A 57,671-nucleotide genomic window follows, 5' to 3' on the forward strand; every position below is an offset into this window, starting at 1 on the left:
CCCTACACGATTGCAGAAATCGCGAAAGATTTGCATGTGTCCCAAAACCACCTTGTTAAAGTTGTTCACTTTATGGGCAAACAAGAATGGATTATTACCATTCGTGGAAAAGGTGGTGGAATTCGCTTAAACCCAGATGCACTTAGCTCCAATTTGGGTTCAATTGTTCGAATATTACAAGGTGACAATCAAATCGTTGAATGCAATACACCACCTTGTGTATTACGCAATCACTGTGGTTTAAAAGGTATTTTAGATCAAGCTCTAGAGAGCTTTTATCAAAGCCTAGACCAATACACACTCGGAGAAGTTTTGCAGCAATCAAAATCTGCTCCTGCTAACTCCCCTATTGCCTTTTTAGAAATCTAAGCTCTATTGATTTTCATAAGTTGATTTATTGAAAATTAGCAAGAATACCCAAGCTCCTTTATACTAGGCGCGAGCCCTCTCATTTAAAAAGTTATTTTTTATGCGTCGTAGTGAAAAATCGAAAGACACCAAAGCCAGACTCGCACCCAAGCAAAAGATCAGCTATGAAAAAGCACCAGATCCGGCGATCACAGCCTATGCTGTGCAATCTCTAAACTGGTTACGCCAAGCTGAGTTTCTAATGAGTGCACCTAAATTGGCACTTTGTGTTGAAGATAGTGGCTACGAAATTGCTTTTGCAGGACGCTCAAATGCTGGTAAGTCTAGTGCTATTAATGCATTAACTAATCAGAAACAACTTGCCCGTGCTTCTAAAAAGCCTGGTCGTACCCAGATGATTAACTTCTTTAGTCTAGGTAATCCTGATCAGCGTTTAGTCGATCTTCCAGGTTACGGTTATGCAGCTGTACCTGAAGATATGAAAAAGGTGTGGCAAAAGGAATTAGAAAACTATCTAATTCACCGTAAAAGCTTACAAGGCTTAGTCTTACTTATGGATATTCGCCATCCTCTACAGCATTTTGACATGATGATGCTAGAGTGGGCTTATTCGCGTCATCTATTTGTTCATATTCTCTTAACGAAAGCAGACAAACTTAATCGTGGTCCTGCAAATAAAGTATTGCTTGAAGTTAAACAACAACTTAAAAAAATGAAGCTTGATTTTTCCATTCAGCTTTTCTCTTCACTTAACAAATTAGGTTTGGAAGAGCTTGCAAGTGTCATGGGTGGACGTCTGCATTTTACGCTTGATCAACAACCAGAATTTGATGTCGATTCAATCCCTGAAGCTACAGATGAAGATGCAGAAAGCTAAATTGTCATAACAGATACAATTTTTTCATTAAATTTATACTCAATTGTCCCCTATTGCTAAACACAAATGTAGGGGCTTTTTTTATACTCGTTATAACTTCATCGAGTTAAAAATCAGGACTAAATGATGAAATTGTTATCTTTTTTGAAGAACAAGGCTTTAGGTTCTTCTATTGATTATAAAATTCTTCCACGTAAAGTGAAATTTGACTGGAAAGATACCCCTGTCGACTGGATTCCTAATCAGCCTTTCGCAAGTTATTTTATTAATGAAATTAATAATATTTTGCCCGCTGGAGAGTTCTGGTTTTGCCGTTTGTACAACAAGGTTTTACCGCAAATCACAGATGAAAAACTCAAGCAGGATGTACAAGCATTTATCCGTCAAGAAGCTATGCATGCCAATGCACATACTTCTGCAAACAAAGAATATTTAAACGTACGTAATATTGATATCCAGAGAAATCTGGACATTATGAACTATTTATTTACGACAGCTTTGGCAGATAAGCCTTTTGATAAAGAAGTTCCAAATTTCTTACAAGGCCAATGGGATTTATTCCGTTTAGGCGTTGTTGCCACTGTTGAACATATGACCTGTGTATTAGGTAAATATGCTCTATACAACAAGCGTTGGGAAGAATTAGGCGCTGACCCTGAAATGGTCGATCTGGTGAAATGGCATGGTTCAGAAGAAATTGAACACCGTACCGTAGCCTTTGATTTATATCGTCATCTTGGTGGTGGTTATATTCCGCGCTACTATTTAAGCCTTGCAGTGATTGTGCTGGTACTTGGTTTATGGGTAGACGGCGCTGCACATATTATGAAACAAGATCCTCGCTTTTCAGATGCTGCTAAATCTAGATTTTTCCCAGTGTGGGTTGCTTTAGAGTGGCTTAAGATTAGTCGCAAAGATAATCAAGTGCTACCAAATCCATTTTGGCTGATTGCCCAACAAATTGATTACCTCATGCCTTGGTATGATCCAGTCAAAGAAGGTAGCACTGAAGATGCGGTTAGCTATTTATCGCAATCTCCAGCAGCAAAAAGAGCAGAGCTTCAAGCCGCTTAAAAATAAAAAAGCAGGATTTAAAATCCTGCTTTTTTATTAAAAAATTAAACACTGATATCTTTATCTTTCGTATAACGATCTACAACCACACTAATCATCATATCCCCTTGCACATTTACTACCGTTCTTACCGTATCTAATAGGCGATCAATTGGCAGTAAAATGGCAATTGCTTCAGCTGGTAGACCTACCGATTGTAAAACCATAATCATAGTCACCATGCCAGCACTCGGGATCCCAGGTGCACCTAGCGATGCAATCATTGCTGTTAAACACACGATAATTTGCTGGGTGAGATTTAAGTCCAAGCCCACCAAATTTGCTACAAACAGTGCAGCTGCTGCTTCGTATAAAGCGGTACCATCCATGTTTAACTGAGTGCCAAGTGGAATAACAAATCCCGCTGTTTGAGGACGTACCCCTAAATTTTCTTGTGCACACTTCATGCTAAGTGGCATCGTGGCAGAGCTAGAACTCGTTGCAAATGCTGTAATTAACGCTGTACGTGTCCCTTTGAAAAAAGTCCAAGGGCTCATACGACCAAAAATCCAAAGCAGTAGTGGTAAAACAACAGCACCATGAAAAATAGTTGTGCCTGTTACAACGGCTGCAAACTCAGCCAAACGACTTAATACTGAAATGTCTTCAGTTGCCATTAACTTTGCTAATAAAGCAAAAATACCCAAAGGTGCCAGCTTCATCACCCAGCCAACGAGCAGCATCATCATTTCAAAGAGCTGGTGGCTCAATACACGAATACTTTTGAAACGCTCACCACCCTGCACCAAAGCAACGCCGATGAATAAAGCAAAGACCACAACAGCCAAAACGTTACCATCACTAAATGCTTTAAATGGATTGATTAAAGTATTTTGAATAAAATTAGTGAAAAAACTTGCTGGGTTTAAACTATCTGGTGCTTGATAATTTTGCATAGATGTCTGAAAAATAGAAATATCTATGCCACGTCCAACCTCAAATAAATGAGCACAACTAATACCTAAAATTAGGGCTAAAGTCGTTGTAGTTAAACAGCATAAAAATGTGATTTTCCAGACTGGCCCTAACTGTCCGCCCGCTTGTAGGTTTGATACCCCCACAACAATCGAACTAAAGATTAAAGGCACCAAAAGCATTTTAAGAAGCCCGATAAAAACACTACTTAATATTCCAAGCCCATATAAACTATGTTTTACAAAAGCTGTGTCTGGATACATGGTGAGTAGGAAACCAAAGGCTAAACCTACAATGGCAGCAATTAGAATTTGTGTATTTAAGTTCATATCAGCATTATTTTTTTCAGTTGGCAATCCTGTTGCAAATATGACATGAGCTCGCTTTTCATACGAGCAATTTTTTGTCACATCGTTCCCATTAAAAATAAAAAAGCCATCTAATTAGATGGCTCTTCAATAGGTCTATTGGGTCTCAATTTCCCGCAAACGAATTAAACCTTCTTGTACGGTACTGCATACAAGTTGGCCATTTTGCCACATACGACCAAAATTAAGACCTCTTGAAGCCGCACTCACTGTGGCTTCCATGTCATAAAGCATCCACTCATCAGCACGAAGTGGACGGTGGAAATAAATTGCATGATCAATACTTGCACATTGCAAACTTGGAGAAATATAACTTAAACCATGCGGTCTTAAAGCTGTTGTCATTAAGGTAAAGTCTGAATAAAACGCAACAATTGCTTGATGCAAGGCAATATCATCTAATTGTTTTGGAATACGGTCATGGGTGCGGATATAGTGCGCATTATAGGGAGCTTCAGGTTGCGGCTGAAACGGGTTTACCGGATCAATTGGGCGAATTTCTACATGACGCTCACGCATGAAACTAGCACGAACATTTTCAGGTACAAAGTTTAAAATACCCTGTTTTAACTCATTTTCAGATTTAAGCGTTTCCGGTGCAGGATACTCAGGTTCTTGATGTTGATAGTTCAAACCTTCTTCTGGATTGGCAAAAGACACCATCGCTGAAAATATAACGCGTCCATGCTGAATCGCTCGAACTTGACGACTTACAAAGCTTTTCCCATCCCGTAAACGGTCTACTTCATAGATAATTGGGGCATTAATATCGCCACCATACAAAAAATATGCATGTAAAGAATGCGCTGGGCGATCAGTTGTATAAGATGCTGCACGTAAAGCCTGACCTAAAACCTGTCCACCAAAGACGCGTTTACCGACAAGATTACGGCTCATGCCACGGTAAATATTTTCTTCTAGCTTTTCTAAAGTGAGCAGCTCGACTAGTTCTTGGGTTAACGCATTCATGAGAGATACCTTCATATTTCAGGTAAAAAATCGTATTAAAGGACAGATGTGTAGAATCTATTGTGCCATAAAAAACTATTTGAACATGGAACAATCAGTCAACTTCTGATGAACATTGCTCATATAACAGCTAAAAATACGATTTTTAACGATAAAATATGCCAAAAGCATTATAATTTATAAGCTATCAGCATATTGTTTTTTTTAATAAATGCCTCAAAATAATTACCCTCCGCATTTGGTGCTGGGATTTGTCTTTAAGAAGTAGGAGTTCTTATGTCCAAGAGTGGGTTTGGTCAAATGTATCGTCGGCTTTCGAGTAAAATACTTGACCTCGTGGTAACACCACATGTTCTTGGGGAAGTTCCTACTGAACCAGTATCAGAAACAACAGAAGCAGAGACCGACCGCCAAAAAGTGGTGTGCTATGTCTTACAAAACCACTCTCGAAGCAATGCTTTGGTGGTTGATGGAGAAACGCGTCGTTTAAATTTAAAACCTGCATTAGACCCATTAGTTGTTGGATCTCATCAGGAAAAAGCATCAGTTTTATTTTTACAACACAATGATGAAAATAATTTACTGAATCCTCCTCCTCATGCTTTTCCACCACGTTTAATAAAACTGATTGAAGTCTTAAAAGAAAATCCTGAACTTGATATAGAACTTGTTCCAGTTACTGTTCTATGGGGCCGCTCACCAGATAAAGAAGACTCTTGGTTTAAGCTATTATTTTCAGATACATGGGCTACACCGAGCACAGTTAAGCAATTAGTGAACATTGGCTTACATGGCCGCCAATCTTACTTAGAATTTCATGAACCACAATCGTTACGTGAACTGGTTGATTATGCTCAACAGCATTATCCAAACCTTTCACCAGCAACTTATATTGTAAGTACGTTAAATGATTATTTAGATCGTCAACGTGAAGTGGTCTTAGGCCCCGATTTATCCGATCGCCGTAATGTCATGCAGTCGGTTGTAAAATCTCGTGATGTTCAAGAAGCAATCCGCCGTGAAAGTATTCGCGGGAAAGTCAGTATGCTCGAAGCTGAACGTCGCGCAATTGGTTATGTCAATGAAATCGTGTCGGATTATTCACACTCAGCAGTCCGCTTTGCCGATCTTGCTTTAACGCGCTTATGGACCCAGCTTTATGACGGCGTAGATGTGCATAACTTCAGTACCGTTCGTGAACTGGCAAAAGATTATGAAGTGGTTTACACACCTTGTCACCGCAGCCATATTGACTACTTATTATTATCTTATGTGATTTATAGACGTGGCCTTATGGTTCCGTATATTGCTGCGGGTGATAACCTGAACTTGCCTTTCGTTGGTCAGCTTTTACGCGGGGGCGGCGCATTCTTTATTCGTCGTTCTTTCCGTGGTAATGGCCTTTATACAACAGTATTTAAAGAATATTTATATAGTATTTTGTCACGTAACACGCCACTTGAGTACTTTATTGAAGGTGGACGTTCGCGTACAGGACGCCTATTGCCACCTAAGACTGGCATGCTTGCTATGACGGTTCATAGTCATTTACGTGGCCGTACAAAGCCAATTGTATTTGTACCAACCTACATTGGTTATGAACGCCTGATGGAAGGCTCGACCTACGTAGGCGAAATGCAAGGTAAACCGAAAGAAGCTGAATCAATTTTTGGTATTGTGAAAACATTACGAAAAATTGAACGCATTTTCGGTAAAGTCCACGTGAACTTTGGTGAACCTGTTTTCCTTGATGATCTGCTTAAACAACATAATGCAGAAAATGTTTTTATCGAGAAAAATGATGACCCAATTCCTCAAGCAGTTTCAGATGCCGTAAATAGCTCTGCACATGCAATTTTAGAAAATATTAACCGAGCTGTGGTGATTAACCCTGTCTCTTTACTTTCTATTATTTTGCTTGCAACTCCAAAGCATACGCTTGATGAAGAAATTTGTATTAAGCAGCTTGAAGCTTACCGCAATCTAGCATCGAACTTCCCATATGACCAACGTATGGAAGTAACACCGCTTTCTGGTAAAGAAATCATTGCTTATGGTTTAAAGCTTAAACTCATTAAAAGAGTTCAGCATGCACTCGGCGATATTATTGCGATTGAAGATAATCAAGCTGTTCTTCTGACCTATTTCCGTAATAACATTTTGCACGCCTTTGTCTTACCTTCATTGGTTGCATCACTTGTTGAACATAATGGAAAAATTAGCCGTTCAGATTTAACCAATGTTATCTACACGCTCTATCCATTCTTGAAAGCTGAGTTATTCCTTAAATGGAAGAGTAGCGAACTTAAAGAACAAATTGAGCAATATGCAAATGCATTGGTTCAATCAAACCTTATTCAGCAAGATGATGAAGGCAATTTAATTAGCTCTGCACCAAACACTGAAGAGCATAATCAGCTTGTTGTTTTAGCTATGCCTGTTAAGCAAAGTCTTGAGCGTTACTACATGACGCTTGCGCTCATTACTCAACGTGGTTCAGGTAATATTTCTGCTAAACAGGTTGAAGAATTAAGTCATTTACTCGGACAACGTCTGTCAGTTCTATATGAATTTAATTCACCAGAGTTCTTTGACAAAGCTTTATTCCAAAGCTTCCTAAAAGTACTTACACAGCAAAATTACATTCGTACCAACGACCAAGGCCAAATCGAGTTTGATGATAATTTCCGTCAAATGGCTGCTGGCGCACAGTTGGTTCTTGATGAAGTAACCTTACAAATGTTGCAACACATCACCACCTTTAGCGACGAAGAGTTAAAAGATGCGCTTGAAGCTATGGCATCTCAACAAGCAAAACGACGTTTAAAACGTAAGAAAGCTTAAGATTTTTAGTCAAAATAAAAGGCAACTTCGGTTGCCTTTTATTTTATTAGCGCATTGGACATTCAAAATAGCGTGGATCATCTATACAACGTAGTCGCTTCATGAGTTGAACAAAATAGGCATCGTAATAACCTGAAAGGACATACTGATTACGTATTTTGGCAACCATAACGTCATAACTTTGCTTCTCATAAAAAGAGACATCTACCCAATAATAAGCAGGTAGATGATTTTCCCACTGGGTTGCACGGTTAGTCAGCAATTGGCTATTTTGAACAAACCACCCTCGAATTTTTCGACCAAAATTAGCAGGATAAGCTTGTGGCTTAATAATTAAATTAACGCCAAAATATGCCAAAGGAAAATTAATGACTTGAACATCGGGTCCAAATTCTTTTTGTAAATTATACGGCAATAACCCATACACTGGGGCTGGGACAATATCGATTTTGTCTTGTTTAAACTGCAAAATCGCATTAGATAAATCGACATAAACTGGCTGAGCACCTACACTTCGTACCAAGGCTTGTTGTGGCGGATTATTTGGTAACACGCCGATACGCTGATTTCTTAATTGAGCAACTCTAGAGAGTTTCTTATTTTTTAGAACCATATAGGCCGTGCCAATAGGAATCATCCCTACCGCCTCATAATCCTTAGAAATTAATCTTTTTTCGACTGTTGGATGATTCAAAAGCTGTAATAAGCTTTTAGCCGTACGATTATTAGGAATGAGCCCAATACCTGCGGTACTTCCCATAAACTGGTTATAACGATAAGTATTAAAATTAGATGCCGCTAAACCTGAACATTTACCTTCATCAAAAGCTTGTATGGCCTGTTGTTCTTTTTGATAGGTCACCACTTTAAATTTGACTTGATATTGCTGAGCATATAACCGAATGTCATTTAAACGACGTGTAATATCCCCTTGGGAACCAATCGGATCATATGCACACCACACCTGATCCTCGGCCCAACTCGCAACAGCTGTTACGCTCAAAATAAGAGCTAAACAAATTTTTTTCACTTTCAACCTTTTTATCTTTATCGGCAATTTGACTGCCTCATCAGGTATTTCTGTTCTTATTTAAAGTTTAATCAAAATTTTATTTAGTGCTATGAACATTTAAACATAATAAATAGTCATTAAAGCAAATTGGATGCTCTAATTGAAAACCCGTTGCAGGCAAATGTTTCGCATAAATTCTTTTACCTGAGATTTGGTTTGATTCTAACGTTAACTCGGGTAACCCCAATTGTTTTTGGAACCACACGATAACTTCATGCAAAGGCAATGGTTGGTTATTAGTCACAATATAGCTCGCGTGATGATTTTCATAGTCCGCCATAAAAGCCAAAAACTTTGCTAAATCATCAATATGTATTCGATTGCTATAATGTATATTTGGATAACTTTGATTATTTTCAGCCATTTTCTTTAAACGGGCAACTGAAGTTCCGTAAATCCCAGTTGGGCGAACAATTACACATTGCACTGGATAATGTTTTTGCCAAAGGCGTTCCATATCACGCAATATATGGCCTTGTGCATCATTTGGCTGAATTTCACTAAAATCATCAATGATCTCCCCTGCATTTTCACCATATACCCGTGTAGACGACACTACGATTATTTTTTTTACTGGATGTATTTTTAATGCATCTCGAATCGGTTCAATACTATCAACATAAGTATGTTGGTAGCCCTCAACTGTACTCTCATTTGGAGAAAGTAAAATATATACGACATCTACAGGTTCAATTTTACTTAAATCAAGTTTAAAGATATCTTGAACAAGATGTGTTGCGTAACTATCCGTTTTTACACTAAGGCTGATTGTGGTAATTTGATGTTCTTTCTCAAATAGTTGTTTAGCAACACGCTGAGATGTTTTACCATAACCGATAAATAATATATGCATAGAAAACTCGTTGAGGGGACATGACTTCAGTCCATCAGTTACAAGGCGTTGGATCGGCTTCAGCAGCCCTACTCGAAAAACTAAATATTTTTACCACAGATGATTTACTGTTTCATCTGCCACGTGATTATGAAGACCGCAGTACGATTATTGCAATGAATCAACTTGTGGTTGGGCGTAGCTATTTACTCGAAGGTGAAGTCAAATCAATTGATTTCCCCCCGGGAAAACGAAAATCTATGGCAGCCTTGGTTCAAGATGAATTCGGTAAAGTCACCTTACGCTTTTATCATATTTATAAAAACCTGACTGACAAAATAAAACCGGGTCATCGCTTACGTATTTTTGGTGAAGTTCGCGTCGGCGCTCGCGGGCTTGAGATGTATCATCCCGAAATTCAGCTCATTCATGAACATACACCTCTACCAAAAACTCAGCTTACAGCAATTTATCCAAGTACGGACGGGCTAACTCAACCCAAACTGCGCGAATATGTAAAACAAGCTTTAAAGCATCATAGTGATGCTTTACCAGAGCTACTCCCTAAAAAATATACCAATGGCTATGCGCTTAAAGAGGCTTTGTATTACATTCATGAGCCTCCTGTTGATGCCAACATGCTCCAGTTGGCTCAAGGTTCACACCCAGCCCAACAACGGCTTATTTTTGAAGAGCTGGTTGCACACCAAATTAGTTTACTTAATCGCCGTGCTTATATTCGTCAAATTGCATCTCCTGCTTTCTCAAGCAGTAAAATATTAGCTAAAAAGCTTTTAGAAGCTTTACCTTTTCAAATGACCAATGCACAAAAACGTGTATCTAAAGAAATTCTAAATGACTTAAAACAACACCAACCTATGCTGCGCCTAGTACAAGGTGACGTTGGGGCTGGAAAGACCTTAGTTGCTGCTGTAGCAGCTTGCCATGCTTTAGAAGCTGATTGGCAGGTTGCATTAATGGCCCCGACTGAGATTCTTGCAGAACAACATTATTTAAATTTTAAACGTTGGTTTGAACCATTAGGTATTACAGTTGCTTGGCTATCTGGCAAACAAAAAGGTAAAGCCCGTGCCCAAGCAGAACAACAGATTAAAGAAGGTCACGCGGAACTTATTGTCGGTACACATGCCTTATTTCAAGACAATGTTGGCTTCGCTAAATTAGGGTTAGTAATTATTGATGAACAACATCGTTTTGGTGTAGATCAACGCTTAGCTTTACGTAATAAAGGTGCAGAGCAATTCACCCCGCACCAACTCGTCATGACAGCCACCCCTATCCCAAGAACACTGGCAATGAGTGCCTATGGCGACTTAGACACATCAATTATTGATGAGTTGCCTCCAGGCCGTACTCCAATTCAAACCGTTACGATTCCACTTGATCGTCGTGAAGAAGTACTTCAACGGATTGCTTCGAATTGTAGAGATGGGAAACAGGCATATTGGGTGTGTACACTGGTTGAACAGTCTGAAACTTTAGATGCTCAAGCCGCCGAAGCTACCTATCAAGAAATGAAAGAACGCTTTCCTGAACTTAACATTGGCTTAGTGCATGGCAAAATGAAAGCTGACGAAAAACAGTCGGTCATGCAAGCGTTCAAAAATAATGAGTTACAGCTTCTTATCGCAACCACGGTCATTGAAGTTGGGGTAGATGTTCCCAACTCTTCTATTATGGTCATTGAAAATGCCGAACGTTTAGGGCTTTCTCAGTTACACCAATTACGGGGTCGCGTAGGTCGAGGTGCTCAAGCCAGCTTTTGCGTCCTATTATATAAAACGCCTCTTTCTCAAAATGGGCAAGAAAGACTTTCTATTTTAAGAGAAAGTAATGATGGCTTTGTGATCGCAGAAAAAGATCTTGAGTTACGCGGGCCGGGTGAATTACTAGGTACGAAACAAACTGGGGATATGGGATTTAGAGTTGCTCGTTTAGAGCGAGATGATCACTTACTCAGTCAAGCTCATTATGTAGCTCAGCAAGTCTTAAAGGATTATCCAGAACAAGCAGATGCATTATTAAAACGTTGGCTTCCAGAAGCACCTCGCTACGCGTATGTTTAGTTTCTTAAACCCACAGCATCTTATTCAATTGCTCTCACCTTGCTTGTTATGTGAGTCAGATGTAAGAGAAAAATCTTCGCTCTGTAAGGATTGTTGGAAGCATTTACCTTGGCTTAAACAAACAATTCAACGCAATGATCAATCAGTTCTTGTGGCTTGTGATTATGCTTACCCAGTTAGCAGAATCATTCAGCAGTTTAAATATGAACAAAAATTACATTATGAAATTTTGTTAGGTGAAATTTTACAACAACTCAAATTTCCCAAAGTACAAGCTATCGTACCTATGCCTATTTCAAATCAACGTTTAATCAAACGTGGTTTTAATCAGTCATTATTACTTGCAAACATCTTAAGCAAACAATTAAAAATACCTGTTTGGCAGCCAGTACAACGTCTTGCTGAACATTCGCAAAAAGGACTTTCTCGACTGGAACGCTTTGAGAACATTGAGCAACAATTTATTGCGCTTACTCAAGAAAAACGGCGTTATCGCCGTGTTCTTATTATTGATGACGTGATAACCACTGGAAGCTCTATTCACGCGCTCAGTCAAGCACTTAAACAATTAGGTTGCACATCTATCCATGCCGCTTGTTTAGCGGCAACTTTGACCAGTTAAAATGATTAAACTGTAGATAAATGCTGCTCACACCAAGGAATAACAATTTCACGGGTTAATGGTGCAAGGTGTGTTTCTGAATCATTTAAATCAACCCATTTCATTTCTGCAATTTCGGCTGCGATTTTAGGTGCCTGATCGAGCTGAACAAGATATAAATGACTGACCAGAATATGGTCTGGCTCATTGGCAGCCGCCGTTTCGAAACGACCAAGAAACTGCTCAATTACACAAGAACTTCCAACTTCTTCTAAAATTTCTCGCTGCATTGTAATCTCTGGCGCCTCATTAGGTTCCAGTTTGCCACCCACTTGCATAAAAGCATGAGTATTACGCTTTCTCACGAGCAACAACTGATTTTGCTCGTTCAAGATCACTGCAGCAGCGACCGTAATTGTTTTCACTTAATTAACCTCGTTTATGGTTGAACATCTGCATTTGTCCATTTTGGAGCAGGAGGCTGATATTGCTCAAATTGTTGAAGAATATCTTCAATTTTGTCTGATGCGATCAATTTATCAACGAATCGTGCCTGGCTAAATCCATTATCTACCGTCCCTTGAATCATTTTAAGTAAATCTTCATAAAAGCCAGCTACATTTAAGAAAGCACATGGCTTTTGATGAATACCTAATTGCGCCCACGTCCATTGTTCAAAGATTTCTTCCAATGTACCCGCACCACCAGGTAAAGCAATAAAACCATCGGAGAGATCCGCCATTTTGGTTTTGCGCTCATGCATATTTTCGACCACATATAATTTGGTTAGGCCCGGATGAGCTAACTCACGATCGACCAAAGCACGAGGAATCACGCCAATGACTTGTCCACCTGCCTGCAAGGCACTATCAGCGACAACGCCCATTAAGCCTGAGCGACCGCCGCCATAAACCAAGGTCTTACCTTGTTTTGCAATAGCCTCACCAGTAATTTTGGCAATTTGTTGGAAAATTGGGTTTGAACCAAGAGATGAACCACAGAAAATACAAATTGAATTCATAGTGTAAAAAACCGTTTTATTGAACTGTCATGCTGACAAACTAAACTATCGATAGAGTTTTTTTTTGCAAAATAGCGTATTGGCAAGTGTTTTTCGGCAAATCCTTGTCTAAAATACACCCATCCATTTCCATCAGACTGCGTGAGGAAAAAAGACACATGCTTGAAGCCTTTTATGCCACAGAACGCGGAAGTCTGGAAGATGCCACCATCAATGGTGGATTTGATCTACATCCCGAATTAGTCTGGCTTGATCTTATTGCACCCTCGCAAGAAGAGCAACAATGGGTGCTAGATGCCTATAACCAAAATTTACCTACACTAAAATCGCTTGAAGATATTTCATCCTCAGCACGATTCTACCGTGATGATGATGGTATTTTGCATATCAGTACTTATTTTTTAACGAAAAATAAAAACTATCAAGTGGATGGTGATGCAGAAGATTCATCACACATCTTAGCGATGGTACAAACGGTCGCATTTATTTTGCATAAAGACCGCCTCTTTACGATGCGGGGAGAAAAATTAGTTGCGTTTCGTGCCTTTCGTGCGCGTGCTCGCCGAAATGACTACGACATGGACTATAAAGATCCAACATGGATTTTATTAGGTCTTCTTGAAGCAAAACTCGATGAGCTTGCGGATATCTTAGAAGATATCCACAAAGATTTAGAAAAATACTCGACAGAGGTTCTTAACAATCACCAACGTGAACAAATTCTAGATCTAGATGACATGATTACGCGCCTAGCTCAACAAGAAGACATGCTAGGAAAAGCTCAGCTCTGTTTAATTGATTTACGACGTGTACTTACTTTTTTATCACGTCCTCGGGCATTAGGTAGTCATATTTACGATGCTGATATTCGAGAATTGAGTGAAGATGTCCGCTCACTCGTAGAACATGATGCTTTCTTATTCCAAAAAGTACGATTCTTGCTTGATACAACGTCTGGATTCATTAATACCGAACAGAATGATACGATCCGTCGATTCTCGATCTTGCCAAGTATGTTAGCTCCTCCAATGCTTATTGCCAGCATCTATGGGATGAACACAGATGTATTGCCTTTTGCACATGGTACAACTAGTTTCATCATCGTTTTATTAATTATTATCGGTTTCTTTATTGGCCCTATTATTTATTTCCGCTGGAAAAAATGGATTTAGGCTTTGTAATAAAATGCTAGTCCAAAGCATAAAAAAGCACCTAAATATAGGTGCTTTTTTACATCTAGAACATCAGATCAAATGTAGATCTTCCTGCAAATGGCAGGCTTGAATGATCTTCAGCATTTTTTCGGGTACATTTTTAAAATGCAAACCAGCTTTTTGTGGAGTCACTCGTAACCATTGAACTAAAACAGCCAACGCCAAGGTACTACCATGTTCAAGCTCTGTTAAATCTACCACCAGAGGAAAGCTTTGCTGCTTCTTGATGATAGCTAAACCTGCTTGATACTCTTGTTCCGCATTTTCAAAATCAATTTTTCCCGAAACAACCAATTGTTGGTTGAGATACTGAACCACTCTTCACCTACTATTTTTGTTTGTTCTGATTAACAGCAGCGTCTGCATCCGGTTGGAAGGTTGCAATTGCTTTATTCAAATCGCCACCATTACGTTTCACTGTTGCAGCAAACTGATTACGGAACTGTAATCCCAAATCAATACCAGAAACATTGATATTACGGATTTTCCATTGAGTACCTTTATCAGCTAACTGGAAAGATACAGGAATTTTGTCACCGTTATGACTGAAGTCCAATGTCACTACTGGGTTTTTACCCGCAGTTGCCTTGTAAGGGCGCATGGTATAGCTTTGGTTCGTATATTTAGCAAATGCACTACCGTAATTTTCAATTAAAGTATTACGGAAGTTAGTCTCGAACTGAGCACGCTGCGCTGCTGTACTATACTGATTTGTTGCATAAGTACCCATTACAATGCGAGTAAATGCTTGTGAATCAACATACGGGTCTAAATTCTGACGTACAATACTCTTCACTAATGCTGGATTACTTTGCAATTTTGCATGATCAGCTTTCAAACGAGCAATCAAACCATCAGCAACACGCTTGATAAAATCAGGTGGTGCTTCTGAAGGTGCAGCAAATGCTGTACCTGCAATCATGGTAGACAAAAGACTTGCTGTCAGGGTTTGTTTAAACAACGTATTCACCAGGAACCACTCCTTCAAATAATCTTTTACTCAACAAATGAGGCTTGTGCACTATCTTTATCAGTGCTTGCAGGAGCACTCGCTTCTGTTGAGCCTGAACCGGCAGCAACTTTACCAGCCCCACCACCAGTAATAAATTTACTAATTAAATCTTCTAAATCCATAGTTCCTTGAGTGTTTGAAATCGTGTCACCTCGTTTCAAGTAGTTCACACCACCACCAGGTACAACTTTCAAATATTTTTCACCCAACAAACCATTGGTTGCTACCATTATATAAGCATCTTCATCAATACTTGTGATGGAGGTCATGTTACTGGTCAGTTGCTGTTCCATTGCTTTTTGTTGCTCTGGAGAAGCTTGAGTATAATCTGAGCTATAACGCAACTCTTCCAACGCATTCTTCTGAACTTCTTTTAATTGTTCAGGATTGAAACTTGTCAACTTTCCATCTAAACCAAATGTTACGGTAGCCAAACGCGTAACTGGATCAAGTGTAATTGAATCAACACGACCAATTGTAACACCACTCATTGTTACTTTAGCGCGTGGCTTTAGCCCATTGACGTTATCAAATTGAGCCTTCATGGTATAACTATCACTTAAGTTCGTACCAACAAGACCACTAACTTTCATTGCTAAAAAAAACAATGCAATACCGAAGATAATAACAAAGATACCAACGGCCAGTTCACTACTACGTGATTTCATTAAATCCCTCCGAACATGACCGCAGTCAACACGAAATCAAAACCTAAAACACATAATGAAGAATACACAACCGTCCGAGTCATTGCCGTTGCAATGCCTTCTGGTGTCGGATCACAGGCATAGCCTTGATAAACAGCAACCCATGTACAAATCAAAGCAAAAACAATACTTTTAATAATCGTGCCATTGAAAATGTCATGCCAGAAACGCACTGTATTTTGCATACCACTCCAGAAGGAGCCTTCATCAGCACCTAAAAAGTCAACACCGACCATCTTGCCACCAATAATACCAATGGCTGCAAATATCACAGTTAACATTGGCAAACTGACGATACCTGCCCAAAGACGTGGTGATACGATTTGCTTTAAAGGGTCAACACCAATCATTTCCATACTGGCAAGCTGTTCACTTTGCTTCATTGAACCAATTTCAGCAGTCAATGCAGAACCTGCTCGTCCTGCAAATAGCAATGCAGCAACCACAGAAGCAAGCTCACGGAGTAGGGTTAACGAAATCGCTGTACCCAACATCGACTCAGCACCGAAAGTGACCAAAATGCTATACATCTGTAAGCCAAGAACCGCACCAATAAACAAACCAGAAACGGTAATAATAAGTAAGGACATCACACCTACGCGGTGCATTTGGTAGCCAAAACGACCAAAACCACCCTTGGTAGGAAGTGAAAAAATAATCTGCAAGAGCATATTTGCCGCAGCACCAATGCCTCGAATCCGCTCAATAACGAGTCTACCTAACCAGGCAATCGTATTCATGGACGAACCTCGTTATTTAAATAAGCTTGATGACTAAACTGGTATTCAACTGGTCCTTCTGCCGAACCTGTTAAGAATTGGTGTACAAATGGAGAAGCATGTTTTTGCAACTCTTCAGGTGTACCCTCTCCCTGAATTTTTCCTTCAGCTACCACATAGATGTAGTCAGCAATCGATAATGTTTCTGCGACATCATGCGAAACAATAATTGTTGTTAAATCTAACGCTTCACGTAGTGAACGAATTAAACGAGTCAAAACACCTTTCACAATTGGGTCTTGACCAGCAAAAGGTTCATCGTACATGATTAAATCGGGATCAAGTGCAATCGCGCGAGCCAATGCTACACGACGATTCATACCACCTGAAAGTTCTGTCGGCATTAATTGTTCAGAACCACGCAAACCCACCGATTCAAGTTTTAATGCAACCAATTCAGCAATGAGATTTTCGGGAAGCTTTGTGTGCGCTCGGATTGGAAACGCCACATTTTCATAAACGGACATATCCGTAAATAGAGCTCCACTCTGAAATAGCATTCCCATACGTGCACGAGCGGAAAAAAGTTCCTGACGAGACATTTTGGCAATATCTTTAGCGTCGAGTAAAACTTCCCCCTGATCTGGAACTAACTGTCCACCAATCAGACGTAATAAAGTTGTTTTACCTGTACCAGAAGGTCCCATAATGGCCGTAATCTGGCCTCGACGTATATTTAAACTAATATTGTCATAAATGACGCGTTCCCCTCGATTAAAACTCAAGTTCTTCACTTCAATGAGCGGCTGAGTCGAGAGAGGAGTTTTATTATTCATAATGGCAATCGTTCCTGCACTTTTATGCACGCATACTATAACACTGAAAATTAGCAAACTTGTTGTAATTTTGACAAAAGCAAAGCTAACTTACTTGAGAGAAGTCGAAGAAGTATGTTCGTAAAAAGAGGTCAATTCAGAAGCTTGGAATTGCTCAACAGAACTTCCATTTATAAAAGCGTAGGCGAAGTAAACCCCATTACACAAAACGAGTGCAATAAAAAGATAAGGCAACCCATGCTTAGCCAGAAGGCTCTTCAATTGTGCCATTATTGTCTCTTTTCGCTTACTTTTACGCATTATTTAATAAAAAATTGAACCAATTCACATTTTGTTAGTTTATAACAAAACTGAAAAATAAAAAAGGCCAGTATTTTTACTGGCCTTTTTTTCAAACTAAATTTTGATTAGCGGTCGAATTTACGACGCGGCGGTTTGTCATCAAAACTACGACGCGGACGATCTTCACCACCAAAGCTACGTTTTGGACGATCTTCACCAAACGCTGGACGTTCACCACGTGGTTTATCATCGAAGCTACGACGTGGCTTATCGCTGAAACCGCCTTCACGACGTGGACGATCTGAGTTGAACTCACGACGCGGACGATCTTCACCACCGAACGCTGGACGTTCACCACGTGGTTTGTCATCAAAACTGCGACGTGGACGATCTTCACCACCAAACGCTGGACGCTCGCCACGTGGTTTGTCATCAAAACTGCGACGTGGACGATCTTCGCCACCGAAGCTACGTTTTGGACGGTCACCGAAACCACTTTCGCGACGTGGTTTATAATCTACGCGATTACCACGGTTGTCATCATTCGAGTCAAAACGCGGTTTATCATTGAAACCACCTTCGCGACGTGGACGATCTGAACCGAACTCACGACGTGGACGATCTTCAAAACCACCTTCACGACGTGGACGGTCTGAATTGAACTCGCGACGCGGACGATCTTCACCACCAAATGCTGGACGCTCACCACGTGGTTTATCATCGAAGCTACGACGTGGACGGTCATCACGACCACCTTCACGGCGTTTGAAGTTGCTTTCGCCTTCAAAACGACGACCGCCACCGAAACCGCCGCCACCACGACGACCATCACGGCTACCGCCATTACCGCCACGACCACGACCACCGCCATCACGACCTGAACGAGCAGGAGGTGGAGATGGCTCTAAGCCTTCAATTTCAGAAACACTTAAACGCGCTTCTAAATATTCTTCAAGTGCACGAATCTTACCGCGTTCACGATAAGTTGCTAAAGTAATTGCTTGACCAGTACGACCAGCACGACCAGTACGACCAATACGGTGTACATAATCTTCATGCTTCATCGGAAGACCGAAGTTAATTACGTGAGAGATTGTCGGAACGTCAAGACCACGAGCAGCAACGTCAGTTGCAACTAAGATTTTTGCACGACCTTCACGAATACTACGTAAACGACGGTTACGAACTGTTTGTGGCATCGCACCATGAAGTGCAACTACAGAATGACCTGCTTCAGCAAGTTCTTCTGCCAACATATCTGTATCTTCTTGCGTACTAGCAAAAACAACAGCTTGATCTAAGTTTTCATCACTTAACCAATGGGTAAGTAATTTTTTCTTATGTTCGAAGCCATCAGTCCAATGCAATGTTTGTGTAATATCAGTATTGGTTGAATGACCTGTTTCAATTGCGATACGCATAGGATCTTTCATCATGCATGATGCAAGACGAATAATACGGTCAGCAAATGTTGCAGAGAACATTAATGTTTGTTTACGGTTAGCCGCTAATTCGCTAATTGCTTCTAAGTCTTCAGAGAAACCTAGATCAAGCATACGGTCTGCTTCATCAACGATTAAAGCATCTACTTGATCTAATTTAATTTGACGACGATTTACCAAGTCAAGTAAACGACCAGGTGTTGCAACAACAACTTGCGCGCCTTTTAATTGTTGAATTTGTTTTGCAAATGGCATACCGCCCATAATGGCAGCGATACGAACACCTTTCATGTGACGTACAAATGCAATTGCATCTTGACTTACTTGCTGAGCCAATTCACGAGTTGGTGAAATTACCAAGATATTCGGTTGAGTTACTGCTTTCATACGGTCTTTGAACGGTACAACAGTCTCTTGACCAGCTAAAGCATTTAATGTTGGGAGTAAGAATGCAGCAGTTTTACCAGAGCCAGTTTGGCTTGATACGAGAAGGTCTTTACCTTCTAAAGCAGCAGGAATTGCTTGTTCTTGCACAGGAGTTGGGGCAGTAAAACCTAAACCTTCAAGCGCTTGTTGTAAGGTTTCATGCAAAGAAAATTCGGCAAAAGTTTTGCTCATAGAGAGTTTCACCCTTGTGGGTGCTCCATTTTTAATAAATACAAAAAAATAGACATCGGCAAAAAGCGGCAAAGCAAAATTAGCTGAAACGTTTTTTCAGCAGCAATCCGAGTAACGACGATGTGGACTAAACGCACGCTTGATTACGGCCGAACCTGAAGAATCGCTGAGCGATTGGGGCGCAAGTAATGGTCCTCTCTATGGACAGCGTGCGCTTACAATGAATAGAACAGAATGTTCAGGTAATGAACGGAAATTTAAGTGCGTTGGCGGATTATAGCAGAAATAATTTAAAAGTCACCTATTTTAATCAACTTTGTTCATATTTCTTGAATTAACTCAATTTCACTCTTTATTTAAAACATAAAACCCTCTGATTATAGAGGGTTTTATTAATAATCAACCAAATTATTTTGCAGCTTTATCCCAAGCTGGAACAACTGTTTGCATTAAAGGTTTTAGCAATTTAAGCGAACATGCAAGTACTTGACCATTTTCAAGTGAATTATTACCACCACGTGCGTCAACAACTACACCGCCCGCTTCTTTAAGAATAAGTTCACCAGCAGCAATATCCCATGGCTTTAAGCCAAGCTCAAAGAAGCCATCGAAACGACCTGCAGCAATATACGCTAAATCTAGAGCAGCTGAACCACCACGACGGATTTGTGCACCAGCTTCAGTAACAGCTAATAATGATGCGAAATGCTGCTCTGCATAAGATACGATTTCGCCAGCACGTTTAGCACGATAAGGATGGCCTACTGCTAAGAATGTATTTTCTAAACTATCTTTTACATTTACACGAATACGGCGTTGATTCATAACTGCACCGCGACCACGGCTAGCAGAGAATAACTCATCACGCACTGGATCGTAGATTACGCCGTGTTGAGTAACGCCTTTATGCTGAACTGCAATAGAAATACAGAAATGAGGGAAACCATTAATAAAGTTTTGTGTGCCATCAAGCGGGTCAATTACCCAGCACCACTCTGCATCATGGCCTTTGCCTTCTTGTAAACCAAACTCTTCACCTAAGAAGCTATGGTTTTTATAACTTTTACGTAACGTATCAATCGCTAACTGCTCTAAATAACGATCTACACGTGTTACTGGGCCATCAATGCCTTTCTCTTCAACTTGTAAATCGAGTTTATGACGATTTTGATGCGCTTTTAAAAGCTCTTGACCAACTGTTTGAGCCGCACGCGCAGCCATAACCACCATAGGTTCCATTGAACACCCACTAGACAAATTTGAAGATTTTGACAAAGAATAATGCATAAAAGCGCAAATATTTTAGCAAATATATGCGCTTTTAGGGGGAAAATGTTTCAAAAATTTTATTAAGGGTTAAACAACCTGGTTTAACTTGAGCCAAACTTTCTCAATTGAGCTCAAAATACCCTTAGCGTCTAAACCACAGTCTTGCAACATTTGCCCGTGTGAAGCCTGTTGTAAGAACAAATCTGGTAAGCCTAAATTAATGATAGGTTTCACAATTTGTTCTTGAGCCATGAACTCATTTACCGCACTTCCGGCACCGCCCATAACGGCATGCTCTTCAACAGTGACAAATAAATGTGTGTGCTCAGCCAAATCACGAATAATTTTTTCATCAAGCGGTTTCACAAAACGCATATTTACAACACGCACCCCCACATCATGTTTTTGTGCGAATTGTTCAGCAGCTTCTATGGCAACCATAACGCGGCTACCAAATGCTAAAATTGTAATCTGTTCATCACAAGCAGATTTAATTTCAGCAACGATTTCAGCTTTTCCTAACTCAATAGCAGTCAACTCTTGCTGAATTTCAACACCTACACCTGCACCACGTGGGTAACGTACTGCCGCTGGTCCATTATAGACATAGGCTGTATGAAGCATCTGACGGCATTCATTTTCATCTTTTGGTGCCATGATGACCATGTTTGGCACTGTACGCATGTATGCATAATCATATGCACCTGCGTGTGTTGGGCCATCTTCACCTACTAAACCAGCACGGTCGATCCCGAAAGTTACATCAAGGTTCTGTAATGCAACATCGTGAATAAGCTGATCGTAACCACGCTGTAAAAACGTTGAATAGATTGCAACAACAGGTTTTAAGCCTTCACAAGCCATTCCTGCTGCAAGTGTTACTGCATGTTGTTCAGCAATCGCAACATCAAAAAATCTCTGTGGAAATTCCTTAGCAAACTGAACCATACCTGAGCCTTCACACATGGCTGGTGTGATCGCAAGTAGACGCTCATCTTGTGCAGCTTCATCACATAACCACTGCCCAAATACATCAGAATATTTAGGTGGTGTTTTGCCTGCCGAGACTGCATTAATTTTACTAATTGCATGGTAGGTAATCGGATCCGCTTCTGCTGGAGTGAAACCTTTACCTTTTTTAGTATAGACGTGGACTAAACGCGGGCCTTTACGCTTCTTGAGAGCATTAAATACTTGGGCCAGTTGATTTACGTCGTGGCCATCGAATGGGCCAAAATAATCAAAACCAATTGCTTTAAATAAATTATCTGCCGCATCTGTTGCCGATTGATGCAAACGAGAGTTATAGGTCCATTTTGGATGTGGCTGAATGTAAGCCTCACCATGTTCATCTACATTTACTAAATGGCCTTTTTCCCAAATTGCAGCTAAATGTTTAGCAAAACCGCCTGTGCTACAAGAAATTGACATGTCATTGTCATTCAGCACCACAATTAAATCAGCATTATGTGCAACAGCATCATTCATGGCTTCAAACGCCATACCTGCTGTCATTGCACCATCACCCACAATACAAACGACTTCACATGGGTCGTTTTGATAGCGACGTGCTAACGACATTCCTAAACCAGCTGAAATTGCTGTTGATGAATGCCCTACGCCGAATGTATCAAAAACGGATTCTTCTCTGGCTGGAAATGCCGCTAAACCATTCTTAGAACGAATCGTCGTCATTTGCTCACGACGGCCTGTCAGGACTTTATGCGGATACGCCTGATGTCCCACATCCCAAACTAATCGGTCATTTGGTGTATTAAAGCAATAATGCAGCGCAACCGTCAGCTCAACCACGCCGAGATTAGCACCGAAATGGCCACCACTCTGGCCTGCTGCATATAAAATATATTGACGCAACTCATCAGCCACTTGAACCAATTGGCTATGCTCGAGCTGACGTAATTGTTGAGGATGATCAATTGCATCTAACAATGGCGTAACAGGGCGTTGAGTTGGAATTTCGGTATACAACATATGTGGCAAAGCCTTTATAAGCCTGGCAAATCCTAAGCTGGGTCAAAATGGGTCGATCATACAATCGAATGAAGTCACCTTCAATCAGCCACATTTGCGAACGAGGTCATGCAAAGCAGTCTCTCATACATCATGGGTATGGTTGGCAGATTATCCTGAATAATCTGACTATTTATCAACTATTATCGTCATCTTTATACAAAAAAGAAAACCTTAGTGTGCAAAATGATTATGACAATTCGACCAATCTCCCAGCATTACGCTATACTTTAAACCGTTTTCGGTTAAAAGATGAGTTAATCTGTGCCTATAGAGTTCATTGCAACATCAAAACTCCCGACCGCTTTTGGTGAATTCAATATTTCTGTGTTTCAAGATCCAGTATCAGGTGAAGAACATGTGGCACTTTCTAAAGGGTTAGAAAATCCCCCTCTAGGCCCTGTTTTGGTTCGTGTACATTCAGAATGTTTAACAGGTGATGCCTTTGCATCATTAAAATGCGACTGTGGTCCTCAATTGCAGGCAACTCAAAAGCTCATCAACGAGGTAGGCCAAGGCGTTATTTTATATTTACGTCAAGAAGGTCGTGGTATTGGGCTTACAAATAAAATTCGCGCCTATGCTTTACAAGATCAGGGTCATGACACCGTAGATGCTAATTTACTTTTAAATTTACCTGCCGATGCACGCCGTTACGACATGTGTAGCATCATGCTAGATCATTTAGAAGTAAAAGAAGTTAAATTAATTACCAATAATCCTTTGAAAATTCAGGCACTCAAAGATCAAGGAATTAATGTTGTTGACCGTGTTCCATTAACGGTTGGGCGCAACCCTTTTAATGAGCAATATTTAAAAACTAAACGTGAACGTATGGATCACCTTTACCAAAAAGATGATTTCTAAAAAAATTATAAATTTAAAAATAATTAGAAGGGATTTTTGAGACATTTATTAAAAATCCCTTACTTTTTTTATGGTTTTGTGTTTTGATGTACCTATCTCCTATCTCAATCATCTTTGAGGGTCATTATGCAACATCCGACTTCCACAGATATTCAACGTGTCCGCGAATTTCTCCTCGATTTACAAGCCCGTATATGTGCTGGTTTAGAGCAACAAGAAAAAGCTGGCGGCGGTACGAGTGAATTTATTATTGATGATTGGGTACGTCCTGAAGGTGGTGGTGGACGTTCACGAGTACTGCAAAATGGTACAGTGATTGAAAAAGGTGGTGTGATGTTCTCTCACATCAATATTAGTAAACTGCCCGCTTCTGCTACAGAAAGACACCCTCAAATTGCTGGCGCTAAGGCTCAAGCACTGGGCGTTTCGTTAGTGATTCACCCTAAAAATCCGAATATTCCGACTTCTCATGCCAATGTACGTTTATTCGTTGCAGAACCTGAAGGACAAGATCCAATTTGGTGGTTTGGCGGTGGTTTTGACTTAACTCCTTTTTATCCAGATGAGCAAGATGTTATCGATTGGCATCAAGCTGCACATGACCTATGTCAGCCTTTTGGTGACCATGTCTACGCTGAACATAAAAAATGGTGTGATGATTATTTCTATTTAAAACATCGTGATGAACAACGTGGTGTTGGTGGTTTATTTTTTGATGATCTTAATGACTGGGATTTCGAAACTTGCTTTAAATATATTCAAGCTGTGGGTAATGGCTATTTAAATGCCATTTTGCCAATTTTTGAAAAACATCGTGAACAGCCGTATACAGAAGCTCAACGTGAGTTCCAAATTTACCGTCGCGGTAGATATGTCGAATACAACTTAGTATATGACCGCGGAACATTGTTTGGCTTACAAACAGGTGGACGTATCGAATCTATTTTAGTCAGCCTCCCTAACCTTGCAGGTTGGTCGTATCGCCCAGAATGGGATGAAGATTCCCCTGAGAAACGTTTAACTGACTATTACCTAAAACCACGTGACTGGTTAAATTTAAAAGAAAAAGTCGCTTAATTTTTTGCTTTTTGGAGATTCTTTGGCTTCCACCCTAGAGAATCTCCTTTTTTATTTTCACTTTTCTGAACCTCATTCAAATATTTTTTCTTATTCCAATTTGGCTTATATTGAGGCCTGCTGAATATTCAGCACACGTTTTTATCTGCTTCATGCCATTTTAGAATTTTGGATATAAGAATGACCAAACAGTTTGCAGTAATTGGCAACCCAATCGAACAATCACGCTCTCCTGAATTGCATCATGCTTTCGCTCAAAAAACAGGTGTTGATCTCGACTATCAAAAACGTCTTGCCCCACTTGATGGTTTTGAACCTACTATGCGTAGCTTCTTTGCAAATGGTGGAAGTGGTATGAACGTTACCGTACCGTTTAAAGAACAAGCTTTTGCCTTGTGTGATGTGTTAACCGAACGCGCTCAAATTGCGAAAGCGGTGAATACGTTATGGATGCAGAATGGCAAATTGCACGGCGATAATACAGATGGCCAAGGCCTAGTTGCCGCGATTCAAGCCTTAGACTGGAACCTAGAAAATACAAATATTTTAATTTTAGGAGCTGGGGGTGCAACTCGTGGTGTTATTTATCCACTGGTACAGGCTGGCGCTAAAAAGATAGTGATTGCAAACCGTACTCTCGCTCGTGCAGAGCAACTTGTAGATGACTTAAAAGCAGCAGTTCCTCAAGCTCAATTACAAGCAATTTCTCTAAGTGAGTTAGTTGGGAATTTTGATATTGTAATTAATGCAACTTCTGCAAGCCTTTCAGGTGACGCACTACAACTACCTGAAAATTTAGAGTTCAAATATGCCTATGAAATGGCTTACGGAAAACCATCTAGCTTCCTTGAGCAAGCTAAACAACGCAATGTGCCCTATTCAGAAGGTTTTGGGATGTTAGTGGGTCAGGCTATTGAAGCCTTCTATATATGGAATGGTGTGAGACCTGAATTAAAAGATTTTCTATAAAACAAAAAAGAACCTACTTTAAGTAGGTTCTTTTTTTATCTCATCTATTATTTTTTAGCTGTAACCATCTGCTTATAAACATCTCGGAAAATCTCATAATCAATAAATTCATTATGTTCAGGTTTTAAATTCTGAATTGTTTTTTCCGTAAGTTGCTGTTTACGCGCAGCAGCATAAGCCTTACCTAAAATATCAGCTGTTTGTGACAACAATGGTTTTTCTTCAGCAGAAGCACCATTTTGTTGTTCAAATTTTAATTGATATTGTTTCGAGAAAAGCTGCTCAGGCTGCTTATATTGTTTCTGTAATTTTTGCCATGCTTCACGCCCTGCCTCACCTTGTATTGTCGTAATCACAATATGGTCCACAGCACGACCTAAATCATTATCAAATTGCTCTTCTTGCTCAAGATGATGCTTTTTCTGCAATGCCTCAATACGCTCTAAAGCCTTACCTTGAGGATTATAAGTTTCTTCTTCAGAGAACCAGTAAGCATAAACTTCAGCAATTTCTTGCAACTGTTGAACTGAATAATAATGAATATATGACGGTTTTTCGGCAGTCAATTTTGCAATAAACACAGCCTTATACGTTTTGTCATAGGCACGTGTTGCATCATAAGTTTGGTTAGCCAACAGCGCCAGACTAGAATCTAAATCTTGTACATCGCTATGTAAGCCAACTGGATGTTCAGAAACATCACTCTGCCCAAGTTTTTCACTAAACCCTTTTACAAAGTTTTCAAATAGCGAACCTTTGCTTGCTTCAGCAACTGATTTAGCTTGTTTAAGCTGCTGCTGATCAATTGAAGTGGCTTTACCATAATTTAAAATTTGCATGTCCGCTTTAATATTAAAGCGATGATTAAACTCGGCTGGTGTATAGGCAACATCATAATCTGCGTTAACTAAACGGCCTTTTTCATCAAGTCCAACATCAATCGTAATTGGATTTCTTTGTTTTGGTAAAGCTTGTTCAATCTCGGCTTTATGTTTTAACCATAAAGCTTTAAATGCATCATCATTCACAAACTGGTTCTGATCATAAGCAGCAAAAGTTTGTTTCAGGGCTGCTTGACGAGCTTTCATCTGAGTTTTTTCGGTATTTACGGCGCTCTGATCAAGCACATTAATACCGTAAATTTGACAGTAATTAATATCACCTAAGGCAACTGGTTTCTTAAGAGACTGTAATTCAACACACTGCTCTTCTGTAAGTGTAGCCACTTCTTCATCTTGTGCAGTTAGTTCAGCATCTGCCGCAGTAACGTCTTCGGCTTGAGCTGAATCAGAGGCTGCTTCTGCTGATGCCACATCTTGAGCTGTGCTTGCTTGGTCTTCATCACCTTCCTCAGAAGCCAATGTATTGCCAAAATGAGCATTAATAAGCGAATAAAGTTGCTGACTGACAGCCGCTGCATCTTCAGAAGAAACCTTCTGCCCCTCAGCACCAGTCGCCTTTTTCTTAGCTTCAGAAGCAGCAAGTTCAGTTGCTATAGATTCGGCAATCTTTTGGTCATCAATCCCTAAAACATTTTTTTGCAAATATTTTTCATTGACTTGACCATAGAGTTCCGATTGCAGCAATAGCTCTTCGACCGTATCTTTTAGACGAATTTTTTCTACAATTCCGGCTTTACGGTCAGCATCGGTAATTGGTAACCGCTGTAAATTTTGTGGTTCAGCCAAACGATAAGATACCGCGCTAGAAGCTTTCGCATATTCAACAAACTTCTTCATATCGACGTTTGTAAACAGATTTTTATACTTTGAAAAATCGACATACGCCAAGTTATTTTGATTATCTTTATTGACCAGATAAGGCATTAATCCGAAATAATTAACGTAAAATTTATAGTCCTTCAGATCAAGCACCATTGGCAATTTTGCCTGTACCAATAAGGTCTGTTTCTCATATCTTGCAGTGAGATTGAAAGATCCCATTTTTTGACGGTAATGAACTGAACCATCGTAACTAAATTGGAGATCATTTAATAAATTAATTAATACGGCATTTACTTTTTCTGAACGTGATTCGTCAGATACACCCGAAACAGATTGCTCATTTGCAATTGCGGCATAAAGCGCCTGCTTCTGTTTTTTATTCAAATTAGTCTTTTGTTCACGTAAATATTGATCTACTTTTTTTTGCACTCCAGCATCAAGCTGAGCCGTTTTCTCTACAGTACTGATTTTCTTAGGCTGATTTGGATCAACATTAACTTTAAAATGCCCACGGTAATCATAGCTTGGGTATTCATACATCGCATTCATACCCTGAATGACTTTTTGATCTAAGTTGGCAGATGCCACTGATGGACGTAGGTTATGCTGCGCACATGCGGTCAAACCCAAACTAAATAAACATAAACTGAGATATTTTAAATGCATAACCTTTTTTAAAACCTTATAGCTTTATCTTTTTAACAAAACTTGCTAAAAATATAAAAATTAGTTGTTTTTTCACATAAAAGTATAAGTCCTGAATGTAGCAGAAATTATAATTTCAGGTGTATTTATTTTCGACAAAATTCGCTTTTCTGACATTTCTTTCGGGTGCGATTAACATTGTATTTTTATCATGCGAGTGAATAATCAAATCATCGATACAGATAATCCCACAATGATTCAAAATTAGGATTAAAGCCATGCCAGCATATAAAGCTCCGCTACACGATATTCGCTTCTTAATGAATGAAGTATTAGATTACCCTGCTCACTATAAAACTTTATCAAATGGTGAAAATGCAGATCCAGATACCGTTGATATGATTCTTGAAGGTGCAGCAGATTATTGTGAAAACGTATTGTCGCCACTTAACCAATCTGGTGATGAAGAAGGTTGCCATTTTGACAACGGTGAAGTAAGAACACCTAAAGGCTTTAAAGAGGCTTATGACCAATTTGTAATGGGCGGTTGGCAAGGTCTTTCTTATCCTGAAGAATTTGGTGGTCAAGGCCTACCAATGTCATTAAATCTGATTAAATCAGAAATGATGGGTACTGCAAACTGGTCATTTACTATGTACCCTGGCTTAAGTTCGGGTTGTATGAATACTATCTTGCAATTCGGTACTGATGAGCAAAAACAAACCTATATGCCTAAACTTGTTGAAGGAACTTGGAGCGGCACAATGTGCTTAACCGAGCCTCAATGTGGTACGGACTTAGGTCAAGTTAAAACTAAAGCTGAACCTCAAGCAGACGGCACTTATAAAATCTCTGGTACAAAAATCTTCATTTCTGCCGGTGAACATGACTTAACTGAAAATATTATTCACATCGTACTTGCACGTCTTCCAGATGCTCCTGCTGGTACTCGTGGTATTTCATTATTTATCGTACCTAAATTCATCCCTACTGCTGATGGCGGTGTTGGTGAGCGTAATACAGTCGCTTGTGGTTCAATCGAACACAAAATGGGGATCCGAGCTTCTGCTACTGCCGTGCTGAACTTTGATAATGCAACTGGTTATTTAATCGGTGAAGTGAACAAAGGCCTACACGCAATGTTTACCTTCATGAACACAGCACGTATTGGTACTGCTGTTCAAGGTATTGCACATGCCGAGTTATCTTATCAAGGTGCTTTACCTTATGCGAAAGACCGTATGTCTATGCGTGCGCTTTCTGGTAAGAAAGATCCAGATAAAGTTGCTGATGCAATCATTCATCATGCTGATGTACGCCGCCTATTGTTGACTCAAAAAGCAATTGCTGAAGGTGGCCGTTCAATGATCTATCATGCTGCAAAACTTGCAGACAAAATGACAGATGCATTAACACGTGGCGACCAAGCTGCTTACGAAGACTATGATGATAAACTTGGTTTCTACACTCCAATTTTAAAAGGTTTCTTGACTGAACTTGGTTTAGAAGCTGCAAATAACGGTATGCAAGTTTACGGTGGTCATGGCTACATCAAAGAATGGGGCATGGAACAAATCGCTCGTGATGCTCGTATTTCAACGTTATACGAAGGTACCACAGGCATTCAAGCACTTGACTTGATTGGTCGTAAAGTATTGCTTAGCTCAAAAGGCAAAGTGGTCCGTGACTACACTGCTGAAATCTTAAAATTCTGTGCTGCACACGCACGTAATAAATACTTGCGTCGTTTTGCTTGGGACTTAACTAAGCTTTGCGCTCAATGGAATACATTAACTGTTCGTATCATGCTTGCTGCACGTAAAGACCGTGACATCGTATCTTCTGCTTCTGTAGACTTTTTAATGTTCTCTGGTTATGTGATGATGGCTTACTTCTGGGCGCAACAAGCAGTCATTGCTTCTGAAAAACTTGAAGCAGGTGATGGTGCAGAAATGCCTGAATTCTATAAAGCTAAAATCAAAGTTGCAGACTTCTACTTTGACCGTATGTTGCCTCGTACTCAAGGCCATGCAGAGTCGATGGTAACAAGCTCTCGCACATTAACATCATTACCAGTTGAACACTTTAGCTTCGACTACTAATGATTTTTAAATAGAGAAACGAAAAGAGCGCAATTCATATTGCGCTCTTTTTTACTCAAGTAATATTTATTCTTTAGTTAATACATAAGCCTGATTTGGAACAAAATAGTTTTGCTCTAAAAATTCACGATTTTTACCATAATCGCTATAAAACAGCTTTTCTAGATTCATGACCAGTCTTTTGTTTGAATCAAAATTAAAATAAAAATTAACTTTAGATAAAGGACATTGAATGGTTAACTCATGCTCTTTTTCGTCCACCTTCCAATTTAAAGAAGGACATAATTCATTTACAGCGGCACTTTTAGCCCCATCTTTACTTCCCACGCGGCCAAAATGAATAACATTCCAATAAGCTGATCCATTGGGCAATAAATTTAAAATGTACTCTGCTTCACCTGACTCACAATCAGCAAAAGCATCCTCACATGAAATTCGGGTGTGATATCGCCCTACATATTGCAATAAGGTTCCGCTTAATTTTTTAGCTTGATCTAAGTTTTCTTCGGGTAAAAAAGTACGGCCTGCCACATAATCTAATGTTTTTGTAGATGTACTATTTTTTATTAGATTTTCTTCATGCGTAGAATTAGAGCTGGCACTAGAGTGATCTTTTGAGTTGGCATGGTTTATATCGCAAGCACTCAGTGTCAGGCACATCATTGCCCCTACAACCAAATACTTAACTAAAAAACTAGACCGCTTCAAAGACATATACATTATTCACAGATAACAGCAACCGCCATGTTTATATTCATTTCAGGCATTAACCAATTGCTGTAATAAACCCTTAAGCCCTGAAAAGGTGCATTTTAGTTGATGTTGGTTTCCTTCATCCCAATCCTTTACATATTTTAACCAATTTACTTTTGAGAGGACTTTAAACCCGTTATTTCGCCTCCATATTTTTATTAAGCAAGAGCACAATAGCTTCTTGTAATTATTTATCTTTAAGGAGAATTAGATGGCCAGTTCTGGTTTATATCGCTCGAACCGACACAGCATGATCGCCGGTGTAATGGGTGGTATTGCTGAACGTTTTGGTTGGAACGTAACTTTACTACGTGTCATTTTTGTTTTGATCTCAGTTATGAGTGCAGCCTTTCCAGGAATTTTAGTTTATCTGGTTTTATGGTTAGTCATTCCGAAAAAACAGCCAGAGCATATTGAAGGCTATCGACAATCCGTTCGAACAGTAAATGAAGAACAAGTACGTTAATTAATAATTTTGGTCGCTACGGTTGCATCCCCTAATCAACCGTAGCTTTTTTTTATTCTAAAAATTATAGCTTTCGATTTAACTGTTGCTGTAAAGCCGCAATCATATCTGCACGGCTAATCATTCCTATAAGCTTGCGATCTTCAACTACAGGAATGTAGTTAAACGACTTTTCAACAAAGTACGGCACCAAATCTTGAATCGGTTGAGTTGGCAGTACCGTGACCACTCGACGACTCATAATTTGTTTTACATAATGCTGCCAAGAGTTTCTTGGATCTGCAGCCCCCTTAAACCACTCTACAACTTCATATAACGCTAAAGTTCCTACCAAATGGTTTTCTGCATTTACTACAGGTAGGCTCATCAAGTTCACTTGTTTAAATTTATCGAGTGCCTGATGAATGTCGTCATCTTCATGTAGTTTGATGACATCACGGCTCATAATATCCTGACAGATATATTGATTTACCATGCGCTCATTGGCATGTTCCTGAGCTTCTAAAATAATTTTTTCTAAGTCGTATTGGCTAATATCTAAAAGTTCAGTGTGATGCCCTAATGCATACTCAATATCTTTCGGCTGAATAGATACTTTTTGAGTCGGTGTAGGGTCTTTACTACGCTCATTAAGATGAGCAGTAACCGGATAATGCCGCCCAATTAATCGATTAAAGAAAACAGCAAACCCAAGTAAAAGTAATGAGTTGAGTAAAACCGGATAAAAGATGAAATAAAAGCCTAATTTATGAATTGCCGCCCCACCTAATACAGCCGTAATTGCGACTGCGCCACTCGGTGGGTGCAAAGAGTCGGTGGTCATCATTAAAAATATGGCAAAACCTACTGCAACACTAAAAGCCGTTGTTAAATCAGGAATCCACTGCGCACAGGCAACACCAATAATCCCAGCTAAGGTATTACCAACAATCACATTCCATGGTTGAGCTAAGGGACTGGTCGGTACAGCAAACAATAGAACAGATGAGGCGCCCATTGGTGCAATGTACCAAGCATTAATTCCGCCCAGAACATACCAACTAATTAAGGAAGAAATTGCTAAACCACACAACGCTCCAATACCGCAAAGTAATCGTTCCTTTAAAGGTAAAACCTTAAAATTTGGCTTTAAAGTCTGTAACCATTCTCGCTGTATAACACTCACAGTACACCTTTGGGGATATGCCGTTATTTATAACGGGCAAAAGTATACGCCCAAAGCGACATAAAGTGCATTTAAATTATATCTTTCAAGAATAAGAAAACTTGCTGAACTATTCTTTTTGATTTTAAAACTTTAATATTCCATCAATTTTTCATTTAAATAACGCCAATAGCGCTTCGGCAAATATTGCACATGAAGTTTTATATTTTGGCGTTCAGTAATATTAACGCTATTAAAATAATCTTTCCAAAGCTGGTCATATAAACCTTCCTGCTCATCAAGCTCAAGCTGAAAGCTTTGACTCATCCCATTTTTCAAATTACGGTCGACTTCAGAGGCTTCGAGTGAAACTTCATGTATTTCTTGCAAATCATAGTAAATTCCAAACTTGCGTTGTTCGTCATAAATAAGCCAACGCTGATCTTGGTAACGCCGTTTAAAATGAGGCTGAATAAGCGGTAAAACATTAAAATCAGGACGTACTAAACTCAAAAAAAGCTCATCTTTAGTTTTCTTAAACCGAATAAAAGCCTCCATTCGATGCTTCTCTCGCCCGACCTTTTTCGTCCACTGCGCAATCGCTAAAACACTAGGATTTGAATAATCTTTTTCTACAGAAAAATGGCTAGTAAACACATAAATACAGTAATTAAATAAATGCTGATAGGCATCTAACGATTCAGATAAATAAGCAAAATAAAATTGTTTTAATGATGAAGATGTAAGCTTTTTTTGTAGTGCAGACCAAACACGCTCGGCATGTTGCTCGTTATTTGAAACCTCAATTTTATCGGCAAATAAGCCATGTTGAGCCCCATCATTCAAGCAAAGCCTGACCTGTAATTCTTTAAATTGAAATGCACGAAAAACACAGCTCAGTAGCCCAACCATTGAACCATCAAAATAGTACGCCACTTCATCATTAAACATGGCTAAAACCCAAGGCTTAATTGTGGCGAGAGTTGCTGCACATATTTCGAAGATCCCTGCGTTAAAATCTGCTGCCGAATAAAACTTGAAGAAAGTTCTTTTTGGAATTTTGGGCTGTCTTCACAGCGAATAAAGTATTTAGCACGCTGATAAGCTACACCGAGTTTTTTAAGTAAATCGATATGGATTTTTCCAAAACGGCGAGCCTGCACAATTTTCTTAGCCGATTTCACGCCAATGCCCGGCACACGTAAAATCATTTGATAGTCGGCACGATTTAAATCTACTGGAAACTGTTCAGGATGCCTTAAAGCCCAGCTTAATTTCGGGTCTACATCAAGATCTAAGTTTGGGTGTTTTTCATTGACGATTTCATTGACCTGAAAACCATAAAAACGCATCAGCCAATCGCTTTGATAGAGTCGATTTTCACGAAGCAACGGCGGTGCAGAACCCACTGCTGGCAAGTAATTATTTTCGGTATTAATTGGGATATAGCCAGAGAAATAGACACGTTTGAGTTTAAATTCTTTGTAGTGTTTGTCTGCCATAAACAAGACATCTTGATCTGACTCTTGATGAGCACCCACTACCATTTGGGTGGTCTGCCCTGCTGGCACATATTTCGGCACATGCTTAATGATTTGGCCTTCATCTTTAAGCTGAATGAGCCTATCACGGACCAAACCTAGATCTTTTTGCACTTCCTGATGTGATTTTTCTGGTGCAAAAGTTTTTAGGCCAACCTCGGTCGGCATCTCTAAATTAATACTCATACGGTCAGCATACAAACCTGCTTCATGAATCAGTTCAGGCGATGCCCCCGGAATAGTTTTTAGATGAATATAGCCATTAAAATTTTCTTCAAGACGCAATTTCTTTACGACTTGAAGCATACGCTCCATCGTGTGATCTGCCGATTTAAAAATGCCTGAGCTTAAAAATAAGCCTTCAATATAATTACGGCGGTAAAAATTAATGGTTAAATCTACAACCTCTTGCACCGTAAATGCTGCACGCTGGACATCATTAGAACGACGTGAAACGCAATAGGCGCAGTCAAAAATACACACATTACTAAATAGAATTTTTAAGAGAGATACACAGCGGCCATCTTCAGTATAGCTATGGCAAATTCCTGAATGGCTGGCATCTCCCAAACCTTTATTTTTATTTTTACGGTCACTGCCACTTGATGAACAAGACACATCATATTTAGCAGCATCGGCAAGAATCTGTAGTTTTTCTCGAATGCGATCAGACATATCAAACGACTCATTTATGGCATCGTTTAAAAAATATCATTTTGTATTCTTAAATTTAATCCAGTGAAGTACGCTCAGCGTCATGAGGTGACGTTTAAAATAATCCGTCTTAATTAACGTATTCTTCTAGCTGCTTTACACGCGCTGCATACTCTTGCATTGGGCAATACGAATACATCGGTGAGCCAATGTATGAGCCTGCATTACTACATTCCTGATCTACATAAGCTTTCCAAAGTCGCTGAGATTTTAAAATATCCTGGTAACGCTCTGGCTGTTTGTATTCTTCGCTTTGTGTGCGAATTTGATCAATAAGAGCAACTATTTTTTCCTCATAAGTCTTTTTAGCTTGTTCAGAACAACTATGCACGACCATATTATTAATGCTTTCAAGCTTCATTTCTTTAATGGTCTGATCTACACATTGATTATATTCATCTTGCTCGTCAGTTTCGGTTTGCGCGTAAAGCCATGGACTACAAAAAAGGCTGGATAAAACAATGAGTTTGCAGCAAAATTTCAGCATAACTAATTCTCGATTCTATAATTTTTAATATGCTTCAATATAACAAAAATTCTATAACGGTTGCCTATCAGTCTAAATTCAAAGAACAGAACATCAACATTGAATGAACGCTCTGCTAATTGAATATAAAATCCTTATAAGCAGAACTATATTAATTAAACATTTTGATTTGATCACATTTTCAAATACATTAACTTTTATTCATGCTATACATAGTTATAAGAATCAAACTCATATTGATTTATATGAAAAAATCTAATTTTAAAATTTTCATTCAAAATTTAGATCCCAATCAAAGCCAAATTTTATATAGCCTTTTAAAAGTCCCACTCTACTTATTTATACCTGCTTGGCTTCTATGGATCTTTACTATGATGCTATATGAAGGGTTCACTTTAGAAATTCTAAAAACTGCTGCGAATATGCCATTGATACTGTTTATGGTTGTAATGACTTATTACATACTCGCGTTTATACCTGCTTATCTATGTCAACTTTTCTTGCAAAAGTATAATTTCATAAATTTTTTCTCAATTATTACTAGTGCGATCATACTTACTACGTTAATTCTTAGTTTAATGTGCTTAAAATTCGCACCAATAGAAATGATCATTTTCTTTAGTTATTTTTCTATAATTTTCGCTATTACATATTGGATATTACTACTCAAAAGTATAAAAAAAGCAGAAGAATCTCAAAACCAAAATTTCTCTTAGATCCGTTAGAAAGTCTTTATTACAGGGTGCAAAAATGCCTTTTAATTTTTTAAAAATCTTCATTCAAAATTTAGATCCAGATAAAGATCAAATTTGGCATTGTCTAATCATGACACCGATCCACCTATATATTATTGGTTTATTCCTATTATTAGGCCACATAACTATCTACGGAAGATTTGCTTTTGGAACTATAGGAGATATTCCTATAATTTTGCTTTTCATGACAATAATTTATTACGTATTAGTTTTTATACCTGCATATTTTTTACAATTATTCTTGTTGAAATTCAATTTCCTTAATTTCTTCTCCATTCTTGCAAGTGCAATTATTCTCACTTTTTTAATACCTAATATCTTAATATTTTTTTTTCGAGACTCATGGGAACTAATGCCATTAGAGGGCTTATTTTTCTTCAGTTGTTTTTCTTTAATTTTCGCTATTACATATTGGATATTACTACTCAAAAGTATAAAAAAAGCAGCTAAACCATCAAATCTGAAATTCCCAAACTAGCCTTTGCCACTCCCCCACAAAATCCTTATACTTAGTGGCAATTTTTCTCATAAATTCGTGGATGCTACATGAGTCGCGCCATCTCGCATATTGATACATTTCAGGGTTTAATTCTTGCCCTACAAAACTACTGGGCCGAACAAGGCTGCGTCGTATTACAACCTTACGACATGGAAATGGGCGCTGGAACATTCCACACCGCAACATTCTTACGTGCTTTAGGGCCTGAGACTTGGAACGCGGCATACGTTCAACCTTCACGTCGTCCAAAAGATGGTCGCTACGGTGAAAACCCGAACCGTTTGCAACACTACTACCAGTTCCAAGTGGTACTTAAGCCAAACCCAGACAACATCCAACAGCTTTATCTCGATTCTTTAAAAGCAATCGGAATTGATACGCTTACTCACGACATCCGCTTCGTAGAAGACAACTGGGAATCTCCAACTCTTGGGGCTTGGGGCTTAGGTTGGGAAGTTTGGCTTAACGGTATGGAAGTGACTCAGTTCACTTACTTCCAACAAGTCGGTGGCGTTGAATGTTACCCAGTAACAGGCGAAATCACTTACGGTTTAGAACGTCTTGCAATGTACCTTCAAGGTGTTGACTCGGTTTATGACCTTGTTTGGACCAAAGGCCAATTCGGTACTGTAACTTACGGCGACGTCTTCCATCAAAATGAAGTTGAGCAATCGACTTATAACTTTGAATACGCTCCAGTTGAAAAACTATTCGAACTGTTTGATTTTTACGAATCAGAAGCAAACCGTTTAATTGAAGCAAAACTTTCTCTTCCTGCTTATGAGCAAGTTGTTAAAGCGTCTCATACCTTTAACTTGCTTGATGCACGTGGCGCAATTTCTGTGACTGAGCGTCAACGTTACATTTTACGTGTACGTACTTTAGCGCGTGCAATTGCACAAAGTTATGTACAAGCACGTGCAGAGCTTGGCTTCCCAATGGCAGAACCACACTTACGTGATGAAGTATTGGCACAGCTAAAAGCACAAGCTGAAAGTGAAGCAGCAAAGGCGGAGAAAAACTAATGAGCAAACATACTGTTTTATTCGAACTTGGCTGTGAAGAACTTCCACCAAAAAGCTTGAAAACTTTACGTGATGCATTACAGGCAGAAACGGTAAAAGGTTTAAAAGATGCCGGCTTAAACTTCGCATCAATTGAAGCTTATGCTGCTCCACGTCGTTTAGCGCTTAAAATTGTAGATATCGATGCTGCTCAAGCTGATACACAAAAACGTTTTGACGGCCCTGCTGTTCAAGCGGCTTATGATGCAGAAGGCAAACCGACTAAAGCACTTGAAGGCTTTATGCGTGGCCAAGGGATTACAGTTGATCAGCTTTCTACTTTCCAAGCAGGTAAAGTTGAAAAAGTTTGCTATTTAAAAGATGTAAAAGGTCAAAGCCTTGATGCTTTACTTCCACAGATTTTACAAACTGCATTAGACAATTTACCAATTGCTAAGCGTATGCGCTCTGCTGCGAGCCGTACCGAATTTGTACGTCCAGTGAAATGGGTTCTCTTACTTAAAGATGACCAAATTGTTGACGCAACTATTCAAGATCACAAAGCTGGTAATGTGACTTATGGTCACCGTTTCCATGCACCTGAAGCTGTAACTTTAGCGCATGCAAATGACTACTTAGCTGCGTTAGAAAAAGCATACGTTGTTGCAAACTTTGAAAAACGTCAAGCAACCATTCAAGAACAAGTGAAAAAGTTAGCTGATGAAGTTAACGCGACTGCGATTGTTCCAGCTGACTTACTTGATGAAGTAACAAGCCTCGTTGAATGGCCTGTAGCTTTACGTGCAAACTTTGAAGAGCGCTTCCTTGCTGTTCCTCAAGAAGCACTCATTACGACGATGCAAGACAACCAGAAGTATTTCTGCTTGATCAATGCGGAAGGTAAATTACAGCCTTACTTCATTACTGTTTCAAATATTGAGTCTAAAGATCCGACTCAAATTATTGAAGGTAACGAAAAAGTTGTTCGTCCTCGTTTGTCTGATGCTGAATTCTTCTTCTTACAAGATCAAAAGCAACCGCTTGCATCTCGTAAAGAAAAACTAGCAAACATGGTATTCCAAGCACAACTCGGTACGCTTTGGGACAAATCAACACGTATTGCAAAACTTGCAGTTGCATTATCTTCAATCACTGGTGCAAACCCAGCCGATGCTGAAAAAGCTGCATTACTTGCTAAATGCGACTTAACGTCTGAGCTTGTTGGTGAATTCCCAGAGCTTCAAGGTATTGCGGGTACTTACTACGCGCGTATTGAAGGCGAAAATACTGAAGTTTCAGAAGCTTTAGGTGAACAATATTTACCAAAATTTGCTGGTGATGTTCTACCAAAAACAAAAACAGGTACAACGATTGCCCTTGCTGACCGTTTAGATACACTTGTTGGTATTTTCGGTATTGGACAAGCACCTACAGGTTCTAAAGACCCGTTTGCACTTCGTCGTTCAGCAATTGGTATCTTACGTTTAATCATTGAAAATGAGCTAGACGTAACAATTGAAGAGTTAGTAAATCTTGCGCTTCAAGGCTATGGCGACATCGTTAAAGATCACGACAAAACTCGCGCTGATGCTGTTGCGTTCTTGGAAGGTCGTTACCGTGCTAAGTATGAAGACCAAGGCGTTGCTGTTGATGTACTCCAAGCTGTTCAAGCACTTGCACCGAAGTCTCCACTTGATTTTGACAAGCGCGTAAATGCGGTAAACCACTTCCGCGCTCTACCTGAAGCTGCTGCGCTTGCTGCTGCAAACAAACGTGTTGCTAACATTCTTGCAAAAGAAGCAGCGCCAGAAGGTTCTGTAGTTGAAGCAAACTTGGTTGAAGATGCTGAAAAAGCATTATTTGCTGAGCTTCAAGCAGTTACTCCAGTTGTTGAACCATTACTCGCAGCAAAAGACTACACAGCTGCCCTTTCTAAGCTTGCAGCACTTCGCGCGCCGATTGATGCATTCTTTGATGGTGTCATGGTAATGGCAGATGACGCTGACCTGAAAGCAAACCGTTTACGTTTATTAGCTCAGTTACGCAACTTGTTTACTGCTGTGGCTGACGTGAGTGTGTTGCAGGGTTAATGAGCTCATTATTAAATAAAGGGATCTTTTATAGATCCCTTTATTTTTTACGTTAAACAAATTCTTTAATTTCTTCTAAACTTTTCGATGGCTCAAACCACATAAAATCATAATCAGCCACATCATGAATATAAAACGGATCATTTTTCATGATTTCTTCAGCTTCTGGAATCGAAGAACTTAAAACTAAAATCACCCCACCTACTCTATTTTCGCGGCGCCCTGATGCCAGAAACTTCTTTTGCTCATAGTAATGATCTAAAAATGCAATATGCTCTTTGAGTACAGCATCAACTTCGGCTAATGGTTTTTTATAGGTTAAGGTAACAACAATCATCTCATTCTCTTAAAGCAAGTAGTACATGACATAACATCAATCTATAGTTCGTTTAATTATCTATAGCTTATTCGATAGTACGCCTATTCCCCCAATTCATCCACACCAAACTCCCCACAATAATTACCCCACCTAGCAGCACCATCATGGATGGTTTTTCATTTAAGAAAAGAACTGCCAAACTCATAGCGACAATCGGCGAGCAATACAAAAAATTCGATGCAATCGTTAATGGCATATTTTTAAGTACATATCCCCAAAGTACATACGCCATCGCACTTGGAAAAATACCCAATAAAACAACCGACATATTGGCTTGCCAAGTGGCATTTAAAATTTCACTAGGCAAATGGGCACTATAAAACAGTAAAGGAATGGTCCCGAACCAGATGATGTAGCACATCATGCTCAAAGCATCATAATTTAAAGCAAATTTTTTATATAAATTAAAATAAAGCCCCCAAGCAATTGCAGCTAAAACAATCAATAAACTATAAGGGCTCGGTACACCAAAACCATGATCTCCACTAACCACCAATATGGCGCCGCAAAGTCCTAGCAAAATACATAACCATTGTTTGAAACTAATTTTTTCCTTAAAAAGCAAAGCTGAAATAATAAAAGTAAATAACGGAATAGATTGACTCAAAATACTGGAAGCTACTGCAGTTACATACTGCTGTCCCGTATTTATAAGCAAATGATGCAGCGTTACAGAGAAAAAACCTAATACAGCAAGAGCAGGAGCATCCTTCCAATTTAAAGGCTGAATGCCTTTTTTCATGACCAAAAGCATTAAAAAAAACGATGCAATCAAAAAACGGAGCAAGGCAATATGCTGCGGTGTATATGAATGCAAAGCACTATGTACGCCAATAGGTGAATAGCCCCAACAAAAGACCGTCACAGCAATACATAAATAGAGCTTAAATGCGGGAGGCTGGATTTCGGCAGCAAGAGAAATTGCCATGTTAAATCTGCACTAGTGAAATGGAACACTTTCATCATATGCGCATGGATAGTTGAATAAAATTAACTTATATTGAGTCAAATATTCATTAAAAGTGAATGATAAAATATGGATATCGCACAGTTAAAAATGTTTCAGACCGTGGTTGAATGCGGAACAATGGCTAAGGCATCAATGCAACTACATTGTGTACCATCCAATATCACAACGCGCATTAAACAACTCGAAGAAGAACTAGGCGCACCGCTGTTTTATCGGGAAGGAAAAAGTTTAAAACTCACTCCCTCTGGGGAAATCTTTCTTAATTATTGCCATAAAATTTTAGCGCTGTGTGATGAAGCAAAACGAAGTATTCATCCTGATGCACCGCCCTCTGGTCCATTAAAAATTGGGGCGATTGAATCTTCTGCTACAACTCGCCTACCCAATTTACTGGCGAAATATCATCAACGTTTTCCAGAGGTTTCCATTCAAATTATTACAGGTACATGGAAACAGCTATTAGTCGATATTTCTCAGCACAAACTTGATGGTGCAATTGTCGCGGGCAATATCGAGTTTCCGATGCTAAATAAACTTAGTATTTATCAAGAAGAAATGGTCTTGATTGCATCTCATTCTTTGGGAGAAATCCACAACCAAGAAGACCTGATTGGTAAAGAAATTTTTATGTGGACTGAAGGCTGTCCTTACCGAGCAGCTCTCGAAGAATGGCTTAAGCTCAAAAATATTTCACTTCCAATTACGAGCATTACCAGTTACGCCACCATTATCGGTTGCGTCAGTGCAGGCTCTGGGGTGTCTTTGGTACCGAAGAGTATTTATGAACAATATAAAAATTTAACCAATATTCGAGGCTATAAATTTGAACATCTTGCCTTTATGCAGAATCAATTTTTTTGGCATAAAAATGTGAGCAACCATAAAGCCAGAGATATGTTTTTAGAATTAATTAAGTCTGAATTTTGTTTATGAGTCATTGGGATAATTACTTTATTGCGAACAAGTGATGATTTATCGTAATCAAATCGTATGGGTTTTATCTCATTGCAGTACAAGCTTTATTTTTAACAGTAAGATCACCACTTCATCTTTTGATTCTGGTTGGGGAGATTTATCCAAAATGAAAACCATACACATTTTATGTATTGCGACTTCCATGTTGGCTTCATCGACCTTATTTGCTGAAACAACGCAACCACAACAAGTGGGTGAAACAACCTCTAAAGCACAACCTTATGGTGATAACCCAAGTTTAGGTCGTGTATTGTTATATAAAACTGGAAAAGGCATACAAAATTTAGGAGACTCTATTCAAGGAGCTTCTGAAAAAACTTCAAATAAAATTAGTGAAAAGTGGAAAAACACCAAAGAATTTACAGCTGAAAAAGCAGAAGTCGTTCAGCAAAAAGCAGATACAGCCAAAGCTTTTACAGAAACGAAATTAGATCAGGCGAAGCAAAATATTACCAGTAGTCGAAACGGTGAAAATATCCCAATTGAACAAGGTGAGCTAAGTAAATCGAGCACAACAACTAACTAATTTGCTAGGACAGCGCGATAAATTCGCGCTTTTATAAATACAGATATTCATTTAGAACTATTGATCATCAACTATAAAGAGCTAGGAATCTGCCTTATGAATAGTCAAAAACTTCTCTTTTCAACACTATGCTGCTTAGCATTAACTGCCTGTGCAACCTCTGCACCTCCTTCTTCATCTTATTCTCAGGCACAAGTTCTAGAGCAAGATACCAATATCGAAGCTTATCCATCAACTACAGGTAATGTAGCCAAACTCATTAAACAAGATAAGCAAGCTTGCATGATTGAATTTACGGGATATTTAGGGGGCGGACACGTTACTGAACACTGGGTATTTAATGATAAGGGTCTAATTTCAGCTACATCATTTACCCAACAATACCCTGATGAATCAGGCATATTAAATCAAGCAACTAACTCTACAACCAAAAGCTCAACCACTTTTAATATTCAAGATCCAGAAATTCAGAATAATTTCAAAAAACTCCAAAATAACTTTAATCCAGCAAATTTAGAAAAGTGTCATTAATACTTTTTCATAAAAAGCCCGTTGCAAAAGCTACCTTCGGCAACGGGTTATAGCTATTTTAAAAATTTCTTGGACCTAATTTAAAAAATTATAAATAAGCTATTAATTAATGGTTAAACCATTTGTTGCTGCCAGTAAATCAATACGCGGGAAAACCAAGCCCGTTCTTGAGTCAGTGATTGGCTTACCTGTCGTTTTTAAACGGCTGATGGTTTGATCAATACTTTCTGTTGGACTTACGCTATTCGCTCGTAATAAAGCAATCGCACCTGCCACATGTGGTGTCGCTTGAGATGTACCTCCCATAGTGTAGCCACCCGCGGTAATCATTGCCCCCGGTGCCAATAAAGTCACAAGGCTACCACCATTACTGAAGCATGCTACTTTGTCTGCTGCTGTTGTTGGGTCAGAACATTTCACAGGATTCCCCCATGACACACCACCAATATTACTGTCATAAACAGCCCCCACTCTTACTGCACCAGCAACACAGGCAGGAGATGAAATTCCATCTGAGAATGCATCATTGCCTGAAGCGACTACAGGTACCACACCAGCAGCTCGCGCATTAGCAAATGCCGTTCCATAACTGCTGTCGCTACACTCCGAGGTATATTTAACACCTGGTACGCCAAGGCTTAAGTTAACTGCTTTAATATTATAGGTTTGTGCATTATTTACAGCCCAGTTAATCCCTGCGAGGATATCACTATCATAAGCTGTGCTTACCCATTTACCTTGGGATCTGACCTTTCTAAAAACATCAATGCCTATAATTTTGGTCTTGGTGGCAACCTTGGACACAATGCCTGAAACATTACTACCATGCCCATCATCATCTAAAGCACCATCATCTGGTGCACTATCAAATGAGTAAACAACGCGACAAGTATTTGATGGTGTGTTTACTGCCGTACAACCGAAATCAGAATGAAGATAATTCACCCCTGTATCAATCACAGCCACACTCGAGCCTTCACCAGTGAAACCATTGGTATTTGCTTGTGGTTGATTAATTAAAGGTAAACTTTCATTGGTCGTGGTTTGATTAATACGATTTGGATAAACCGCTTTAACATTCGGATCATTGAGTAAAGAGACCAAAGCTTCGCGGTTACTAATCCGATAAAAAGCTAAAGGCAAATTATTGTAGTCCCGAAGTACTTGAACACCACCAGCACGGTTAAACCTTGCCTGTAAATTTTTCTTATTTGTTGCAATATAACTTCGCCGTTCTAACCCGGAAGGCACGCTCACCGAAGCAATATTGTATTCAACAATTAAATCATTCGAATCATTATTCACCAAGGCATCTAAATCGATTTTACCCTGAAATACTTTTTGTTTTGCTGCCTGATTTAATCGCTGTTTAGCACCTTTAGAATCTAAAGGAAGAGCTGATGCGGTTGTACTTAAAATCGTACATAGACCTAATAGAAATAACGTTTTACTTTGCATTATTTTTCTCCGTAGTTTTTCAACTAACAATTTACTTATTTCACTTTTATTTCATTTGCTGGATCTTTTTCTGGATCAATCGGTTGAATTGAAGGATCACTTTTTGTGTCATAAAAAGGAACAGTATCAGCTGATACCGATTGTGGATGAGTTGAATGTTGAGATAGATTTTTAGGTTGAGTAGGCTCCTTAAGTTTAGAAAGAAAAGACGATGTGTCTGGTTGTGGCGAATTCGACTCATGTAAAGCAGAATTAAACACATCAGATGCACCACTTGTGGGCTTTAAATAGAGAACAACGGCGATCAAGCCGACGATTACAAGAAGGGAAGCAATAATTTTCATCTGTCATATCTCTGTTTTTTTGTTTATAGATATCTATTTTTATTTTTGATTATTTGAAATAAAGCAGCATTTCTTAATATATTTTTCATGTGAAAAATCTATTTAATGAAATACATAACCACTAAAAAGTTAAAATAACTTTATCCCGAATAAGCAAAAATACAGTTCTGCCCTGTACGTTTATATTTCTGGCAGAAGATGGTTCAAAAAAGTGCTAAAAAGCGCCTTATTCTCATAATAAGCAATAACTATGCCGTTTACTCCAATAAGTAATGAGATTTACATCACATTTAAAGATATAGAGAACAAATTCGAAAAAACGAAATGAAAAAATTAAAAGATATTTTTTAAAAAACTAAATAATAAGAACTCACTTTGCTTAATTAGATTTTCTAATAAATAAATGTTCTTTTTCACTTTATTATTAATTTGTATTAATCTCCACAATTCCTCCCTAGTCTGTTTACTCAACGTAACACTGTTGTAACGTTTTGATGAAGTCAGTTCCCAAGCCCATATTTCCTTGGCTATGATTCGTTTGCGTTTATGAAATACCTCACTAAAAGGGTATATTCTTTGAAGGATATCGCAATGAAAATGATGAAAACAGCTATCGTTACTGCAAGTGTTCTTGCTTCTGCTTCTATTTTTGCACAAAGTGCGGGCGTTAATGCAGATGCTTCTGCTCAAGTAAATGTACAACCGGGTGGTCTTGTTAGTGGCGTAGCCAATACAGTCAAAAATACTGCACACACTGTAGGTAGCACAGCAAAGCATGCTGGTCATGTCGCTGCTGACACTACAGTTAAAGCAACTAAAAAAACAACAGGAAAAGTGACTGAACTTTCTTCTAAAGCTGCAAATGGTACTAAACACATAGCAACTGAAGCTGCAACTGGTACTAAACATTTTGCTACCGAAGCAGTAACAGGTACTAAAAATGTAGCGACTAAAGCTGCAAACGGCACTAAAAACCTAGCAGTTGAGGCTAAAGCTGATACAAAAGCAGGTTTTAATGCTGTAAAGACTAAAGTTACAGAAAAACAAGCAGATCAAAAAGAATTTACTGCTGAAAAACAAGCTAATGCTCAAGCGCATGTAGATGCAGTAAAAACTCGTGTAGCTCAAAATCAAGCTGAGCAAAAAGAATTTGTAGCTGATACTAAAGCTGATGCCCAAGCACAGTTGAATGCAGCTCAACCAGCACATGCAATTAATGCTCAAACTGGTGTAAATGTTGGTGTTAACGTTGGTCCTGTTGGAGTTAACACAAACGCAAATATAAACGCTGGTGCTCAAACATCTACACAAAAAGCTGAAAAGAAATCTTGGGTTAAAGGCCTTTTCGGTACGAACTAATATCTTATAAATAAAAAAGGGCAATTCATTGCCCTTTTTTATTTCTTAAAAATCAAATGTTCAGCTGGTTTCAGTTAAAACCAAACCTGCACGCAAACCAATTTTCACATTTGGATTTGGAAATAAAATCCAGACTTGATCTTGCTCAACAACATAATTACCAGAAGGTTGAGCTGCAATGATTTCACCTTTGGTAAAAGTCGAAAAATTTGGTGCTTCAGCCGATAAGTTCATCTGAAAATCTTCGTCTTTTTTAATTAAAGAGTCCGATACTTTAAAGACCCGAATTTTTGTTTTATTACGTGGTGGCAAGGCTTGCTCAGAAACAACATGACGAATCACTTCATCAATTGCAGCAAACTGGCTCAAGTCATTTTGTCCAAATGGTAAGGCTTTGCCTAACTCTAAAGTTGCGCTCGCAGCTTTAAAATTTTCACTGGTAAAATGCGTAAAGGTTTTACCGACCGCATTGTGGTAAACCAAAGCATCCAAGTCAGCTGCTTCAAGGCTCGCTGTCAAATCTGCATCATAAGCATGTGTTTGATAGGGAAATAAAGCAAACGTTGGCAACAAAGAAGCACGAATTGCGGTGTGCAAATCATAGTGATAACGTTTTGCTTGGCTTGAACTTTCCTGAAAAAAAGTCGTGACTACTTGCTCTAAAACTTCAGCACGTTTTGATTCTTCAGTCACAGGTAGAGTTTTATATCCACCACAAAACATTCGGTTTACATCGTCATGCACATAACGTTTCCCTTGACGCATTGCATAAGGGTTACCCAGTACAAACAGTAATCTCACAGCAAGGTTTAAACGTCCTGCAAACAAATCTGTGCATAGATGAGATAACAATTCAATTGGTGCTGTTTCATTACCATGTACTCCAGCTGACAGTACGACAGCTTTGTCGTACTGTGCATTTGGCGTACATTCAAGAAGTCCTTCACCTAACCAACGCCAAGAAAAATTATCTTGTTTTCCTTCGCGGGTTTTAGGCTGCTCACCTTGTAAGGTTAATGCTAGAAAATCTTGCATGTCACCTCCTCATTATTTTTGGAAAGGATAGACCGAACCCAAACCTAAAATTTTGGTCAGTTCATCGAGTGCCATACGGCTTTCCATGAGTAAATGCGGATCAGCCAAATCTTCTTGAGCTAAGCGATCACGATAGTGTTTATCTACCCATTGATTGAGTGTGCCAAACAATTGATCATTCATTAATACTTTTGGATTTACAGCATTTAACTCAGTTTCGTTTAAAGCTACGCGTAAACGTAAACATGCCGGACCGCCACCATTACGCATACTTTCACGTAAGTCATATACCTGAATAGCATCAATTGGTGTACCCATCTGAACCATATCGTTCAGATAACTCCAAACTGCTTTATTCTGGCGAGACTCTTCTGGCACAACAATGGTCATTCCACCATCTGGACGAGTCAAAATCTGGCTATTAAATAAATAAGTTGCTACGGCATCATCAACAGTAACGCGGTTTTCAGGAACTTCAATCGAGATAAAATCTTCACCGATGCTTGCCATTTTCTGACGAATTTCAGCAAAAGCTTGATCTTGATTTAAGAATGCATGTTGATGATGGAATAAAACCTGTTGGTTACTTACCGCGATAACATCGTTATGAAATACGCCGTGATCAATTACATCCGGATTTTGTTGAACAAAAACGGTATGCGCATCCTCTAAACGATGCAAACGTGCAATTGCTTCACTTGCTTCACGCGTCTGACGAGCTGGATAGCGTTTTGGTCCCGGTAAACCATTATTTAAATGTTGTTGACCATACACAAATACTTGAACACCGCGCTTAGCATAATCACCACCTAAACGATTGTGATTTGCTGCACCTTCATCACCGAATAAAGCCACTTGTGGTAAAGCTTCGTGGTGTACAAAGTGACGTTCATTTTTAAAGATCGCTTGTAGGACCTGACTTGTAGTTTCAGCTTCAATTGAACGGTGAAACTTATTATTCAAGTTCGCTGCGGTAAAATGCACGCGTTCATCTTGGCTATCTGCCGAAGGTGAAACAGTTGCCGCATTTGCAGTCCACATTGGTGAAGCTGAACTTAGCGATGATAATAGTTCAGGTGAATGACGCATTGCTTGAGCAACTACGCTAATGTCATCTCCTGTAAAACCTAAACGGCGTAACATTGGAACATGTGGACGCTCATGCGGAACAAGCACACCTTGTTTCATTCCCATGTCAGCCAAGGCTTTCATCTTTAGCAAGCCCTGTTTAGCTGCTAATTTTGGATTCGAGGCGTTATTACGGTTTTTTGTCGATGCTTCATTACCAAATGACAAGCCCGCGTAGTGATGTGTTGGTCCCACCAAACCATCGAAATTTACTTCATATCCTTTCATTTTTCTTTCCCTAGTGTTTAAGGCAACACAATCCCTGGAGATAATTTTTCTGGTAAGGTTAAGCTGTCACTTTCAAGTGAAGCCATTGGCCAAGCACAATAATCAGCTGCATAAAAGGCACTTGCGCGGTGGTTACCAGATGCTCCGACACCACCAAATGGTGCAGCACTTGAAGCACCTGTTAATGGCTTATTCCAGTTCACAATACCGGCACGCGCTTCAATAAGTACTTGATCAAACAGTTCACGTTTTGGTGAAACCAGACCAACAGACAAACCAAAGCGAGTTGCATTCGCAATTTTTAATGCTTCATCAAAGTTGTCATAACGTTGAATCGTCGTAAGCGGACCAAAATATTCTTCATCCGGAATATCTGTTACGCCTGTTACATCAACAATACCTGGAGTAAGTAATGAACTATCTTCTTGTGGACGCGTCATTGTTAATAAACTTTTTGCACCAAGCTCGAGTAACTTTTGTTGAGCATTCATCATGTTTGTTGCAGCAACTGACGAGATAACACCGCCCATAAATGGTTGTTGCTCATCGTTCCAACGACCAACTTTTAGATTTTTTGCAACTTCAACGAAACGTTGAATAAATGCATCACCTTCTGCGCCATTTTTTACCAAGATACGGCGTGCACATGTACAACGCTGACCCGCCGAAACAAATGCAGATTGAATAGTGAGATTAACTACAGCATCGACATCGATAATTTCATCAATAATCAATGCATTATTGCCGCCCATTTCAAGCGCAAGGATTTTCTCAGGAGCACCCGCCATTTGCTTATGCAAGTGATAACCCGTGTTTGCACTTCCAGTAAACAATAAACCGTCAATTTCATGTGAAGCAGCTAGCGCTTCACCAGTGGTACGACCACCTTGCACCAAATTCATCACACCATTTGGCAAACCAGCTTGCTGCCAAAGTTTTACAGTTTCTTCAGCAGTCCAAGGTGTTAATTCGCTTGGTTTAAATACCACGGTATTGCCTGCCAATAATGCAGGAACAATATGCCCATTTGGTAAATGGCCCGGGAAGTTATATGGACCGAAAACTGCAAGCACACCATGTGGACGGTGACGTAAAGATGCTACGCCATCGGCCATTTCAGTTGAGCTTTCACCTGTACGCTGGTGATAAGCACGAATTGAAATAGCAACCTTGCCAATCATTGATTGAACTTCAGTTAACGTTTCCCAAAATGGCTTGCTGGTTTCTTGGCTAATGACTTCTGCTAAATGCTTTTTATTTTCTTCAAGCAAAGCCGCGAATTTCTCAACAATAGCTACACGCTCTACAAGTGGTAAACGTGCCCATGCTGGAAATGCAGTACGCGCTGCCTGACAAGCTTGCTCTACATCAGCAGCAGTTGCTTCGGCACCGGACCATACAGTTTGGTTATCAACTGGATTTGTTTTTTCAAATGTTGTGCCGCTGCCTTGTAACCAGACACCGTTTATAAATAAAGAGTTTGACATCAGGAAACTTCCATTGGATTTAGTGATAACACACGAACAACGTGACCTTCTTGTACACCGAGTTTTTCAGCTTGTTCATGTGTTAAATTTATAGTGTTATCAACAAGATCAAGCTTCATCAACATTGCCTTATAGTCATGATAATTATCATTGGCAACGAGATATTGGGTCTTACCGACCGCAGCATCACTTGTAATTTTGACGTTTAAAAACTGACTTTCTTTTACTGCCCGTAATTCATCAATATTGGCTTCAATGGTTGGGCCCGCATCAAAAATATCGACATATCCTTGATAGCGTAAGCCTTCTGACTCAAGCACATGGTAAGCAGGCAAAGTTTGTGGGTGCATTTTTCCAATCACCTCTTGCGCATCTTTTGGCAAGAGATCTACATAGACTGGAAAACGTGGCATAAGCTCTGCAATAAATACTTTTTGCCCAATTCCACTTAAATAGTCTGCTGTTGAGAAATCCATATTAAAGAAATGGTGACCAATCGCATCCCAAAATGGAGAACATCCATTTTCGTCTGAGAAACCACGCATTTCAGCAATTAATTTTTTCTCGAAATATTGCTTAAAGGCAGCAATAAACATAAAACGGATTTTCGATAAGAATTTACCGTTTTGGTTTTCACGACGCTCTGGATCTAAAAATAATGTACAGAGTTCGCTACTACCCGTTCTGTCATTACTCAAAAATAAGGTAGGTAGTGACTTATAAACGTTTAATGCTTTTGAGGCGTGTACTTGAGTACCAACATGAAAGTTGTACCAAGGCTCAATGAGTCCTACAGCAACTTCAATTGCGCTTAAACCAATAACACGTTGAGCTTCTGTATCTTCAAGAACAAACAGATAGCCTTGTTCACTTTTATGGACATTGCCATTTAAAGTATTGCGAGTACGTGAAATTCGAGCCGAAAGTGTATCCATATTTTGTGGCAAGGAAGTCAGGCCTACACCCGACTTACCCGCTAATTTATAAATATCTTCAAGGTCTCGAAACTCGGCATGACGGACGATCATCATGGCTAGCTTTCCTTTTTTTTATTTAGCCAATTTAGCCAACGCTCTTTTTAAACGAGCAATCCCTTCATCAATATCTTGTTCAGGAATGATAAGCGACGGAGTAAAACGAACCACATTCGGGCCTGCAATTAAAGCAAGTAAACCTTCTTCACCCGCCCAAGTCGTAATATCTTTAGCTTTCCCTGCATACTCAGCTTTTAATTCACAGCCAATCAATAAACCTTGACCACGAATTTCTTCAAAAATCTGATGTTCAGCGTTTAGTGTATTTAGTGCATCGAGGAAATATTGATGACGATGCTTCACACCATCGAGTACTTCAGGCGTATTAATAAACTCAAATACTGCACCTGCAACCGCACTTGCTAACGGGTTACCACCATAAGTCGTACCATGTGTACCCACTGAAAAATGTGGAGCAAACTTATCAGTTGTTAACATTGCACCGACTGGGAAACCACCGCCTAGTGCTTTTGCAGTCGTTAACACATCTGGAATAACACCAGAGTTCATGTAGGCATAAAGTGCACCTGTACGGCCTACACCAGTTTGCACTTCATCAAAAATAAGTAATGCACCAAATTCATCACACAGTGCACGTAAACCCTTTAAAAATTCGATGTCAGCAGGAATAACGCCGCCTTCACCTTGGATTGGTTCAACAATGACTGCACATGTTTGCTCATTAATCACCGCTTTTGCAGCTTCTAAATCATTAAAGGCAACATGGTTGATACCGTTTGGAAGTGGTGCAAAGTCTTGTGAATATTTAGGTTGACCACCCGCTGAAACGGTAAATAAAGTACGGCCATGGAAAGCATTATTAAATGCCACAATGCCATTTTTGCCAGCAACGCCGCTATCTAAACCAACTTTACGAGCCAGTTTTAAAGCAGCTTCGTTCGCTTCAGCACCAGAGTTACAGAAGAAAACCTTATCTGCAAATGTATTATCGGTGAGTTGTTTTGCAAGGCGTAGAACGGGTTCATTTGTATAACCGTTACCTACATGCCAAAGTTTTGTTGCTTGTTCTGTTAAAGCATTTACTGCCACTGGATGCGCATGACCTAATGCGTTTACTGCAATCCCGCCTGCAAAATCAATATATTCTTTATTTTCTTGATCCCAGATACGTGAACCTTCGCCACGTACCGGAATGAAATTTGCCGGTGCAAAAACTGGAACCATCCAGTCGTTAAAGTTGCTTCGAGTTACAGAAATTGGCTGTTCCATGCTTACCTCAGTATTTATTTAATATATTCGATAACACTTAATTTTGAATAATTCAGAAAAAGGGGCTGAACAAATAACCCTATAACATCCTTAATATTTGCTCAGACCACTTTTCCTAAAAGTAATTTCCGCAGATTAGCCTGGGAAAATACCACGCTCTTTACGAGCTTTTAAAATACGCTCACATGCCAAGATGTAAGCTGCTGTACGTAAAGTACAAGCGTTGCTGTTCGCTGTATTCCAAACGTCATCCATAGCTTGAACCATCAATTTGTCTAAACGCTCATTGATTTCTTCTTCAGTCCAGAAGTAGCTCGCCATGTCTTGAACCCATTCGAAGTAACTTACAGTTACACCGCCGGCGTTACATACAACGTCAGGTACTACAACAATGCCACGCTCAACTAATACGTCTTCAGCTTTAGGATAAGTCGGACCGTTTGCGCCTTCTAAAATCAACTTAGCTTTAAGTTTTTGAGCACGCTCAACAGTGATTTGACCTTCCAATGCAGCAGGAACAATAATGTCAACTTCTGCTGTCCAGAAATCTTCATCAGCAATTGATTGCGCGCCAGCAAAGCCGCCAATACCGCCTTGATTTGCATTTACGTGATCACGTAAAGCTTCAAGATCAATACCATCAGCATTGAAAATAGTACCTGTATGGTCTTGAACGTGTGTAACTTTCGCTTTTGATTCAACAAATAAGAAAGCAGCTTCACTACCTACGTTACCAAAACCTTGAATAGCGATTTTCGCACCTTCAATTGGTAAATTGATTTTTGCAGCTACTTCACGACCTGTAACGAATACACCACGACCAGTCGCTTTTACACGTCCTAAAGAACCACCTAAGTGAACTGGCTTACCAGTTACAACACCAGTTACTGTGTAACCTTGGCTTGTAGAATAAGTATCCATCATCCAACCCATGATATTGGCATTTGTACCAACGTCCGGAGCAGGGATATCTTTTTGAGGCCCGATAATGTGACCAATTTCAGTCGTATAACGACGAGTTAAACGCTCTAATTCACGATTAGATAATTTACGTGGATCAACACGGATACCACCTTTTGCACCGCCAAATGGCAAGTTCAAAACAGCAGTTTTAATTGTCATCCATGCAGACAACGCCATAACTTCGTTCAAATCAACATTTGGATGGTAACGAACACCACCTTTACCAGGACCACGAGACAAGTTGTGTTGTACACGGTAGCCTTCAAAGTGCTGAATAGAACCGTCATCCATTACAATTGGCACGTCTACAATAAGTGCACGTTTTGGACGTTTTAAAGTGTCGATAAACTCAGCCAAGTGGTCTAAGTACGGAGCAACACGGTCAATTTGTGCTAAGTAAGTTTGCCATGCATCGCTGTGTTCGTTTACGTATGAAAGATCTGACATCTTTTTTCCTATATACCTTCATAGACTCAGATTTGATAAATCTGTAATCTTTATTATTTAGCAACTAAAACCCTGAAATAACAGCGCCTTAGTTTATTTACTAAATCTTTTGCTCTTCTAAAGCATCAGATTTTTTAAATTCCATTTGTTGGTACGAAAAGTACGATCTACTTTTATATACCGATATCTTTTACAAGTTTTCTTTTGTCTAAATTGCTGTTTATAAAAAGAGTTTTATAAAAGCAAAAAACTAGCCACAACCCACTAAAACCAGCCGGCTGAAATATAAATACAAAAGAAGTGACATAACCGTTTGGGAGTTAAAAAGAACTATGATTTACAAAAACCATGAGTCCATAAAATTTTTTTGACTAATCGATAGATCCCTCCATTAGTCTTTTTAAAATAAACTTTGTTCAATAATCCTACAGATTAATTATTTCCACACATACTGCTTAAAATTAAGCCGCAACATAGATATAAAATCTTCCAATAAATATAGCATAGAGCAAGCTCATTTAGAACATTTTAAAATAAATAAGAAGAGAAAAAATAATCAAATCGCACTGACATTTATAATAAAAAAACAACAAATATTAAAAAATCCTTAACTTTAATAAAAAAATATTATAGAAAACAAATAACCATAAATACAAAAAATGTAAATATTTTTATTAATATATAACAATAACTTAATAACTTTTAATTTTTAAAAAACTATCAAAAAATTATCTATTCTTCACATTAAATCCATATTATGTTCATTCAACCCTTATATTCCAAAAATCCAAAAACAGCTCTTTATTAAATAACAAGACTAAACATAGACTTAATCAAATATTTATAATAAATAAATATTAATAAAAATCCGATCAGTGGTAAATTTATAAAACAATATTTGTTTTTATGATCAAAAATAAAAATTCATTTTTAAAAAAAATATATAAAATCCACCCTTTTCTAATTTCCTACAGGCAATAAAAAAGCCCCAAATGGGGCCTTTAGACTATGCTTTAGAAAGCATATCTTTGCTTAGCTCTACACCGCATCTTTCTTGTGATAAAAAATGAAATAGCTCGCATAACACACAAGAATGAAAACAATACAACAGATGAAGCCAACCTGCATCGAAGGATCAAATACCATGCTAATACAAGTAATAGCACAGAACAGACCACCCACGATTGGAGTCAAAGGAAATAAAGGAGCAGCAAAACGCAAATCTTTTGCAGTTTTACCAGATTTATACCACTGTCTACGGAAGTTGAATTGAGATACGCAAATTGCAATCCACACTACAACCATGGTGAAAGCGGCAACACCCAATAAATTCTTAAAAATAGTTTCAGGTGCAAATTGCTCTGAAAGTAAACCTGGTATAGCACCCAGCATTGTGACCACAATAGCTACAATAGGTGTTCCTGAAGGTGTAAGTTTAGAAAAGATTTTCGGTAATTGGTTTTTTGCAGAAAGCGACCACATCATACGTGAAGCAGCAAATAAACCAGAATTTGCAGCAGAGAGTAAAGCCGTAATAATCACAAAGCGAATAATATCTTCAGCATATGGGATACCAATATAATTAAACACAGTCACAAAGGGGCTATTACTCACCTCATTACCACTCAAACCGGCAAGCTGGAATGGTAACAATGAACTAATTACAACAATTGTGCCAACAAAGAAAATCAGTAGTCGCCAAATAGCAGCATTGATTGCTTTAGGAACTGTCTGTGCTGGATTCTCTGCTTCCCCTGCTGCCACACCAATTAATTCTGTACCCGAAAAAGCAAAATTAACAATCAGCATGGTTGCAAAAATTGGAAATAAACCATGTGGGAACCAGCCTTGGGCAGTTAAATTACTAAACAACGGCGCAGTTTCGTGCCCGTGATATGGAATAAATCCAAAAATCGCCAGCAAACCCAACCCAATAAAACAAATAATCGTGACAACTTTCACAAGTGCCAGCCAAAACTCTGACTCGGCAAATAATCGCGTTGAACTGATATTAATGAAAAAAACTAAGGCACCAAAACATAATGTCCAAGCCCAAACAGAAGTAGAGGGAAACCACTCACGAACCAGCAAAGCTGCTGCGGTAAACTCTGTTCCTAAAGTCGCGGTCCAAGTTAACCAATATAACCAAGTGATCATATAGCCTGTACCCGGACCAATATAGCGACGAGCATACTCACCGAATGATCCTGATTCTGGTACATGTACCGCAAGCTCACCAAGACATAACATCACGGTATAGGCAATTAAACCGCCTAAAAAATAAGAAATAATTGCGCCAATTGGGCCAGCTTGGGAAATTACATCACCCGACCCTAAAAAAAGACCTGTACCTATGGCACCGCCAAGGGAGATCATCACCAAATGTCGAGTACTCATTGCTCGTTTCAAAGGTGCAGAACTTCCATGTTGCGATGCATCATTATTCCGATAATTTAATGATTGCATATAAAAAACTGTAACGACAATTTAGTAAAAAATCATTTTAGGAGAAAAAAATAAATATGCAATTATCTTTGAATAGTGAACTTATTTTAAGCAGCCCCATCCTCTTTAAATAAAATAAATAACAAAAACACAATCTTATAGAAAGACATCATTATTTATGTATTTTAATTAACCTAACACCATTTCTATAATTTATATATTAAGAAAACCCATTTATTTCAAAATATAGTATTTATATTCACCACTGGCTATATCTACTTTTAATACAATAAATATTCGCAGAACAAATGCACTATTTATTTAAATAATGAATTTCAAATTAATATACAAATAAGTTTATGAAAAAAAATTTTTTAAGCAAAAAATAAAGCTCAAACCTAAAGGTCTGAGCTTTATTTAACCACTATAAAGTTTTAAAAGCTGATTAAGGCTAGTTGTTCAGTCGGCTGAATTGAACCTTCTATAAATTCACACATCCCGTGTTCATCACAAGATAAATTTAATTGCTTATAGCTGATTGCAAAACAATCGGAATATTTTTTGACTACAAATGGGCTCATATCAGATGATAAAGGCTCGTTGTGTTTGAACAATTTAATAACTTTGCGATCATTCATTCCCAACAAATAATTTTCATTATTTAATTCAATGTGAACTACACCAGTGTGTTCAGCCACAATTGGAATCAAATAAGATTTATTCGCCAGCAGAACATCTAGAGCATAACTTTCAAACTTTGAATTAATGAGGTTGAATACCAAAATTGTGCCAAAGCTGGTCTGCAATCCTTCTTTATAATTCGCAGCATCCTGAACTCGCGGTACTTTAATACCTAACTTTTGAAAGTCTAGCTCAGTTGCTTGCTGTGTCTTTATCAGACTACGCGTAATAGCCTGTTTAAGGGGGTTATCAAAATAACGCTCATCAAGCTGAAAATCATTTTGGCGTAATATTTTTAACAACATGTCATCATGATGGGTAAGAACATGTACAAGTACATTACGGAAGTAAAACTTACTTTGCTTTTTGACCTTGCGAACTTGTTGATAAAAATAAATTTCGTCAAATTCATGCTC

Annotated in this window: 52 protein-coding genes (2 of these 52 cut by a window edge); 19 read left to right on the forward strand and 33 right to left on the reverse strand. The window is 39.0% G+C overall.

Annotated features, from left to right (window positions below; genetic code table 11):
• The 3 genes from ACS604_RS07570 to ACS604_RS07580 all read left to right on the forward strand — a co-directional run.
• Positions 1-369, forward strand: partial view of an RrF2 family transcriptional regulator gene (locus tag ACS604_RS07570; protein ID WP_174738810.1) — the 3' portion only. The gene continues 69 nt to the left of window position 1, outside the view; only the last 369 of its 438 coding nucleotides appear in the window; its start codon lies off the left edge, out of view; its stop codon occupies positions 367-369.
• Positions 370-469: 100 nt separating this feature from the next.
• Positions 470-1,246, forward strand: coding sequence for a ribosome biogenesis GTP-binding protein YihA/YsxC (yihA, locus tag ACS604_RS07575; protein WP_004789642.1), 777 nt, complete (start codon positions 470-472; stop codon positions 1,244-1,246).
• A gap of 123 nt (positions 1,247-1,369) precedes the next feature.
• The gene (locus ACS604_RS07580) at positions 1,370-2,320 is read left to right on the forward strand and encodes a metal-dependent hydrolase (protein ID WP_174738811.1); all 951 of its coding nucleotides are present in this window, start codon (positions 1,370-1,372) and stop codon (positions 2,318-2,320) included.
• Between the two features lie 44 nt (positions 2,321-2,364).
• Here ACS604_RS07580 and ACS604_RS07585 read toward each other — a convergent pair whose 3' ends face one another.
• A complete protein-coding gene (locus ACS604_RS07585; protein WP_474771453.1) occupies positions 2,365-3,630 on the reverse strand; it encodes a dicarboxylate/amino acid:cation symporter in 1,266 nt (421 codons plus the stop codon).
• Between the two features lie 108 nt (positions 3,631-3,738).
• Complete coding sequence (locus ACS604_RS07590; RefSeq protein ID WP_003653674.1) at positions 3,739-4,611, reverse strand: acyl-CoA thioesterase; 873 nt, start codon at positions 4,609-4,611, stop codon at positions 3,739-3,741.
• A 276-nt stretch (positions 4,612-4,887) separates the two neighbouring features.
• On the opposite strand from ACS604_RS07590, the gene plsB reads away from it, so the two are divergent.
• Positions 4,888-7,455, forward strand: a complete 2,568-nt coding sequence (gene plsB, locus ACS604_RS07595) for a glycerol-3-phosphate 1-O-acyltransferase PlsB (protein ID WP_151963914.1) — start codon at positions 4,888-4,890, stop codon at positions 7,453-7,455.
• Between the two features lie 46 nt (positions 7,456-7,501).
• Here plsB and ACS604_RS07600 read toward each other — a convergent pair whose 3' ends face one another.
• Entirely contained in the window at positions 7,502-8,485 is a 984-nt protein-coding gene (locus ACS604_RS07600) for a putative solute-binding protein (RefSeq protein WP_174726887.1), read from the reverse strand.
• A gap of 79 nt (positions 8,486-8,564) precedes the next feature.
• The gene (locus tag ACS604_RS07605) at positions 8,565-9,380 is read right to left on the reverse strand and encodes an NAD-dependent epimerase/dehydratase family protein (protein ID WP_474771108.1); all 816 of its coding nucleotides are present in this window, start codon (positions 9,378-9,380) and stop codon (positions 8,565-8,567) included.
• A gap of 20 nt (positions 9,381-9,400) precedes the next feature.
• Here ACS604_RS07605 and recG point away from each other — a divergent pair, with 20 nt between their 5' ends.
• Together recG and ACS604_RS07615 are read left to right on the forward strand one after the other, a co-directional pair.
• Positions 9,401-11,446, forward strand: coding sequence for an ATP-dependent DNA helicase RecG (recG, locus tag ACS604_RS07610; protein ID WP_437119878.1), 2,046 nt, complete (start codon positions 9,401-9,403; stop codon positions 11,444-11,446).
• Entirely contained in the window at positions 11,439-12,068 is a 630-nt protein-coding gene (locus tag ACS604_RS07615) for a ComF family protein (protein ID WP_474771110.1), read from the forward strand. The genes recG and ACS604_RS07615 overlap by 8 nt, the downstream gene beginning before the upstream one ends.
• Before the next feature lie 5 nt (positions 12,069-12,073).
• Here the strand turns inward: ACS604_RS07615 and ACS604_RS07620 are convergent, their stop codons facing one another.
• Together ACS604_RS07620 and ACS604_RS07625 are read right to left on the reverse strand one after the other, a co-directional pair.
• A complete protein-coding gene (locus ACS604_RS07620) occupies positions 12,074-12,472 on the reverse strand; it encodes an NUDIX hydrolase (protein ID WP_005038468.1) in 399 nt (132 codons plus the stop codon).
• A 14-nt stretch (positions 12,473-12,486) separates the two neighbouring features.
• On the reverse strand, positions 12,487-13,068 hold the full coding sequence (locus tag ACS604_RS07625; RefSeq protein WP_005301199.1) for an LOG family protein: 582 nt from the start codon (positions 13,066-13,068) through the stop codon (positions 12,487-12,489).
• Positions 13,069-13,226: 158 nt separating this feature from the next.
• Between ACS604_RS07625 and ACS604_RS07630 the strand changes: the two genes are divergently transcribed.
• Complete coding sequence (locus ACS604_RS07630; RefSeq protein ID WP_474771112.1) at positions 13,227-14,240, forward strand: CorA family divalent cation transporter; 1,014 nt, start codon at positions 13,227-13,229, stop codon at positions 14,238-14,240.
• 72 nt (positions 14,241-14,312) lie between these two features.
• Here ACS604_RS07630 and ACS604_RS07635 read toward each other — a convergent pair whose 3' ends face one another.
• The 9 genes from ACS604_RS07635 to dxs all read right to left on the reverse strand — a co-directional run bounded on the left by ACS604_RS07635 (position 14,313) and on the right by dxs (position 23,159).
• Positions 14,313-14,600 carry an STAS domain-containing protein gene (locus ACS604_RS07635; protein WP_474771114.1) on the reverse strand — a complete coding sequence of 96 codons (288 nt, stop codon included), beginning with the start codon at positions 14,598-14,600 and terminating at the stop codon, positions 14,313-14,315.
• A 10-nt stretch (positions 14,601-14,610) separates the two neighbouring features.
• The gene (locus ACS604_RS07640; protein ID WP_004789665.1) at positions 14,611-15,252 is read right to left on the reverse strand and encodes an MlaC/ttg2D family ABC transporter substrate-binding protein; all 642 of its coding nucleotides are present in this window, start codon (positions 15,250-15,252) and stop codon (positions 14,611-14,613) included.
• Between the two features lie 26 nt (positions 15,253-15,278).
• A complete protein-coding gene (gene mlaD / locus ACS604_RS07645; protein ID WP_005301188.1) occupies positions 15,279-15,962 on the reverse strand; it encodes an outer membrane lipid asymmetry maintenance protein MlaD in 684 nt (227 codons plus the stop codon).
• The gene (mlaE, locus tag ACS604_RS07650; protein WP_474771115.1) at positions 15,962-16,741 is read right to left on the reverse strand and encodes a lipid asymmetry maintenance ABC transporter permease subunit MlaE; all 780 of its coding nucleotides are present in this window, start codon (positions 16,739-16,741) and stop codon (positions 15,962-15,964) included. Before mlaE ends, mlaD begins: the two co-directional genes overlap by 1 nt.
• A complete protein-coding gene (locus ACS604_RS07655) occupies positions 16,738-17,556 on the reverse strand; it encodes an ABC transporter ATP-binding protein (protein WP_144732955.1) in 819 nt (272 codons plus the stop codon). Before ACS604_RS07655 ends, mlaE begins: the two co-directional genes overlap by 4 nt.
• A gap of 90 nt (positions 17,557-17,646) precedes the next feature.
• The gene (locus ACS604_RS07660) at positions 17,647-17,856 is read right to left on the reverse strand and encodes a hypothetical protein (protein WP_081399444.1); all 210 of its coding nucleotides are present in this window, start codon (positions 17,854-17,856) and stop codon (positions 17,647-17,649) included.
• Between the two features lie 107 nt (positions 17,857-17,963).
• Positions 17,964-19,898 (reverse strand): DEAD/DEAH box helicase, encoded by a 1,935-nt coding sequence (locus ACS604_RS07665; RefSeq protein WP_013196768.1) that lies wholly within the window; start codon positions 19,896-19,898, stop codon positions 17,964-17,966.
• A gap of 408 nt (positions 19,899-20,306) precedes the next feature.
• On the reverse strand, positions 20,307-21,137 hold the full coding sequence (locus tag ACS604_RS07670) for an inositol monophosphatase family protein (RefSeq protein WP_474771117.1): 831 nt from the start codon (positions 21,135-21,137) through the stop codon (positions 20,307-20,309).
• A gap of 117 nt (positions 21,138-21,254) precedes the next feature.
• Positions 21,255-23,159, reverse strand: coding sequence for a 1-deoxy-D-xylulose-5-phosphate synthase (gene dxs, locus ACS604_RS07675; protein WP_151963908.1), 1,905 nt, complete (start codon positions 23,157-23,159; stop codon positions 21,255-21,257).
• Between the two features lie 303 nt (positions 23,160-23,462).
• Between dxs and ribA the strand changes: the two genes are divergently transcribed.
• From ribA to aroE, 3 genes are all read left to right on the forward strand, one after another.
• Positions 23,463-24,065, forward strand: coding sequence for a GTP cyclohydrolase II (ribA, locus tag ACS604_RS07680; RefSeq protein ID WP_474771119.1), 603 nt, complete (start codon positions 23,463-23,465; stop codon positions 24,063-24,065).
• A 126-nt stretch (positions 24,066-24,191) separates the two neighbouring features.
• The gene (gene hemF, locus ACS604_RS07685) at positions 24,192-25,142 is read left to right on the forward strand and encodes an oxygen-dependent coproporphyrinogen oxidase (protein ID WP_353155810.1); all 951 of its coding nucleotides are present in this window, start codon (positions 24,192-24,194) and stop codon (positions 25,140-25,142) included.
• A gap of 180 nt (positions 25,143-25,322) precedes the next feature.
• Positions 25,323-26,111, forward strand: a complete 789-nt coding sequence (gene aroE / locus ACS604_RS07690) for a shikimate dehydrogenase (protein ID WP_474771120.1) — start codon at positions 25,323-25,325, stop codon at positions 26,109-26,111.
• A gap of 47 nt (positions 26,112-26,158) precedes the next feature.
• Here the strand turns inward: aroE and ACS604_RS07695 are convergent, their stop codons facing one another.
• Positions 26,159-28,501, reverse strand: coding sequence for a hypothetical protein (locus ACS604_RS07695; RefSeq protein ID WP_474771122.1), 2,343 nt, complete (start codon positions 28,499-28,501; stop codon positions 26,159-26,161).
• A gap of 257 nt (positions 28,502-28,758) precedes the next feature.
• On the opposite strand from ACS604_RS07695, the gene ACS604_RS07700 reads away from it, so the two are divergent.
• Positions 28,759-30,582, forward strand: coding sequence for an acyl-CoA dehydrogenase C-terminal domain-containing protein (locus ACS604_RS07700; RefSeq protein ID WP_474771124.1), 1,824 nt, complete (start codon positions 28,759-28,761; stop codon positions 30,580-30,582).
• A 66-nt stretch (positions 30,583-30,648) separates the two neighbouring features.
• Here ACS604_RS07700 and ACS604_RS07705 read toward each other — a convergent pair whose 3' ends face one another.
• Positions 30,649-31,296: a hypothetical protein gene (locus ACS604_RS07705; RefSeq protein WP_151821445.1), complete on the reverse strand. Its 648-nt coding sequence runs from the start codon at positions 31,294-31,296 to the stop codon at positions 30,649-30,651.
• A gap of 250 nt (positions 31,297-31,546) precedes the next feature.
• Between ACS604_RS07705 and ACS604_RS07710 the strand changes: the two genes are divergently transcribed.
• Entirely contained in the window at positions 31,547-31,801 is a 255-nt protein-coding gene (locus tag ACS604_RS07710) for a PspC domain-containing protein (protein ID WP_004789692.1), read from the forward strand.
• A 64-nt stretch (positions 31,802-31,865) separates the two neighbouring features.
• Here the strand turns inward: ACS604_RS07710 and ACS604_RS07715 are convergent, their stop codons facing one another.
• The 4 genes from ACS604_RS07715 to ACS604_RS07730 all read right to left on the reverse strand — a co-directional run bounded on the left by ACS604_RS07715 (position 31,866) and on the right by ACS604_RS07730 (position 35,687).
• On the reverse strand, positions 31,866-32,966 hold the full coding sequence (locus tag ACS604_RS07715; RefSeq protein ID WP_004789693.1) for an HPP family protein: 1,101 nt from the start codon (positions 32,964-32,966) through the stop codon (positions 31,866-31,868).
• 132 nt (positions 32,967-33,098) lie between these two features.
• Positions 33,099-33,896: a TIGR03915 family putative DNA repair protein gene (locus ACS604_RS07720; protein ID WP_474771126.1), complete on the reverse strand. Its 798-nt coding sequence runs from the start codon at positions 33,894-33,896 to the stop codon at positions 33,099-33,101.
• Between the two features lie 2 nt (positions 33,897-33,898).
• Entirely contained in the window at positions 33,899-35,161 is a 1,263-nt protein-coding gene (locus ACS604_RS07725) for a putative DNA modification/repair radical SAM protein (protein WP_474771128.1), read from the reverse strand.
• A 109-nt stretch (positions 35,162-35,270) separates the two neighbouring features.
• A complete protein-coding gene (locus tag ACS604_RS07730) occupies positions 35,271-35,687 on the reverse strand; it encodes a lysozyme inhibitor LprI family protein (protein WP_068932483.1) in 417 nt (138 codons plus the stop codon).
• 203 nt (positions 35,688-35,890) lie between these two features.
• Here ACS604_RS07730 and ACS604_RS07735 point away from each other — a divergent pair, with 203 nt between their 5' ends.
• The 3 genes from ACS604_RS07735 to glyS all read left to right on the forward strand — a co-directional run bounded on the left by ACS604_RS07735 (position 35,891) and on the right by glyS (position 40,035).
• Entirely contained in the window at positions 35,891-36,403 is a 513-nt protein-coding gene (locus ACS604_RS07735) for a hypothetical protein (RefSeq protein ID WP_474771130.1), read from the forward strand.
• A 585-nt stretch (positions 36,404-36,988) separates the two neighbouring features.
• Positions 36,989-37,966 (forward strand): glycine--tRNA ligase subunit alpha, encoded by a 978-nt coding sequence (glyQ, locus tag ACS604_RS07740; protein WP_002044989.1) that lies wholly within the window; start codon positions 36,989-36,991, stop codon positions 37,964-37,966.
• On the forward strand, positions 37,966-40,035 hold the full coding sequence (glyS, locus tag ACS604_RS07745) for a glycine--tRNA ligase subunit beta (RefSeq protein WP_174726844.1): 2,070 nt from the start codon (positions 37,966-37,968) through the stop codon (positions 40,033-40,035). Before glyQ ends, glyS begins: the two co-directional genes overlap by 1 nt.
• A gap of 52 nt (positions 40,036-40,087) precedes the next feature.
• Here the strand turns inward: glyS and ACS604_RS07750 are convergent, their stop codons facing one another.
• Entirely contained in the window at positions 40,088-40,372 is a 285-nt protein-coding gene (locus ACS604_RS07750) for a YciI family protein (RefSeq protein WP_151302269.1), read from the reverse strand.
• Positions 40,373-40,439: 67 nt separating this feature from the next.
• Positions 40,440-41,342: a DMT family transporter gene (locus ACS604_RS07755; protein WP_474771133.1), complete on the reverse strand. Its 903-nt coding sequence runs from the start codon at positions 41,340-41,342 to the stop codon at positions 40,440-40,442.
• A 108-nt stretch (positions 41,343-41,450) separates the two neighbouring features.
• Between ACS604_RS07755 and ACS604_RS07760 the strand changes: the two genes are divergently transcribed.
• The 3 genes from ACS604_RS07760 (at position 41,451) to ACS604_RS07770 (ending at position 43,416) form a co-directional block, all read left to right on the forward strand.
• The gene (locus ACS604_RS07760; protein WP_049837408.1) at positions 41,451-42,317 is read left to right on the forward strand and encodes a LysR family transcriptional regulator; all 867 of its coding nucleotides are present in this window, start codon (positions 41,451-41,453) and stop codon (positions 42,315-42,317) included.
• 148 nt (positions 42,318-42,465) lie between these two features.
• Positions 42,466-42,885: a hypothetical protein gene (locus tag ACS604_RS07765; protein WP_174759112.1), complete on the forward strand. Its 420-nt coding sequence runs from the start codon at positions 42,466-42,468 to the stop codon at positions 42,883-42,885.
• A gap of 96 nt (positions 42,886-42,981) precedes the next feature.
• Entirely contained in the window at positions 42,982-43,416 is a 435-nt protein-coding gene (locus tag ACS604_RS07770; RefSeq protein WP_013196749.1) for a hypothetical protein, read from the forward strand.
• Positions 43,417-43,518: 102 nt separating this feature from the next.
• Here the strand turns inward: ACS604_RS07770 and ACS604_RS07775 are convergent, their stop codons facing one another.
• On the reverse strand, positions 43,519-44,874 hold the full coding sequence (locus ACS604_RS07775) for a S8 family peptidase (RefSeq protein ID WP_013196748.1): 1,356 nt from the start codon (positions 44,872-44,874) through the stop codon (positions 43,519-43,521).
• Positions 44,875-44,909: 35 nt separating this feature from the next.
• Positions 44,910-45,218: a hypothetical protein gene (locus ACS604_RS07780; protein ID WP_440206492.1), complete on the reverse strand. Its 309-nt coding sequence runs from the start codon at positions 45,216-45,218 to the stop codon at positions 44,910-44,912.
• Between the two features lie 591 nt (positions 45,219-45,809).
• Between ACS604_RS07780 and ACS604_RS07785 the strand changes: the two genes are divergently transcribed.
• On the forward strand, positions 45,810-46,577 hold the full coding sequence (locus ACS604_RS07785) for a hypothetical protein (protein WP_474771136.1): 768 nt from the start codon (positions 45,810-45,812) through the stop codon (positions 46,575-46,577).
• A 60-nt stretch (positions 46,578-46,637) separates the two neighbouring features.
• On the opposite strand, the gene astE is transcribed toward ACS604_RS07785, so the two are convergent.
• The 8 genes from astE to ACS604_RS07825 all read right to left on the reverse strand — a co-directional run.
• Complete coding sequence (gene astE, locus ACS604_RS07790; RefSeq protein WP_192836286.1) at positions 46,638-47,612, reverse strand: succinylglutamate desuccinylase; 975 nt, start codon at positions 47,610-47,612, stop codon at positions 46,638-46,640.
• Between the two features lie 12 nt (positions 47,613-47,624).
• Positions 47,625-48,968: an N-succinylarginine dihydrolase gene (gene astB / locus ACS604_RS07795; protein ID WP_474771138.1), complete on the reverse strand. Its 1,344-nt coding sequence runs from the start codon at positions 48,966-48,968 to the stop codon at positions 47,625-47,627.
• Between the two features lie 17 nt (positions 48,969-48,985).
• On the reverse strand, positions 48,986-50,455 hold the full coding sequence (gene astD, locus ACS604_RS07800) for a succinylglutamate-semialdehyde dehydrogenase (protein WP_474771139.1): 1,470 nt from the start codon (positions 50,453-50,455) through the stop codon (positions 48,986-48,988).
• The gene (gene astA, locus ACS604_RS07805) at positions 50,455-51,486 is read right to left on the reverse strand and encodes an arginine N-succinyltransferase (RefSeq protein ID WP_004789727.1); all 1,032 of its coding nucleotides are present in this window, start codon (positions 51,484-51,486) and stop codon (positions 50,455-50,457) included. The genes astD and astA overlap by 1 nt, the downstream gene beginning before the upstream one ends.
• Before the next feature lie 18 nt (positions 51,487-51,504).
• Entirely contained in the window at positions 51,505-52,719 is a 1,215-nt protein-coding gene (locus ACS604_RS07810) for a bifunctional succinylornithine transaminase/acetylornithine transaminase (RefSeq protein WP_474771141.1), read from the reverse strand.
• A 135-nt stretch (positions 52,720-52,854) separates the two neighbouring features.
• Complete coding sequence (locus ACS604_RS07815) at positions 52,855-54,129, reverse strand: Glu/Leu/Phe/Val family dehydrogenase (protein WP_004789729.1); 1,275 nt, start codon at positions 54,127-54,129, stop codon at positions 52,855-52,857.
• A gap of 1,038 nt (positions 54,130-55,167) precedes the next feature.
• Positions 55,168-56,595: an amino acid permease gene (locus tag ACS604_RS07820; RefSeq protein WP_004789730.1), complete on the reverse strand. Its 1,428-nt coding sequence runs from the start codon at positions 56,593-56,595 to the stop codon at positions 55,168-55,170.
• A 413-nt stretch (positions 56,596-57,008) separates the two neighbouring features.
• On the reverse strand, positions 57,009-57,671 hold the 3' portion of the coding sequence (locus ACS604_RS07825; RefSeq protein ID WP_474771143.1) for a hypothetical protein. The gene runs 615 nt beyond the window's last position; 663 of the gene's 1,278 nt are visible here — the last part of the coding sequence; its start codon lies off the right edge, out of view; the stop codon is at positions 57,009-57,011.

This window comes from Acinetobacter sp. Li1LvA2 (genome assembly GCF_056156705.1).

Bases quoted from the DNA above. Each gene is read 5' to 3' on its own strand.
- yihA (WP_004789642.1), top strand. From the start codon at position 470: ATGCGTCGTAGTGAAAAATCGAAAGACACCAAAGCCAGACTCGCACCC.
- ACS604_RS07580 (WP_174738811.1), top strand. From the start codon at position 1,370: ATGATGAAATTGTTATCTTTTTTGAAGAACAAGGCTTTAGGTTCTTCT.
- ACS604_RS07590 (WP_003653674.1), bottom strand. From the start codon at position 4,611: ATGAATGCGTTAACCCAAGAACTAGTCGAGCTGCTCACTTTAGAAAAG.
- plsB (WP_151963914.1), top strand. From the start codon at position 4,888: ATGTCCAAGAGTGGGTTTGGTCAAATGTATCGTCGGCTTTCGAGTAAA.
- ACS604_RS07605 (WP_474771108.1), bottom strand. From the start codon at position 9,380: ATGCATATATTATTTATCGGTTATGGTAAAACATCTCAGCGTGTTGCT.
- recG (WP_437119878.1), top strand. From the start codon at position 9,401: ATGACTTCAGTCCATCAGTTACAAGGCGTTGGATCGGCTTCAGCAGCC.
- ACS604_RS07615 (WP_474771110.1), top strand. From the start codon at position 11,439: ATGTTTAGTTTCTTAAACCCACAGCATCTTATTCAATTGCTCTCACCT.
- ACS604_RS07625 (WP_005301199.1), bottom strand. From the start codon at position 13,068: ATGAATTCAATTTGTATTTTCTGTGGTTCATCTCTTGGTTCAAACCCA.
- ACS604_RS07630 (WP_474771112.1), top strand. From the start codon at position 13,227: ATGCTTGAAGCCTTTTATGCCACAGAACGCGGAAGTCTGGAAGATGCC.
- mlaD (WP_005301188.1), bottom strand. From the start codon at position 15,962: ATGAAATCACGTAGTAGTGAACTGGCCGTTGGTATCTTTGTTATTATC.
- mlaE (WP_474771115.1), bottom strand. From the start codon at position 16,741: ATGAATACGATTGCCTGGTTAGGTAGACTCGTTATTGAGCGGATTCGA.
- ACS604_RS07655 (WP_144732955.1), bottom strand. From the start codon at position 17,556: ATGAATAATAAAACTCCTCTCTCGACTCAGCCGCTCATTGAAGTGAAG.
- ACS604_RS07660 (WP_081399444.1), bottom strand. From the start codon at position 17,856: ATGCGTAAAAGTAAGCGAAAAGAGACAATAATGGCACAATTGAAGAGC.
- ACS604_RS07665 (WP_013196768.1), bottom strand. From the start codon at position 19,898: ATGAGCAAAACTTTTGCCGAATTTTCTTTGCATGAAACCTTACAACAA.
- ACS604_RS07670 (WP_474771117.1), bottom strand. From the start codon at position 21,137: ATGGAACCTATGGTGGTTATGGCTGCGCGTGCGGCTCAAACAGTTGGT.
- dxs (WP_151963908.1), bottom strand. From the start codon at position 23,159: ATGTTGTATACCGAAATTCCAACTCAACGCCCTGTTACGCCATTGTTA.
- hemF (WP_353155810.1), top strand. From the start codon at position 24,192: ATGCAACATCCGACTTCCACAGATATTCAACGTGTCCGCGAATTTCTC.
- aroE (WP_474771120.1), top strand. From the start codon at position 25,323: ATGACCAAACAGTTTGCAGTAATTGGCAACCCAATCGAACAATCACGC.
- ACS604_RS07695 (WP_474771122.1), bottom strand. From the start codon at position 28,501: ATGCATTTAAAATATCTCAGTTTATGTTTATTTAGTTTGGGTTTGACC.
- ACS604_RS07700 (WP_474771124.1), top strand. From the start codon at position 28,759: ATGCCAGCATATAAAGCTCCGCTACACGATATTCGCTTCTTAATGAAT.
- ACS604_RS07705 (WP_151821445.1), bottom strand. From the start codon at position 31,296: ATGTCTTTGAAGCGGTCTAGTTTTTTAGTTAAGTATTTGGTTGTAGGG.
- ACS604_RS07710 (WP_004789692.1), top strand. From the start codon at position 31,547: ATGGCCAGTTCTGGTTTATATCGCTCGAACCGACACAGCATGATCGCC.
- ACS604_RS07720 (WP_474771126.1), bottom strand. From the start codon at position 33,896: ATGTTTAATGATGAAGTGGCGTACTATTTTGATGGTTCAATGGTTGGG.
- ACS604_RS07725 (WP_474771128.1), bottom strand. From the start codon at position 35,161: ATGTCTGATCGCATTCGAGAAAAACTACAGATTCTTGCCGATGCTGCT.
- ACS604_RS07730 (WP_068932483.1), bottom strand. From the start codon at position 35,687: ATGCTGAAATTTTGCTGCAAACTCATTGTTTTATCCAGCCTTTTTTGT.
- ACS604_RS07735 (WP_474771130.1), top strand. From the start codon at position 35,891: ATGCTATACATAGTTATAAGAATCAAACTCATATTGATTTATATGAAA.
- glyQ (WP_002044989.1), top strand. From the start codon at position 36,989: ATGAGTCGCGCCATCTCGCATATTGATACATTTCAGGGTTTAATTCTT.
- glyS (WP_174726844.1), top strand. From the start codon at position 37,966: ATGAGCAAACATACTGTTTTATTCGAACTTGGCTGTGAAGAACTTCCA.
- ACS604_RS07750 (WP_151302269.1), bottom strand. From the start codon at position 40,372: ATGATTGTTGTTACCTTAACCTATAAAAAACCATTAGCCGAAGTTGAT.
- ACS604_RS07755 (WP_474771133.1), bottom strand. From the start codon at position 41,342: ATGGCAATTTCTCTTGCTGCCGAAATCCAGCCTCCCGCATTTAAGCTC.
- ACS604_RS07760 (WP_049837408.1), top strand. From the start codon at position 41,451: ATGGATATCGCACAGTTAAAAATGTTTCAGACCGTGGTTGAATGCGGA.
- ACS604_RS07765 (WP_174759112.1), top strand. From the start codon at position 42,466: ATGAAAACCATACACATTTTATGTATTGCGACTTCCATGTTGGCTTCA.
- ACS604_RS07770 (WP_013196749.1), top strand. From the start codon at position 42,982: ATGAATAGTCAAAAACTTCTCTTTTCAACACTATGCTGCTTAGCATTA.
- ACS604_RS07775 (WP_013196748.1), bottom strand. From the start codon at position 44,874: ATGCAAAGTAAAACGTTATTTCTATTAGGTCTATGTACGATTTTAAGT.
- ACS604_RS07780 (WP_440206492.1), bottom strand. From the start codon at position 45,218: ATGAAAATTATTGCTTCCCTTCTTGTAATCGTCGGCTTGATCGCCGTT.
- ACS604_RS07785 (WP_474771136.1), top strand. From the start codon at position 45,810: ATGAAAATGATGAAAACAGCTATCGTTACTGCAAGTGTTCTTGCTTCT.
- astE (WP_192836286.1), bottom strand. From the start codon at position 47,612: ATGCAAGATTTTCTAGCATTAACCTTACAAGGTGAGCAGCCTAAAACC.
- astB (WP_474771138.1), bottom strand. From the start codon at position 48,968: ATGAAAGGATATGAAGTAAATTTCGATGGTTTGGTGGGACCAACACAT.
- astD (WP_474771139.1), bottom strand. From the start codon at position 50,455: ATGTCAAACTCTTTATTTATAAACGGTGTCTGGTTACAAGGCAGCGGC.
- astA (WP_004789727.1), bottom strand. From the start codon at position 51,486: ATGATGATCGTCCGTCATGCCGAGTTTCGAGACCTTGAAGATATTTAT.
- ACS604_RS07810 (WP_474771141.1), bottom strand. From the start codon at position 52,719: ATGGAACAGCCAATTTCTGTAACTCGAAGCAACTTTAACGACTGGATG.
- ACS604_RS07815 (WP_004789729.1), bottom strand. From the start codon at position 54,129: ATGTCAGATCTTTCATACGTAAACGAACACAGCGATGCATGGCAAACT.
- ACS604_RS07820 (WP_004789730.1), bottom strand. From the start codon at position 56,595: ATGCAATCATTAAATTATCGGAATAATGATGCATCGCAACATGGAAGT.